At 42.2% G+C, this 56,739-nt stretch carries 70 protein-coding genes and 2 other annotated features (2 of these 72 running past the window's edge); of the genes, 69 read left to right on the forward strand and 1 reads right to left on the reverse strand.

What is annotated here, in order from left to right; genetic code table 11:
• The 66 genes from V1500_RS00545 to rpsI all read left to right on the forward strand — a co-directional run.
• Nucleotides 1-351: the 3' portion of a UvrB/UvrC motif-containing protein gene (locus V1500_RS00545; protein ID WP_409303695.1), read on the forward strand. Its footprint begins 204 nt before the window's first position; the window shows 351 of its 555 coding nt (coding positions 205-555); its start codon lies beyond the left edge, outside the window; its stop codon occupies nt 349-351.
• Nucleotides 348-1,442 carry a protein arginine kinase gene (locus tag V1500_RS00550; protein ID WP_409303697.1) on the forward strand — a complete coding sequence of 365 codons (1,095 nt, stop codon included), beginning with the start codon at nt 348-350 and terminating at the stop codon, nt 1,440-1,442. Before V1500_RS00545 ends, V1500_RS00550 begins: the two co-directional genes overlap by 4 nt.
• The gene (clpC, locus tag V1500_RS00555; protein ID WP_409303699.1) at nt 1,439-3,880 is read left to right on the forward strand and encodes an ATP-dependent protease ATP-binding subunit ClpC; all 2,442 of its coding nucleotides are present in this window, start codon (nt 1,439-1,441) and stop codon (nt 3,878-3,880) included. The genes V1500_RS00550 and clpC overlap by 4 nt, the downstream gene beginning before the upstream one ends.
• 280 nt (nt 3,881-4,160) lie before the next feature.
• Complete coding sequence (radA, locus tag V1500_RS00560; protein ID WP_409303701.1) at nt 4,161-5,549, forward strand: DNA repair protein RadA; 1,389 nt, start codon at nt 4,161-4,163, stop codon at nt 5,547-5,549.
• A gap of 3 nt (nt 5,550-5,552) precedes the next feature.
• Complete coding sequence (disA, locus tag V1500_RS00565) at nt 5,553-6,626, forward strand: DNA integrity scanning diadenylate cyclase DisA (RefSeq protein WP_409303703.1); 1,074 nt, start codon at nt 5,553-5,555, stop codon at nt 6,624-6,626.
• 283 nt (nt 6,627-6,909) lie between these two features.
• Nucleotides 6,910-8,001 (forward strand): PIN/TRAM domain-containing protein, encoded by a 1,092-nt coding sequence (locus tag V1500_RS00570; RefSeq protein WP_409303705.1) that lies wholly within the window; start codon nt 6,910-6,912, stop codon nt 7,999-8,001.
• A 16-nt stretch (nt 8,002-8,017) separates the two neighbouring features.
• Entirely contained in the window at nt 8,018-8,719 is a 702-nt protein-coding gene (gene ispD / locus V1500_RS00575) for a 2-C-methyl-D-erythritol 4-phosphate cytidylyltransferase (RefSeq protein ID WP_409303707.1), read from the forward strand.
• Between the two features lie 11 nt (nt 8,720-8,730).
• The gene (gene ispF / locus V1500_RS00580) at nt 8,731-9,210 is read left to right on the forward strand and encodes a 2-C-methyl-D-erythritol 2,4-cyclodiphosphate synthase (RefSeq protein ID WP_409303709.1); all 480 of its coding nucleotides are present in this window, start codon (nt 8,731-8,733) and stop codon (nt 9,208-9,210) included.
• A 93-nt stretch (nt 9,211-9,303) separates the two neighbouring features.
• Nucleotides 9,304-10,761 (forward strand): glutamate--tRNA ligase, encoded by a 1,458-nt coding sequence (gene gltX / locus V1500_RS00585; RefSeq protein WP_409303711.1) that lies wholly within the window; start codon nt 9,304-9,306, stop codon nt 10,759-10,761.
• Nucleotides 10,762-10,824: 63 nt separating this feature from the next.
• Nucleotides 10,825-11,057: a binding site (T-box leader), on the forward strand.
• Nucleotides 11,058-11,157: 100 nt separating this feature from the next.
• The gene (gene cysE, locus V1500_RS00590; RefSeq protein ID WP_409303713.1) at nt 11,158-11,826 is read left to right on the forward strand and encodes a serine O-acetyltransferase; all 669 of its coding nucleotides are present in this window, start codon (nt 11,158-11,160) and stop codon (nt 11,824-11,826) included.
• The gene (gene cysS, locus V1500_RS00595) at nt 11,807-13,204 is read left to right on the forward strand and encodes a cysteine--tRNA ligase (protein WP_409303715.1); all 1,398 of its coding nucleotides are present in this window, start codon (nt 11,807-11,809) and stop codon (nt 13,202-13,204) included. The genes cysE and cysS overlap by 20 nt, the downstream gene beginning before the upstream one ends.
• Nucleotide 13,205: 1 nt before the next feature.
• A complete protein-coding gene (locus V1500_RS00600; protein ID WP_409303717.1) occupies nt 13,206-13,622 on the forward strand; it encodes a Mini-ribonuclease 3 in 417 nt (138 codons plus the stop codon).
• A gap of 4 nt (nt 13,623-13,626) precedes the next feature.
• Nucleotides 13,627-14,370 (forward strand): 23S rRNA (guanosine(2251)-2'-O)-methyltransferase RlmB, encoded by a 744-nt coding sequence (gene rlmB, locus V1500_RS00605; protein ID WP_409303719.1) that lies wholly within the window; start codon nt 13,627-13,629, stop codon nt 14,368-14,370.
• A gap of 3 nt (nt 14,371-14,373) precedes the next feature.
• Entirely contained in the window at nt 14,374-14,883 is a 510-nt protein-coding gene (locus V1500_RS00610) for an NYN domain-containing protein (protein ID WP_409303720.1), read from the forward strand.
• Between the two features lie 90 nt (nt 14,884-14,973).
• Nucleotides 14,974-15,606 (forward strand): RNA polymerase sporulation sigma factor SigH, encoded by a 633-nt coding sequence (gene sigH / locus V1500_RS00615; protein WP_409305875.1) that lies wholly within the window; start codon nt 14,974-14,976, stop codon nt 15,604-15,606.
• Nucleotides 15,607-15,718: 112 nt separating this feature from the next.
• Nucleotides 15,719-15,868 carry a 50S ribosomal protein L33 gene (rpmG, locus tag V1500_RS00620; protein ID WP_409303722.1) on the forward strand — a complete coding sequence of 50 codons (150 nt, stop codon included), beginning with the start codon at nt 15,719-15,721 and terminating at the stop codon, nt 15,866-15,868.
• Between the two features lie 53 nt (nt 15,869-15,921).
• Entirely contained in the window at nt 15,922-16,095 is a 174-nt protein-coding gene (secE, locus tag V1500_RS00625) for a preprotein translocase subunit SecE (RefSeq protein WP_409303724.1), read from the forward strand.
• 174 nt (nt 16,096-16,269) lie between these two features.
• Entirely contained in the window at nt 16,270-16,803 is a 534-nt protein-coding gene (gene nusG, locus V1500_RS00630) for a transcription termination/antitermination protein NusG (protein WP_409303726.1), read from the forward strand.
• A gap of 175 nt (nt 16,804-16,978) precedes the next feature.
• Nucleotides 16,979-17,404, forward strand: coding sequence for a 50S ribosomal protein L11 (gene rplK, locus V1500_RS00635; protein WP_409303728.1), 426 nt, complete (start codon nt 16,979-16,981; stop codon nt 17,402-17,404).
• 109 nt (nt 17,405-17,513) lie between these two features.
• Complete coding sequence (gene rplA / locus V1500_RS00640) at nt 17,514-18,203, forward strand: 50S ribosomal protein L1 (RefSeq protein WP_409303729.1); 690 nt, start codon at nt 17,514-17,516, stop codon at nt 18,201-18,203.
• A gap of 82 nt (nt 18,204-18,285) precedes the next feature.
• Nucleotides 18,286-18,435: a sequence feature (ribosomal protein L10 leader region), on the forward strand.
• A gap of 39 nt (nt 18,436-18,474) precedes the next feature.
• A complete protein-coding gene (gene rplJ / locus V1500_RS00645; protein WP_409303731.1) occupies nt 18,475-18,975 on the forward strand; it encodes a 50S ribosomal protein L10 in 501 nt (166 codons plus the stop codon).
• A 63-nt stretch (nt 18,976-19,038) separates the two neighbouring features.
• Complete coding sequence (rplL, locus tag V1500_RS00650; RefSeq protein ID WP_409303733.1) at nt 19,039-19,404, forward strand: 50S ribosomal protein L7/L12; 366 nt, start codon at nt 19,039-19,041, stop codon at nt 19,402-19,404.
• Nucleotides 19,405-19,668: 264 nt separating this feature from the next.
• Entirely contained in the window at nt 19,669-20,277 is a 609-nt protein-coding gene (locus V1500_RS00655; protein WP_409305876.1) for a class I SAM-dependent methyltransferase, read from the forward strand.
• A 237-nt stretch (nt 20,278-20,514) separates the two neighbouring features.
• The gene (gene rpoB, locus V1500_RS00660; RefSeq protein WP_409303735.1) at nt 20,515-24,096 is read left to right on the forward strand and encodes a DNA-directed RNA polymerase subunit beta; all 3,582 of its coding nucleotides are present in this window, start codon (nt 20,515-20,517) and stop codon (nt 24,094-24,096) included.
• A 140-nt stretch (nt 24,097-24,236) separates the two neighbouring features.
• Complete coding sequence (gene rpoC / locus V1500_RS00665; protein ID WP_409303737.1) at nt 24,237-27,839, forward strand: DNA-directed RNA polymerase subunit beta'; 3,603 nt, start codon at nt 24,237-24,239, stop codon at nt 27,837-27,839.
• A gap of 182 nt (nt 27,840-28,021) precedes the next feature.
• Nucleotides 28,022-28,270 (forward strand): 50S ribosomal protein L7ae-like protein, encoded by a 249-nt coding sequence (locus tag V1500_RS00670; protein ID WP_409303739.1) that lies wholly within the window; start codon nt 28,022-28,024, stop codon nt 28,268-28,270.
• 103 nt (nt 28,271-28,373) lie between these two features.
• A complete protein-coding gene (gene rpsL, locus V1500_RS00675) occupies nt 28,374-28,796 on the forward strand; it encodes a 30S ribosomal protein S12 (RefSeq protein ID WP_409305877.1) in 423 nt (140 codons plus the stop codon).
• 43 nt (nt 28,797-28,839) lie between these two features.
• A complete protein-coding gene (gene rpsG / locus V1500_RS00680) occupies nt 28,840-29,310 on the forward strand; it encodes a 30S ribosomal protein S7 (protein ID WP_409303741.1) in 471 nt (156 codons plus the stop codon).
• Between the two features lie 53 nt (nt 29,311-29,363).
• Nucleotides 29,364-31,442, forward strand: a complete 2,079-nt coding sequence (fusA, locus tag V1500_RS00685) for an elongation factor G (RefSeq protein ID WP_409303743.1) — start codon at nt 29,364-29,366, stop codon at nt 31,440-31,442.
• A 115-nt stretch (nt 31,443-31,557) separates the two neighbouring features.
• Complete coding sequence (gene tuf / locus V1500_RS00690; protein ID WP_409303745.1) at nt 31,558-32,745, forward strand: elongation factor Tu; 1,188 nt, start codon at nt 31,558-31,560, stop codon at nt 32,743-32,745.
• A 1,169-nt stretch (nt 32,746-33,914) separates the two neighbouring features.
• Nucleotides 33,915-34,223, forward strand: coding sequence for a 30S ribosomal protein S10 (gene rpsJ / locus V1500_RS00695; protein ID WP_019244375.1), 309 nt, complete (start codon nt 33,915-33,917; stop codon nt 34,221-34,223).
• A gap of 41 nt (nt 34,224-34,264) precedes the next feature.
• On the forward strand, nt 34,265-34,894 hold the full coding sequence (rplC, locus tag V1500_RS00700) for a 50S ribosomal protein L3 (RefSeq protein WP_409303747.1): 630 nt from the start codon (nt 34,265-34,267) through the stop codon (nt 34,892-34,894).
• A 25-nt stretch (nt 34,895-34,919) separates the two neighbouring features.
• Nucleotides 34,920-35,543 carry a 50S ribosomal protein L4 gene (gene rplD / locus V1500_RS00705; RefSeq protein WP_409303749.1) on the forward strand — a complete coding sequence of 208 codons (624 nt, stop codon included), beginning with the start codon at nt 34,920-34,922 and terminating at the stop codon, nt 35,541-35,543.
• Nucleotides 35,543-35,827 (forward strand): 50S ribosomal protein L23, encoded by a 285-nt coding sequence (gene rplW / locus V1500_RS00710; protein ID WP_409303751.1) that lies wholly within the window; start codon nt 35,543-35,545, stop codon nt 35,825-35,827. The genes rplD and rplW overlap by 1 nt, the downstream gene beginning before the upstream one ends.
• 26 nt (nt 35,828-35,853) lie before the next feature.
• Nucleotides 35,854-36,684, forward strand: a complete 831-nt coding sequence (gene rplB / locus V1500_RS00715; RefSeq protein WP_409303753.1) for a 50S ribosomal protein L2 — start codon at nt 35,854-35,856, stop codon at nt 36,682-36,684.
• 60 nt (nt 36,685-36,744) lie between these two features.
• On the forward strand, nt 36,745-37,023 hold the full coding sequence (gene rpsS / locus V1500_RS00720; RefSeq protein ID WP_101631943.1) for a 30S ribosomal protein S19: 279 nt from the start codon (nt 36,745-36,747) through the stop codon (nt 37,021-37,023).
• A gap of 17 nt (nt 37,024-37,040) precedes the next feature.
• On the forward strand, nt 37,041-37,382 hold the full coding sequence (gene rplV, locus V1500_RS00725; RefSeq protein ID WP_409303755.1) for a 50S ribosomal protein L22: 342 nt from the start codon (nt 37,041-37,043) through the stop codon (nt 37,380-37,382).
• A gap of 3 nt (nt 37,383-37,385) precedes the next feature.
• Nucleotides 37,386-38,042 carry a 30S ribosomal protein S3 gene (gene rpsC, locus V1500_RS00730; RefSeq protein WP_409303757.1) on the forward strand — a complete coding sequence of 219 codons (657 nt, stop codon included), beginning with the start codon at nt 37,386-37,388 and terminating at the stop codon, nt 38,040-38,042.
• Nucleotide 38,043: 1 nt separating this feature from the next.
• Nucleotides 38,044-38,478, forward strand: coding sequence for a 50S ribosomal protein L16 (gene rplP / locus V1500_RS00735; protein ID WP_409303759.1), 435 nt, complete (start codon nt 38,044-38,046; stop codon nt 38,476-38,478).
• A complete protein-coding gene (gene rpmC / locus V1500_RS00740) occupies nt 38,468-38,671 on the forward strand; it encodes a 50S ribosomal protein L29 (RefSeq protein WP_409303761.1) in 204 nt (67 codons plus the stop codon). The genes rplP and rpmC overlap by 11 nt, the downstream gene beginning before the upstream one ends.
• 19 nt (nt 38,672-38,690) lie before the next feature.
• Complete coding sequence (rpsQ, locus tag V1500_RS00745; protein WP_117323957.1) at nt 38,691-38,954, forward strand: 30S ribosomal protein S17; 264 nt, start codon at nt 38,691-38,693, stop codon at nt 38,952-38,954.
• Nucleotides 38,955-38,996: 42 nt separating this feature from the next.
• Complete coding sequence (gene rplN, locus V1500_RS00750; protein WP_409303763.1) at nt 38,997-39,365, forward strand: 50S ribosomal protein L14; 369 nt, start codon at nt 38,997-38,999, stop codon at nt 39,363-39,365.
• A 43-nt stretch (nt 39,366-39,408) separates the two neighbouring features.
• Entirely contained in the window at nt 39,409-39,720 is a 312-nt protein-coding gene (gene rplX, locus V1500_RS00755; protein WP_409303765.1) for a 50S ribosomal protein L24, read from the forward strand.
• A gap of 25 nt (nt 39,721-39,745) precedes the next feature.
• Nucleotides 39,746-40,285, forward strand: coding sequence for a 50S ribosomal protein L5 (rplE, locus tag V1500_RS00760; protein ID WP_409303767.1), 540 nt, complete (start codon nt 39,746-39,748; stop codon nt 40,283-40,285).
• Nucleotides 40,286-40,309: 24 nt separating this feature from the next.
• Nucleotides 40,310-40,495, forward strand: coding sequence for a type Z 30S ribosomal protein S14 (locus tag V1500_RS00765; RefSeq protein WP_409303769.1), 186 nt, complete (start codon nt 40,310-40,312; stop codon nt 40,493-40,495).
• 30 nt (nt 40,496-40,525) lie between these two features.
• Entirely contained in the window at nt 40,526-40,924 is a 399-nt protein-coding gene (gene rpsH / locus V1500_RS00770; protein ID WP_409303771.1) for a 30S ribosomal protein S8, read from the forward strand.
• 30 nt (nt 40,925-40,954) lie between these two features.
• Complete coding sequence (gene rplF, locus V1500_RS00775; protein WP_409303773.1) at nt 40,955-41,491, forward strand: 50S ribosomal protein L6; 537 nt, start codon at nt 40,955-40,957, stop codon at nt 41,489-41,491.
• Nucleotides 41,492-41,523: 32 nt separating this feature from the next.
• Nucleotides 41,524-41,883, forward strand: coding sequence for a 50S ribosomal protein L18 (gene rplR / locus V1500_RS00780; RefSeq protein ID WP_409303775.1), 360 nt, complete (start codon nt 41,524-41,526; stop codon nt 41,881-41,883).
• A gap of 21 nt (nt 41,884-41,904) precedes the next feature.
• Nucleotides 41,905-42,408, forward strand: coding sequence for a 30S ribosomal protein S5 (gene rpsE / locus V1500_RS00785; protein ID WP_409303777.1), 504 nt, complete (start codon nt 41,905-41,907; stop codon nt 42,406-42,408).
• A gap of 13 nt (nt 42,409-42,421) precedes the next feature.
• Nucleotides 42,422-42,601: a 50S ribosomal protein L30 gene (gene rpmD / locus V1500_RS00790; protein WP_409303779.1), complete on the forward strand. Its 180-nt coding sequence runs from the start codon at nt 42,422-42,424 to the stop codon at nt 42,599-42,601.
• 32 nt (nt 42,602-42,633) lie between these two features.
• Nucleotides 42,634-43,074, forward strand: a complete 441-nt coding sequence (gene rplO / locus V1500_RS00795; protein ID WP_409303781.1) for a 50S ribosomal protein L15 — start codon at nt 42,634-42,636, stop codon at nt 43,072-43,074.
• A complete protein-coding gene (gene secY, locus V1500_RS00800; protein WP_409303783.1) occupies nt 43,074-44,369 on the forward strand; it encodes a preprotein translocase subunit SecY in 1,296 nt (431 codons plus the stop codon). The genes rplO and secY overlap by 1 nt, the downstream gene beginning before the upstream one ends.
• A gap of 57 nt (nt 44,370-44,426) precedes the next feature.
• On the forward strand, nt 44,427-45,080 hold the full coding sequence (locus tag V1500_RS00805) for an adenylate kinase (RefSeq protein ID WP_409303785.1): 654 nt from the start codon (nt 44,427-44,429) through the stop codon (nt 45,078-45,080).
• Nucleotides 45,077-45,823, forward strand: coding sequence for a type I methionyl aminopeptidase (gene map / locus V1500_RS00810; protein ID WP_409303787.1), 747 nt, complete (start codon nt 45,077-45,079; stop codon nt 45,821-45,823). The genes V1500_RS00805 and map overlap by 4 nt, the downstream gene beginning before the upstream one ends.
• A 125-nt stretch (nt 45,824-45,948) precedes the next feature.
• The gene (gene infA, locus V1500_RS00815) at nt 45,949-46,167 is read left to right on the forward strand and encodes a translation initiation factor IF-1 (RefSeq protein ID WP_040372572.1); all 219 of its coding nucleotides are present in this window, start codon (nt 45,949-45,951) and stop codon (nt 46,165-46,167) included.
• Between the two features lie 40 nt (nt 46,168-46,207).
• Entirely contained in the window at nt 46,208-46,321 is a 114-nt protein-coding gene (rpmJ, locus tag V1500_RS00820; RefSeq protein ID WP_003156543.1) for a 50S ribosomal protein L36, read from the forward strand.
• A gap of 23 nt (nt 46,322-46,344) precedes the next feature.
• A complete protein-coding gene (rpsM, locus tag V1500_RS00825; protein WP_409303790.1) occupies nt 46,345-46,710 on the forward strand; it encodes a 30S ribosomal protein S13 in 366 nt (121 codons plus the stop codon).
• 23 nt (nt 46,711-46,733) lie between these two features.
• Entirely contained in the window at nt 46,734-47,126 is a 393-nt protein-coding gene (rpsK, locus tag V1500_RS00830) for a 30S ribosomal protein S11 (RefSeq protein WP_409303791.1), read from the forward strand.
• A gap of 182 nt (nt 47,127-47,308) precedes the next feature.
• Entirely contained in the window at nt 47,309-48,253 is a 945-nt protein-coding gene (locus V1500_RS00835; RefSeq protein ID WP_409303792.1) for a DNA-directed RNA polymerase subunit alpha, read from the forward strand.
• Nucleotides 48,254-48,335: 82 nt separating this feature from the next.
• Nucleotides 48,336-48,698, forward strand: coding sequence for a 50S ribosomal protein L17 (gene rplQ / locus V1500_RS00840; RefSeq protein WP_409303793.1), 363 nt, complete (start codon nt 48,336-48,338; stop codon nt 48,696-48,698).
• Nucleotides 48,699-49,091: 393 nt separating this feature from the next.
• Nucleotides 49,092-49,931, forward strand: coding sequence for an energy-coupling factor ABC transporter ATP-binding protein (locus tag V1500_RS00845; RefSeq protein WP_409303794.1), 840 nt, complete (start codon nt 49,092-49,094; stop codon nt 49,929-49,931).
• Nucleotides 49,907-50,773, forward strand: a complete 867-nt coding sequence (locus V1500_RS00850; RefSeq protein ID WP_409303795.1) for an energy-coupling factor ABC transporter ATP-binding protein — start codon at nt 49,907-49,909, stop codon at nt 50,771-50,773. Before V1500_RS00845 ends, V1500_RS00850 begins: the two co-directional genes overlap by 25 nt.
• The gene (locus V1500_RS00855) at nt 50,773-51,570 is read left to right on the forward strand and encodes an energy-coupling factor transporter transmembrane component T family protein (protein WP_409303796.1); all 798 of its coding nucleotides are present in this window, start codon (nt 50,773-50,775) and stop codon (nt 51,568-51,570) included. The genes V1500_RS00850 and V1500_RS00855 overlap by 1 nt, the downstream gene beginning before the upstream one ends.
• A gap of 13 nt (nt 51,571-51,583) precedes the next feature.
• On the forward strand, nt 51,584-52,351 hold the full coding sequence (gene truA, locus V1500_RS00860; protein WP_409303797.1) for a tRNA pseudouridine(38-40) synthase TruA: 768 nt from the start codon (nt 51,584-51,586) through the stop codon (nt 52,349-52,351).
• A gap of 140 nt (nt 52,352-52,491) precedes the next feature.
• On the forward strand, nt 52,492-52,926 hold the full coding sequence (gene rplM / locus V1500_RS00865; RefSeq protein WP_409303798.1) for a 50S ribosomal protein L13: 435 nt from the start codon (nt 52,492-52,494) through the stop codon (nt 52,924-52,926).
• Between the two features lie 20 nt (nt 52,927-52,946).
• Nucleotides 52,947-53,339 carry a 30S ribosomal protein S9 gene (gene rpsI, locus V1500_RS00870; protein ID WP_409303799.1) on the forward strand — a complete coding sequence of 131 codons (393 nt, stop codon included), beginning with the start codon at nt 52,947-52,949 and terminating at the stop codon, nt 53,337-53,339.
• A gap of 417 nt (nt 53,340-53,756) precedes the next feature.
• Here rpsI and V1500_RS00875 read toward each other — a convergent pair whose 3' ends face one another.
• A complete protein-coding gene (locus V1500_RS00875; protein ID WP_409303800.1) occupies nt 53,757-54,572 on the reverse strand; it encodes a YhcN/YlaJ family sporulation lipoprotein in 816 nt (271 codons plus the stop codon).
• 271 nt (nt 54,573-54,843) lie between these two features.
• Here V1500_RS00875 and V1500_RS00880 point away from each other — a divergent pair, with 271 nt between their 5' ends.
• The 3 genes from V1500_RS00880 to V1500_RS00890 form a co-directional block, all read left to right on the forward strand.
• Entirely contained in the window at nt 54,844-55,287 is a 444-nt protein-coding gene (locus V1500_RS00880) for a YbaK family protein (RefSeq protein ID WP_409303801.1), read from the forward strand.
• Nucleotides 55,288-55,375: 88 nt separating this feature from the next.
• Nucleotides 55,376-56,098, forward strand: coding sequence for an N-acetylmuramoyl-L-alanine amidase CwlD (gene cwlD, locus V1500_RS00885; RefSeq protein ID WP_409303802.1), 723 nt, complete (start codon nt 55,376-55,378; stop codon nt 56,096-56,098).
• 170 nt (nt 56,099-56,268) lie between these two features.
• Nucleotides 56,269-56,739, forward strand: the beginning of a protein-coding gene (locus V1500_RS00890; protein ID WP_409303803.1) for a P-loop NTPase. The gene runs 591 nt beyond the window's last position; the window shows 471 of its 1,062 coding nt (coding positions 1-471); it begins with the start codon at nt 56,269-56,271; its stop codon lies off the right edge, out of view.

The following is a 56,739-nucleotide window of genomic DNA, read 5'->3' on the forward strand; positions in this document are numbered from 1 at the left end:
CCTAATACGATATCAAAACCAACAGAACTTAACTGCAAAAGATGCGGACTAACATTTTCTCAATTTGTCCATACCGGGAAGTTTGGTTGCGGTGAGTGCTACAGCACGTTTGAGAGTCAGTTAGACCCTATCTTGAAGAGGTTGCATGGCGGGAATACAGTGCATCATGGTAAAGTTCCTAAACGCATTGGCGGCAGTATTCATACCAAAAAACAGATAGCACAATTAAAAGGAACCATGAAAACCTTTATAGAAAATGAAGAATTTGAAAAGGCTGCTGAAATACGAGATCACATTAGATATTTAGAACAATCTTCCGGAAATGGCGATGAAGGGGGGCGCCCTTTATGAGTCTCGAACGGTTCTTAGAAAATGCCGTAAGTTCATGGATGAATGAAGAAGGCCCTGATTCGGATATTGTATTAAGCTCCCGAGTAAGGCTTGCGAGAAATTTTAAGGATTTCAAGTTTTCAACATTGTTTTCACAGGAAGAAGCATTGCAGATTATAAATGTAGTAAAAGAGCGTTTTGGGAATAAAAACATTCCTGCTGTAGGAGATTTAGAACTCCTGGAAATGAGCAATCTTCAATCCCTGGAAAAAAGGGTGCTGGTTGAAAAACACTTAATCAGCCCTCAATTAGCAGAGGATTCACCGTATGGCGCTTGTTTGCTAACAGAAAATGAAGAGGTCAGTATCATGGTCAATGAAGAAGACCATCTTCGTATTCAATGTTTATTTTCTGGCCTGCAGCTTAATGAGGCTTTGAAAGTGGCAAATGATATTGATGACTTCATTGAAGGGCAAATTGATTATGCTTATGAGGAGGATCGCGGATATTTAACCAGCTGCCCAACGAATGTGGGAACAGGGCTTCGAGCTTCGGTCATGATTCATTTGCCGGCACTTGTGATTACGCAGCAAATGAATCGGATTATTCCGGCAATTAACCAGCTTGGCTTGGTTGTGAGAGGGATATACGGTGAAGGCAGCGAAGCGTTAGGGAATATTTTTCAAATATCCAACCAAATAACACTGGGTAAATCTGAGATAGACATAGTTGAGGATTTGAACAGTGTAGTCCAGCAAATAATTGCTCAGGAGAGGTCGGCTAGGGAAGCTATAGTGCAGACGTCGAACATACAATTAGAAGATAGAGTATTTCGTTCATATGGAATTTTACAGCATGCAAGGGTTCTGGAATCGAAGGAAGCGGCGAAATGCTTGTCGGATGTTAGATTAGGGATTGACCTTGGGTATATAAAAAATATTTCCAAGACTATTCTGAATGAGTTAATGATCTTAACACAGCCGGGTTTTCTTCAAAAATATGCCGGTGGTCCGCTTCGCCCGCATGAAAGGGATATACGGCGTGCCACATTCATTCGCGAGCGTTTTGACTTAGAGAAAAAAGATAATTCTGAAGGAGGACATACCTTATGATGTTTGGACGTTTTACGGAAAGAGCCCAAAAGGTGTTAGCATTGGCTCAGGAAGAAGCAATCCGGTTAGGGCATAACAATATTGGAACCGAACATATCTTGCTTGGACTTGTTCGTGAAGGGGAAGGAATAGCTGCTAAAGCTCTGTATGCTTTGGGACTTGGTGCTGAGAAGATTCAAAAAGAAGTGGAGAACCTAATTGGAAGAGGCCAGGAAAATTCCCAGACCATTCATTATACACCACGCGCTAAAAAAGTGATTGAGCTTTCCATGGACGAAGCCCGTAAATTAGGCCACTCCTATGTGGGCACAGAGCATGTCTTGCTTGGATTAATACGGGAGGGTGAAGGTGTAGCTGCCAGAGTATTGAACAATCTCGGAGTAAGCCTTAATAAAGCACGCCAGCAGGTTCTACAATTGCTTGGCAGCAACGAGTCAGGCGGCCATCAGGGGTCTGCGGCCTCGAATGCAAGTACGCCGACTCTTGACAGCCTTGCTCGAGACCTGACTGCGATTGCGCGGGAAGACAGCCTTGATCCCGTTATTGGCAGAAGCAAAGAAATTCAAAGGGTCATCGAGGTGCTGAGCCGTAGAACCAAGAATAATCCCGTTCTTATTGGAGAGCCTGGTGTCGGGAAAACAGCCATCGCTGAAGGCCTTGCCCAGCAAATCATTAACAACGAAGTGCCGGAAATCCTTCGCGACAAGAGAGTCATGACGCTTGATATGGGTACTGTTGTGGCTGGAACAAAATATCGCGGAGAGTTTGAAGACCGCCTAAAGAAAGTGATGGATGAAATCAGGCAGGCAGGAAACATTATTCTGTTCATTGATGAACTTCATACTTTAATAGGTGCCGGTGGTGCGGAAGGAGCAATCGATGCTTCTAACATCCTGAAGCCGTCTTTGGCACGCGGAGAGCTTCAGTGCATTGGTGCAACCACATTGGATGAATATCGTAAATATATAGAAAAGGATGCTGCATTGGAACGCCGCTTCCAGCCAATCACTGTAAATGAACCTACAATTGACGAGTCAATACAAATTCTGAAGGGGCTGCGTGACAGGTATGAAGCACATCATCGCGTGTCCATCTCCGATGCTGCCATTGATGCTGCTGTTAAATTATCTGACCGCTATATCTCAGACCGCTTCCTTCCAGATAAAGCGATCGATTTAATTGATGAAGCGGGTTCTAAAGTAAGGCTCCGTTCTTATACAACACCGCCTAAACTAAAAGAATTGGAACAAAAATTAGACGAAGTAAGAAAGGAAAAAGACGCATCAGTCCAAAGCCAGGAGTTTGAGAAAGCTGCCTCTCTTCGTGACACAGAACAGCGGCTTCGTGAGCAGCTGGAGGAAACGAAGAAGTCATGGAAAGAAAAACAAGGCCAGGAAAACAGTGCAGTTACGGTCGACGATATTGCAAATGTAGTATCCAACTGGACGGGTGTCCCTGTAACACAGCTGGCTCAAACCGAGACAGACAAATTGTTAAATATGGAGAATATTCTTCATGATCGTGTAATTGGCCAGGAAGAAGCAGTTAAAGCCGTTTCTAAGGCGGTTAGAAGGGCAAGAGCAGGTCTAAAGGATCCTAAGCGCCCTATCGGTTCATTCATATTCCTTGGTCCTACTGGAGTGGGTAAAACAGAACTGGCACGTGCCCTGGCAGAATCTATTTTTGGTGATGAAGATGCAATGATCCGGATTGATATGTCTGAGTACATGGAGAAGCATTCAACATCCCGTCTTGTAGGATCGCCTCCTGGATACGTTGGTTTTGAAGAAGGCGGACAATTGACCGAAAAGGTACGCAGAAAGCCTTATTCTGTAGTCCTGCTTGATGAGATTGAAAAAGCTCATCCTGATGTCTTTAATATTCTTCTTCAGGTATTGGAAGATGGCCGGTTAACGGATTCAAAAGGCCGTACAGTAGATTTCAGAAATACCATCTTAATCCTTACCTCAAATGTTGGTGCTGAAGCCTTAAAACGCAATAAATATGTTGGATTTAACGTACAGGAAGAGGGCCAGGATTATAAGGATATGAAAGGAAAGGTAATGGAGGAGCTTAAAAAAGCGTTCCGTCCTGAATTCCTGAATCGTATAGATGAAACAATAGTATTCCATGCCCTTGAGAAGAAGCATTTGAAGGAAATTGTAACATTAATGTCTGATCAGCTAATGAAACGCTTGAAAGAGCAGGATATCCATTTAGAGCTTTCTGAGGCTGCCAAAGAAAAAATAGCGGACAGCGGCTATGACCCTGAATATGGGGCACGTCCAATTCGCAGAGCCATTCAAAAGCATATCGAGGATTTCCTATCAGAGGAATTATTAAAAGGAAATGTGCAAAAGGGACAAAAAGTGTTAATTGATGTAGAAAATGGAGAGTTTACGGTAAAGAGTGGGGAAACAGCTACCGTAGGTGAATAATTGAGTGATTTGCATGGAGGGACACGCAATAATGCAGTGTTCCTCCTTTTTTCATCATATTATTGAGGTATCTCTTATTGCATTTATGTAATTTTTTGTTCATATTTTTTTGAAGGATTAATACAAGCTTTTATATAATAACTTAATAGTAACGGTATTTTATTTATAATCCTGCTTTTCCATTTAGGAAGACAGGTTACACATATATAAGGCTAAAAGCGTCGAGAACAGTGTAGCTGCTGTCTTTTCCCGGCGGTTTTTGGAAAGAAAGGAATTAATTATGGTAGCTAAGAAAAAAACGAAGTTTATCTGCCAATCATGCGGATACGAATCTGCAAAATGGATGGGGAAATGTCCGGGATGCGGGGAATGGAACCAGATGGTGGAGGAAGTAGAAATCGTCAAGCCTGCCAGGAGAGGAGCATTTACTCACTCCGATGCATCCTCAGGTGGTACCAGCAGAAAAGCTACTCCCATCACAGCAATAGAGACCTCTCAGGAACCGAGAATATATACTGATTTAGCGGAATTGAACCGCGCTCTTGGAGGGGGAATCGTCCAGGGATCTCTTGTACTCATTGGAGGAGATCCAGGGATAGGAAAATCAACACTGCTGCTTCAAGTATCTGCACAGCTGGCGCAAAAGCAGAAAAAAGTACTGTATATTTCGGGAGAAGAGTCGGTAAAGCAGACAAAATTGAGAGCTGACAGGCTCGGCGCCACCTCCGAAAACCTTTTTGTTTATTCCGAAACAGATATGGATTATATAGAACAGGCCATCTCTGCCATGCAGCCTGACCTTGTCATCATTGACTCTATCCAAACAGTTTATCAGTCAGAAGTAACGTCTGCGCCAGGCAGTGTATCGCAGGTAAGAGAATGTACCGCAGCATTAATGAGGATTGCGAAAACCAATGGCATAGCTATTTTTATAGTAGGTCATGTCACAAAGGAAGGCTCCATTGCCGGCCCTAGGCTGCTGGAACATATGGTTGATACCGTTTTATATTTTGAAGGAGAAAGGCACCATACATATAGAATTGTACGTGCCGTAAAGAACAGGTTTGGTTCGACAAATGAAATGGGAATCTTTGAAATGAAGGAAGGCGGTCTTGAAGAAGTAGCAAATCCATCTGAAATCTTCCTGGAAGAGAGGTCCAATGGAGCTTCCGGCTCTACAGTGGTGGCTTCAATGGAAGGAACAAGGCCAGTGCTGGTGGAAATCCAGGCTCTTATATCGCCAACAAGCTTTGGAAACCCAAGAAGGATGGCAACAGGGATTGACCATAATCGGGTTTCCCTATTAATGGCTGTGCTGGAAAAGAGAGTAGGTCTGCTTTTACAAAATCAAGATGCATATCTGAAAGTTGCAGGTGGAGTCAAGCTTGATGAGCCGGCAATTGATTTGGCTATTGCTGTTAGCATTGCCTCCAGTTTCCGTGACAAACCCACAAAGCCATCTGATTGTATCATAGGTGAAATTGGATTAACGGGGGAAGTCAGAAGGGTATCCAGAATTGAACAAAGGGTACAGGAAGCTGCAAAACTGGGTTTTGAGAGACTAGTTATACCTGCGAATAACATCGGGGGTTGGACCGTTCCTAAAGGTATTGAAATAGTAGGTGTATCTACAGTCGCGGAGGCTCTTCAATATGCTTTAGGGGGATAAAGTATGACAGAAAAAAGGGCATATGAAAAAAATAAGCTGGAAATCTTGTCGATGGCTGCCCCGGGTACACCCCTGCGTGAAGGAATCGATAATGTACTTAGGGCCAATACAGGCGGACTTATCGTTGTAGGTTATTCAGAAAAAGTAAGGGAAATCATTGACGGAGGATTTCTCATTAATTGTGCGTGTACACCCAGCACTCTATATGAATTGGCAAAAATGGATGGGGCGATTATTTTGGATGAAAAAGCCAGTAAGATCATTTTAGCCAATGCCCAACTTGCTCCCGATACCTCCATCCCGTCTACTGAGACAGGAATGCGCCACAGAACTGCCGAACGTGTGGCGAGGCAGACAAAGGCGCTTGTAATTGCCATCTCCCAAAGGAGAAACGTGATTACCCTGTATCAGGGGAATTTCCGCTACGCCTTAAAGGATATCGCAGTCATCCTTTCTAAGGCCAATCTGGCTATTCAAACATTAGAAAAATATAAGGCGGTCTTTCAGCAAAGTATTTCCAATTTAAGTCTATTGGAGTTTGAGGAAATAGTTACCTATGCGGACCTTTTGCAGGTGTTTCACCGGTATGTGATGGTTCTGAGAATAAAGGCCGAACTGCTGTCCTATTTAAACGAGTTGGGAACAGAAGGCAGGTTAATACGACTCCAGATGAGCGAATTATTGACTGATATAGAAATTGAAGGAACCTTGTTAATACGAGATTACTATTATGACAGGAGTGAAAATCCGCAAACTGTAATAAACCGGCTGCAAGACCTGGCTAGGCAGGAGATTTTTGATGACAGTGTTTTACTCCGGATTCTAGGCTTTAATGGATATATCCATTTGGATGAAAATGTTTTTCCCAGAGGATATCGCATTTTGAGTAAAATTCCCCGGTTACCTGGACTCATTATTGAAAATCTAGTAAGCAGATTTGTGACATTCAGAAGAGTTACCCATGCCACTATCGATGAGTTGGATGAAGTAGAAGGCATTGGGGAAGTGAGGGCAAAGAAGATTCAGGAAGGATTGAGAATGCTGAGAAATCAACTGTTGATTGACAGAAAAATATAAGGGTCCAGTTGTTAAGAATTACTTCGTTAGAGCGCGTAGACGTTGATTTTTGAGGGACTTATTTTTGACATCTCCATACCTAGGATGCTACGGTATTATTATATTGTTTTTTACATTTGCTGGTAGTAGCTAACAGGGGAATATGAAGTTGATGAGACTATTTATTATAATGAAATAATTTCGTACTGGTTATCAAAGATTAAGAAGTTTATTCGAAAAACCGAATTGAGCAAGGTTTTGAATTCCTAAAATTGTTAATAATGATTAAAAGGAGGTGAAGGGGATGTTAAAACGCATTATTCAGGCATGTTTTTTGATAATAGGAGGAACATTGGGTATATTTCTCATTCCTGAGTTATTAATTTTAGTACATGCAGATCATATTGCAATTATAAACAATCCTTATGTTACTTTTATTTTAGGTGCAATTATATTCTACCTTTTTACGTTCTGGGCAGTAGATTATGTCGTGGAATTCATCAAATGGTTTGAGGAATCGCTTGTGAAAGCTCCCATTACGGATATTATATTCGGAAGTGTAGGCCTCATGGTCGGTCTTTTCGTTGCATTTCTGATTGGATATGCACTGAATGCTATACAAGTGCCTATCCTTAATACCGTGGCACCAATTTTATTAACCCTTGTTTTTGGTTATTTAGGTTTTCAAGTAGGGTTCAAAAAACGTGATGAATTGCTCAATCTATTTTCTAAGAATAATAAAAAGAAGGAATTCGGAGCGGAAGACGAGGAGCAAGCGTCAGATGCCAGCCCAATGAAAATCTTAGATACGAGCGTAATTATAGATGGCCGGATTGCAGATATCTGTCAGACTGGATTTCTGGAAGGTACCATTGTTATCCCACAATTTGTTTTAGCTGAATTGCAGCATATTGCCGACTCTTCTGATGCTCTTAAGAGAAACCGCGGACGCCGGGGCCTTGATATCCTTAACAGGATCCAAAAGGAACTGACTGTAAAAGTCGAGATGTATGAAGGAGATTTCGACGATATCCAGGAAGTCGACAGCAAGCTGGTAAAATTGGCGAAAATAACAAATGGTATTGTTGTGACCAACGATTTTAACCTAAATAAAGTATGTGAATTTCAAAACGTTTCCGTTTTGAATATCAATGATTTGGCCAATGCTGTTAAACCAGTTGTGCTGCCCGGAGAAGAGATGACTGTACAAGTCATTAAAGATGGGAAAGAGCATAACCAAGGCATCGCTTATTTGGATGACGGTACGATGATTGTTGTGGAAGGCGGAAGAGATCATATAGGGAAAAGAATTGAAGTAGTAGTAACAAGTGTCCTTCAAACATCTGCAGGAAGAATGATTTTTGCAAAACCAAAACTATTAGAGAAGGCTTTATAGTTGGGAGAATATATATATGCTTTATGAAGTAGTCATTCCGGCAGCCGGACAGGGCAAACGGATGAAAGCAGGGAAAAACAAACTGTTTATTGAGCTTGATCACATACCGATTATCGTACATACGATAAATGTATTCGAACATGACCCGAATTGCAAAAAGATCATTCTTGCCATTAACCCAAATGAGGAAGAAATATTTAAGCAATACATCGCGCAATACGGATTTAAGACAGATATAAAATTAGTACCTGGCGGAAAAGAAAGACAGCAAAGTGTCTACAATGGAATCAATCATGCTTCAGAGGATTCAATTGTGCTTGTACATGATGGCGCAAGGCCATTTATCACACATCAACTGATCGACAGACTGGTAATAGCTGCTAATGAGCATGGCGGAGCAATCATTGCTGTTCCTGTTAAAGATACGATAAAAAAGGGGCTACACAACATTGTAATCGAAACCGTGGAACGATCCAGCTTGTGGGCAGTGCAAACACCACAAGCTTTTCGTCTTTCTGTTCTGAAAAATGCTCATGAATTGGCTGAAGCAGCGGGATTTCAGGGAACAGACGATGCAAGCCTGCTTGAAAGAAACGGTGAAGAAGTTATAATTATTGAGGGAAACTACGATAATATCAAAATTACTACTGGAGAAGACCTGTATTTTGCAGAAGCAATCTTACAGAAAAAACGTTCCTTACCGAACGGAAAAGAATAGGAGATGACAGGATGTTTCGTATTGGACAGGGATTTGATGTTCATCAGCTTACAGAAGGACGGCCTTTAATTATTGGTGGAGTAACAATTCCCTATGAGAAAGGACTTCTTGGTCATTCGGATGCAGATGTGCTTTTGCATACTATAGCAGACGCCTGCCTGGGCGCAATAGGCGAAGGAGATATCGGCAAACACTTCCCTGATACAGACCCTGAATTTAAGGATGCGGATTCAGCAAAACTATTAAAACATGTTTGGGAACTTGTGAAGAGAGAAGGATTTGTCCTGGGCAATTTAGATTGCACCATCATTGCACAGGCTCCTAAAATGGCACCTTATATCAGACAAATGCAGGAGCGGATTTCGCAATTGCTTGAGGCTTCCCTAAACCAGGTAAACGTAAAAGCAACAACAACAGAAAAATTAGGATTCCCCGGCAGAGGTGAAGGGATTGCTGCCCAGGCAGTGGTCTTGCTGATAAAGGCTGATTGATCTCTTTGATCCACTCTTTATTCCTAATCATATAGGTGGTAAAATAGAGGGATTCATCTATTCAAAGGAAGTATTATAGGAGGCGTCAAATTAATGAGCAGCGAAATTCGGGTTCGTTATGCACCGAGTCCAACCGGACATTTACATATAGGAAATGCCCGTACGGCATTGTTTAATTATCTATTTGCCCGCAGTAAGGGCGGAAAATTCATTATCCGAATAGAGGATACAGACCAGAAGCGTAATATTGAAGGCGGAGAGGAAAGCCAGCTGAAATATTTGAAATGGCTTGGAATGGACTGGGATGAAAGTGTGGATGTAGGAGGAGAATATGGTCCTTATCGCCAGTCTGAACGCAATCATATTTATGGCAAGCTGTATAATGAATTGTTGGAAAAAGGCTTGGCATATAAGTGCTATTGTACGGAAGAAGAGCTTGCAGAAGAGCGGGAAGCTCAGTTGGCAAGGAATGAGACACCGCAATATTCCGGCAAATGCCGTCATTTAACTGACCAGCAACGTGCGGAATTAGAGGCTCAGGGCAGAAAACCAAGCATCCGTTTTATGGTGCCGGAGGATAAGGACTATAAATTTACCGACATGGTAAAGGATGAAGTATCGTTCGAATCAGAGGGTATTGGTGATTGGGTGATCATCAAAAAGGATGGAATCCCAACATACAATTTTGCTGTAGCAGTGGATGATCACCTTATGGAGATTTCCCATGTTCTCCGAGGGGATGACCATATATCGAATACACCAAAGCAGCTTATGATCTATGAGGCCTTTGGCTGGGAGCCGCCTGTGTTTGGCCATATGACATTAATCGTAAATGAGAGCCGGAAAAAACTCAGCAAGCGGGATGAATCAATCATTCAGTTCATCGAACAATATAAGGAATTGGGATATGTTCCGGAGGCTCTCTTTAATTTCATCGCTCTGTTGGGATGGTCTCCCTCCAGTGAAGAAGAAATTTTTTCGAAGGAAGAGTTCATTGATATATTTGACCCGGCCAGGCTGTCTAAATCACCAGCTTTATTTGATCAGCAAAAGCTCGCGTGGATGAACAACCAATATGTTAAACGTCTGGATTTAGACCGTGCCGTGGAAATTACTGTGCCGCACTTAATTAAAGCAGGAATGCTGCCACAGGACATGACTGCGGAGCAGCAAGGGTGGGTTCGTGAGCTTGTCGCCCTTTACCAGGAGCAAATGAGTTATGGTGCAGAAATCGTGGAAAAATCTGCTCTCTTCTTTAAGGATGATTTAGAATTAGAAGAAGAAGCGAAAGAAGTCCTTGCAGAGGAACAGGTTCCTGGGGTTATGGCTGCGTTTCTTTCCGAGATAGAGAAGCTTGAAGAGTTCTCTGATGAGGAGATAAAAGCTGCGATTAAAGCTGTTCAGAAGAGCACGGGACAAAAGGGGAAGAAACTGTTTATGCCTATACGGGCGGCTGCTACCGGGCAAACGCATGGTCCGGATTTGCCGAAGGCAATTGCGTTGTTAGGAAAAGAAAAAATAAAAGTGCGAGTCCAAAGCTTTTTGCATTAACAAATCATTAAAAATGTAATATAGTATGGTCATAAGACATGATAGTTTCATCAATACATCAAAGCTAATGCGTAGATGGGGAGAAGTATAGAAACGAAGCTTTCCAGAGAGAACCATATTGCTGCAAGTGGTTTAAGCCTCTCGTTTTTAGAAATGCACCCCTGAGTCCTTTTCCGAACAGGTACAGTAAGAAAAGGCGGCCTATCCCCGTTAAAGGATATAAGTTGGGAATGCTGCACCTGTTGGGCACAGTTCATTTCAAACAGAGTGGAACCGCGCTGCCAAGCGTCTCTGTGTTTTTACAGAGGCGCTTTTTTGTATACTTTTTTTGCAGAAAAACAAGGGAATCGGGCTTTCTTTACAGAAGAAATGTATGTCGATAGAGGGGGGAAAAGAGTGTTAAAAGTGTTAAAAGAGGACATAGATGTCGTTTTTGACCAAGATCCTGCAGCAAGAAGTTACTTAGAGGTGATTCTTACGTATTCGGGATTGCATGCGATATGGAGCCACCGAGTTGCCCACGCATTTTATAAGAAGAAGCTGTACTTTATAGCACGGTCTATTTCACAAATAAGCCGTTTTTTTACAGGGATTGAAATACACCCTGGTGCAAAAATAGGCAGACATTTTTTCATTGACCATGGCATGGGTGTGGTAATTGGCGAAACATGCGAAATCGGTGATAATGTGTCCGTGTTCCAGGGCGTTACGCTTGGTGGGACGGGTAAAGAAAAAGGAAAGCGGCATCCTACTATTAAGGATAATGTTTTGATTGCTACAGGAGCAAAGGTGCTGGGATCGATAACGATAGGAGAAAACTCAAAAATTGGTGCCGGTTCGGTCGTTTTAAAAGAGGTTCCTCCAAACTCCACCGTTGTCGGTATTCCCGGAAGAGTCGTCATTCAGGATGGCATTAAAATAAAAAAAGATTTAAATCATACTGACCTTCCAGATCCAGTTGCAGATCGGCTAAGGGAAATGCAAAGCGAACTGACCGCTTTAAAAATAGAAGTAGAGAAGCTTAGGAGTGAAAGGAGCACTAGTTATGGGCATAAAACTATATAATACCCTAACAAGGGAAAAAGAAGAATTCAAGCCGCTCGAAGAAGGCAAGGTAAAAATGTATGTGTGCGGACCGACAGTATATAACTATATTCACATTGGCAACGCAAGACCAGCAATTGTGTTTGACACGGTCCGCAGATACTTTGAATATCGTGGTTACCAAACGCAATTTGTATCCAACTTTACAGATGTAGATGATAAGCTGATCCGGGCAGCGAAGGAGCTTGGGGAAGATGTACCGACCATTTCAGATCGCTTTATCAATGCTTATTTTGAAGATACTTCCGCACTGGGGTGCAGAAGAGCTGATGAACACCCGCGTGTAATGGAAAACATCGATATTATCGTCGAATTCATCGAAGCTTTGATAGAAAAAGGTTTTGCTTATGAGTCAGAAGGGGATGTGTACTATCGGACAAGAAAATTTGGCGAATACGGCAAGCTTTCTCATCAATCCATCGATGAACTGCGCGTAGGAGCAAGGATTGATGTGGGAGAGAAAAAAGATGATGCGCTTGATTTCGCCCTTTGGAAAGCGGCAAAAGAAGGCGAAATTTCCTGGGACAGCCCTTGGGGTAAAGGACGGCCGGGGTGGCATATTGAATGCTCTGCCATGGCGAAGAAATACCTTGGGGATACAATTGATATCCATGCTGGCGGCCAAGATTTAGCATTCCCGCATCATGAGAATGAAATCGCTCAAACAGAGGCCTTGACTGGAAAGCCGTTCGCGAAATATTGGATGCATAACGGGTATATTAATATAGACAATGAAAAGATGTCCAAATCGCTGGGGAATTTCGTCCTTGTTCATGACATCATTAAGAAGCACGATCCTCAGGTGCTGCGTTTCTTCATGTTATCGGTGCACTACCGTCATCCGATCAATTATAGTGAAGAGCTGCTTGAGAATATGAAAGCATCTTTGGACCGGTTAAGAACCTCTTACCAAAATTTAAAGCACCGCATTAATTCGAGTACTGGATTAACACATAACAAAGAAGAATATTTAAATAAGGTCAACAGTTTGCATGAAGAGTTTTTGAAGGAAATGGATGATGATTTTAATACGGCTAATGCCATATCCGTTCTATTTGAGCTATCAAAGCAAGCTAATTATTACTTAATGGAGAAAAATACCGATATAAAAGTGATTGAAGCTTTTCTTAAAGAGTTTCACGATCTATTTAGTGTTCTTGGCTTATCTCTTGAGGACCAAGAGATTTTGGATGAAGAGATTGAAAGACTCATCCAGCAACGGAATCAGGCTAGGAAAGATCGCAACTTCCAGCTTTCCGACGATATTCGGGACCAATTAAAAGAAATGAATATCATACTGGAGGACACTCCTCAGGGAACAAGGTGGAAAAGAGGATAACATGATTGATTATGAAACGACAGTAGATGAAAAGCAGCTGAACAGCCTTGCACTTGCTTATATGGGTGATGCCATATATGAAACATATATCCGGCATCACCTCCTCCAAAGAGGAACGGTGAAGCCGCATCTTCTCCACAAAGAAGCAACATTCTTTGTCTCGGCCAAAGCTCAAAGCAGGATTATACATTTCCTGCTTGGACTGGACATGCTGACAGAAGAAGAACAAGGAGTAGTACGGAGGGGCCGGAACGCGAAATCCGGAACTGTCCCAAAGAACACGGATGTGCAAACGTACCGGTATGGAACGGCATTTGAATCTTTGTTAGGCTATCTTTATTTAGCGCGCCGTACGGAACGGCTTGAAGAAATTATAAGATTATCGATTCAATTCATTGAAGAGGAAAAAGGGAGATGAACCCATGAGTGAAGAATACATCATTGGAAGGAACCCGGTGCTGGAAGCTTTGCGATCCGAGCGTGACATCAATAAAATTTGGATTGCTGAAGGCTCACAGAAGGGACAAATGCAGCAAATCATTGGTATCGCAAAGGAGCGGCAAGTGCTGACCCAAATTGTGCCCAAGAAAAAAATTGATCAAATGTCAGATGGGAACCATCAGGGTGTGGTTGCACAGGTTGCTGCTTACAGTTATGCAGAATTGGATGACTTGTTTGCGAGGGCAGAAGAAAGAAACGAGGCTCCCTTTTTTATTCTTCTTGATGAAATAGAGGACCCGCATAATCTTGGATCTATCATGAGGACGGCGGATGCTGTGGGAGCTCATGGAATTATTATACCAAAGCGCAGGGCTGTCGGGCTGACTGCTACGGTGGCAAAGTCTTCGACAGGTGCTATTGAATATATTCCGGTAGCCCGTGTCACCAACATGGGAAGAGCGATTGATGAAATAAAGGAGCGCGGAGTCTGGGTTGTCGGAACAGATGCAAAAGGTACGGATGATTATCGGAATATGGACGGAAAAATGCCGATAGGCCTTGTCATCGGCAGTGAAGGAAAAGGGATGGGAAGGCTGATTAAGGACAAGTGTGATTTCCTTATCCGCTTGCCGATGGCCGGAAAAGTAACTTCTCTAAACGCTTCAGTAGCAGCTAGCTTACTGATGTATGAGGTTTATCGAAAAAGAAATCCCTTAGGGAATTAGATAATGAACATCCTTCTGGTTGATGGTTACAATATTATTGGGGCCTGGCCGGAACTCAGAGAATTGAAAGAGCGGGACCTGTCCGCAGCTAGGGATCGGCTGATAGAAAAAATGGCCGAGTATCAAGCATATACAGGGTTTCGGGTAATCATTGTGTTCGATGCGCATTTTGTACAGGGAATTGCCCGCAAATATAAAAACTACAAAGTCGAAATCATCTTCACCAGAGAGAATGAGACAGCAGATGAACGGATCGAAAAGATGGCCATTGAATTGAATAATATCAAAACCCAGATTCATGTAGCGACCTCTGATTTTACGGAGCAATGGGTGATTTTTGGACAGGGGGCTTTGCGTAAATCCGCAAGGGAGCTCCTGAATGAAATGAATCACATTAAGGGAGAAATAGCAAAGAACGTAAAAACCACGACTCAAAAAAAACCGGCATCTAAAATACCGCTTACAGAGGAAATGGCAGAAATTTTCGAAAAGTGGCGCAGAGGGAAGCTATGAGCTGTTGACGTACAAAAAAATCCTCCTGTATAATATTTCTAACTACGTGTGTACGGGTCGGGGGGATCTTTTTTGGGTATAAACTTCGGAATGAAAATGAGCGAAGATTATGTATATTTGGAAGATGATGGGCTGGTTGACTTAATACACAGCGGAGACAGTGAGGCACTTGACTACTTAATTCATAAATACCGTAATTTTGTCCGCGCAAAAGCACGCACGTATTTCTTGATCGGAGCCGATAAAGAAGACATAGTCCAGGAAGGAATGATCGGCCTTTATAAAGCAATTCGTGACTTTAAAGGGGACAAGCTTACCTCCTTTAAGGCCTTTGCTGAGCTCTGTATCACCAGACAGATCATAACGGCAATTAAAACGGCGACCCGCCAAAAGCATATCCCCCTGAATTCCTATGTTTCCTTGGACAAGCCAATCTACGATGAGGAATCAGACAGGACACTGATGGATGTTATTTCTGGGGCGAAGATACTTGATCCCGAGGAACTGATCATTAATCAGGAAGAATTCGATGATATTGAATTAAAAATGGCGGAACTGTTAAGCGACCTCGAGAGAAAGGTATTATCGCTTTATCTCGATGGGCAATCCTACCAGGAAATTTCAGAGGAACTGAACCGGCATGTAAAATCTATCGATAATGCGCTTCAGCGTGTGAAAAGAAAGTTGGAACGTTATCTGGAAGGCAGGGAAGTCACTACCTGATAAGATTCTTACTTGCCCTTTGTCTTTCTTATCGTTTATCCATATGTTTATTGACAATAAAAGTAAGCCATGATACAGTTTTAAGGACGTAGACATATGGCAGGTGTTCTTTATGAGGAAGAAAGTAATTTTGGCTTGTACCGACTGCGGTGCACGGAACTATACGTCTGAAAGTAATAAAGAAACTAGTGCTGAGCGGCTGGAAATTAAAAAATTCTGTTCTAATTGTAATGCTCACACGATGCATAAAGAGACAAAATAACTTTTGAATACATTGGCAGACGCTATCCATAGAAGGTGTTGGAGGTTACATTGATGGCAGAATTTTTTAGCGGCGTAGTGCGCGAAATGAGAAAAGTAAGCTGGCCGAAAAAGAAAGAACTTACAAGGTATACTGTAATTGTTCTATCCACTGTGGTATTTATGAGTCTTTTCTTTGCAGTCATAGATTTAGGTATTTCAGAAATAATCCGTTTAGTTCTTGAATAAGAGATTCGAATTTAAGCTATAATAGTGATAGAATAATAAGTAACGAAGAAAAGCCCGGAGACGGGTTTTTTAATTTGTCCTTTTTTAATGTGTAAAAAGTTTACAATTCATTAGATAATGACATCATAGAAGAAAAAAGTACGGGGAGGGAAGGACCGTACGGGTCCTAACTGAATGGAAAAGAATTGGTATGTAGTTCACACTTACTCTGGTTACGAGAATAAAGTGAAAGCAAACTTGGAAAAGCGAGTCGAGTCAATGGGCATGCAAGACAAAATCTTTCGTGTAGTTGTTCCGGAAGAAGAGGAAACAGAATTCAAGGATGGCAAAAAGAAAGTGATGAAGAAGAAGGTGTTTCCTGGATATGTACTCGTTGAAATCATCATGACCGATGATTCATGGTACGTTGTCCGCAATACGCCGGGAGTTACAGGTTTCGTAGGATCTGCAGGGTCAGGTTCAAAACCTACAGCGTTGCTGCCGGAAGAAGTCGAAATGGTGCTAAAACGTATGGGAGTGGACGAAAAAACGATTGAAGTCGATTTTGTAATTGGCGATACTGTCCAGGTTAAAGAAGGACCGTTTGCTAATTTCACGGGTTCCATTGAAGAAATGGACAAGGACAAGAGCAAGCTGAAAGTTCTGGTTAACATGTTTGGGCGCGATACGCCGGTGGAGCTTGATTTCACCCAGGTCGAAAAAATATAATTTCGAAAAAACTTGAAATCTTCCTGTAAAAATGATAATATTTCATAGGTCAGTATGTCCCGGTTTCAGGGGCCTGAACAATTAAACAACATTCTTTATTATATAAAGAATCAATATGAGTGGGAGGGTTAAAGACCCTATTACCACATCACGGACTTATAAGGAGGTGTGTCTCGTGGCTAAAAAAGTAATAAAAATGGTTAAATTACAAATTCCTGCTGGTAAAGCCAATCCGGCACCACCTGTTGGACCTGCTTTGGGTCAAGCTGGTGTTAACATCATGGGATTCTGTAAGGAGTTCAACGCTCGTACAGCGGACCAAGCTGGTCTAATTATTCCTGTTGAAATCACGGTATTTGAAGACCGTTCATTTACATTCATTACAAAAACTCCGCCTGCTGCTGTATTGCTTAAGGTTGCGGCTGGTATCGAGTCTGGTTCTGGTGAACCTAACCGTAAAAAAGTTGCTACTGTCAAGCGTGATAAAGTACGCGAGATTGCTGAAACTAAAATGCCTGACCTAAACGCAGCTGATGTTGAATCAGCTATGCGCATGGTTGAAGGTACAGCTCGCAGCATGGGTATCACTATCGAGGACTAATCCATCTGCTTCGCTGATCGTTTCTACGGGGTTGCGAATCGATTCGCAACCTTTATTCGTGGGAGGTAATTCCTAATTCCGTTAAAACCACAAAATAGGAGGATTTAAAATGGCTAAGAAAAGTAAAAAATATACTGAAGCTGCACAGCTTGTAGACAGCACAAAAGCTTATGCTGTAGGTGAAGCAGTAGAACTTGCTAAGAAAACAAACTTTGCTAAATTTGATGCAACAGTTGAAGTTGCTTTCCGTCTGGGAGTAGACCCGAAGAAAGCTGACCAGCAAATCCGCGGAGCTGTAGTGCTTCCAAACGGAACTGGTAAAACTCAGCGTGTATTGGTATTCGCTAAAGGCGAAAAGGCAAAAGAAGCTGAAGCTGCTGGTGCAGATTATGTTGGTGATGCTGACTACATCAACAAAATCCAACAAGGTTGGTTTGATTTTGATGTAATCGTTGCAACTCCAGATATGATGGGTGAAGTTGGTAAGCTTGGTCGTGTATTAGGACCTAAAGGCTTAATGCCAAACCCTAAGACTGGAACAGTAACATTTGATGTTACTAGAGCAGTTAATGAAATCAAAGCTGGTAAAGTGGAATACCGTGTTGACAGACAAGGAAATATCCACGTTCCTGTCGGTAAGGTTTCTTTCGAAGACAGCAAGTTGATCGAAAACTTTAATACAATCTTTGAAACTCTTCAAAAAGCAAAACCTGCGGCAGCTAAAGGTACTTACATGAAGAATATCACTGTAACTACAACTATGGGCCCTGGTGTAAAAGTAGATCCTGCTTCTTTCTAGGATTGAAAAATTTACCATCATTGTTTTTTGGATAAAAGTTGACCAACGAAACAATTATTGTTATAATAAGTTTTGTTGTTATAAATGAATACTATTTGTACCGTAGACAGTAGGAGCTCTAAGGAGCTTAATATCCTGCCGAGGTAATTTAATAAATTATTTAGTCTCTGACTATAATTTTGAAATTACTGCCTTCATGTCTACCAGATATGAAGGCATTTTTATTTGAACGGTATGAATGTTTTCAAGCAAATCTATAGGAGGTGTAAGGATGAGCAACGTTATCGAACAAAAGAAACAAATCGTTGATGAGATTTCAGAAAAATTCAAGTCAGCTCAAACAGCTGTTGTTGTTGACTATCGTGGTTTAACAGTTGCAGAAGTAACTGAACTTCGTAAACAACTTCGTGAAGCTGGCATCGACTTCAAAGTATACAAAAATACAATGACTCGTCGTGCTGTTGAGGCTGCTGAACTTACTGGCCTAAATGAATCTCTAACTGGTCCAAACGCAATTGCGTTCTCAAATGAAGACGTTGTTGCGCCAGCGAAAATCCTTAACGATTTCGCGAAGAAACATGACGCACTAGAAATTAAGGCTGGAGTTATTGAAGGAAATGTCGCATCTGCTGATGAAATTAAGGCTCTTGCTGAACTTCCATCTCGCGAAGGCTTACTATCTATGCTACTTTCAGTGCTACAAGCACCTATCCGCAATCTTGCTCTTGCTGCAAAAGCTGTTGCAGACCAAAAAGAAGAGCAAGGCGCGTAAGTTAAAACTGGTTTTCGGCTATTAAATTAAAAAAACTTAAACCTTTCAAGGAGGAACTTAACAATGACTAAAGAACAAATCATTGAAGCAGTTAAATCTATGACTGTTTTAGAATTAAATGACCTTGTAAAAGCTATCGAAGAAGAATTCGGCGTAACTGCTGCAGCACCTGTAGCAATCGCTGGTGGAGCTGCTGCTGGCGGTGCTGCTGAAGAGAAAACTGAATTTGACGTTGTTCTTGCATCTGCAGGCGACCAAAAAATCAAAGTTATCAAAGTGGTACGTGAAATCACTGGTCTAGGACTTAAAGAAGCAAAAGATCTAGTTGACAATACTCCAAAAGCTGTTAAAGAAGGCGTTTCTAAAGAAGAAGCTGAAGAAGTTAAAGCTAAGCTTGAAGAAGTTGGAGCTAACGTTGAAGTTAAGTAATCTAGCGTAACAAAGAAGCTCGCTGTAACCAGCGGGCTTTTTTCTCTTCTGATTTAAGAGAATGCTGTTATGATATGGAGTATAAAGTTACTATTAATGAGGGAAACTAAAACAATGGGGCTTCGGTCAAAAGCCTGTAACTCACTATGAGCATTTGGTGTGCGTTTCCTTTAAATCTGGTAATCATATATTATTGCTCCTGTTTCTTCAAAATATCTTCTCTACAATGTCTTCTATATTCTTTTCTGATTGGGGGAGATTTCTCTGGCAGAACAACATTACTATTCACAAAAACCAAATGTAGAAAGCAACCCGAAATATTGGAACTTTACGCTTAGGGGACAAAATTTTCGCTTTAAAAGTGATAATGGGGTATTCTCTAAGAATGAAGTAGACTTTGGATCCCGATTGTTAATCGAATCTTTCGATATGGATCCCGATATAGAGGGGCCGATTTTAGATGTAGGCTGCGGATATGGTCCGATTGGTCTTTCGGTTGCAGCAGCTTATCCCGAAAGAATCGTAGAAATGATAGACATTAATACAAGGGCTGTTGAACTGGCTAAGGAAAATGCGAAGAATAACGGGGTTGAGAATACGAATATTTACGAGAGTGATACTCTTGCTAATGTCACTGGCGCCAATTTCGCAGCTATCCTTACCAACCCGCCGATCAGGGCGGGAAAAAAAGTGGTACAGGATATAATGGAACAGAGTTTTAAAAAACTTCGTTCAAGAGGTACGCTATGGGTGGTCATCCAAAAGAAGCAAGGAGCCCCTTCGGCTATTAGTAAATTAGAAGAACTCTTTGGCAATGTTGAGACAGTAGCCAAGAAAAAGGGATATTTTATTCTTGTATCTAAAAAAGTTTGACTCTGATTTTTCGCTATGTTAGTATTATATAATGCATATATATAATTTCCAATACCTTTCAAATTTTTATGCGTTAAATTGTATGGAAGTTGGGTATTTTGGAAAAAATATATAAATAATAGTTCGTTTTATGTGAAATAGTGGTTTTTAAAACAAAAACCATTTTATTTTTGTCTTAGGAAACTTGTTTTCTGTGGCAATAGATCTTTAAAACGCTTGATTTGAGGGGTGAATCAGTTGACAGGTCAACTTGTTCAGTATGGACGACACCGCCAACGTCGGAGTTATGCACGTATTAGTGAGGTTCTTGAATTACCGAACCTTATTGAAATCCAAACAGCATCTTATCAGTGGTTCCTTGATGAGGGCTTACGGGAAATGTTCCAGGACATCTCACCAATCGAGGATTTCACAGGTAATTTATCGCTTGAATTCATTGACTACAGTTTGGGTGACCCAAAATATGCTGTAGAAGAAACTAAAGAGCGTGATGTGACTTACTCTGCACCTCTTCGTGTGAAGGTCCGTCTTGTTAACAAAGAAACAGGGGAAGTAAAAGACCAGGATGTATTCATGGGCGATTTCCCTCTTATGACTGAGACCGGTACTTTTGTCATTAACGGTGCGGAACGCGTTATTGTATCTCAGTTAGTGCGCTCGCCAAGTGTGTACTATAGTGCAAAAATGGATAAAAACGGAAAACGCGGCTATACAGCTACTGTTATACCGAACCGTGGAGCATGGCTTGAGTACGAAACAGATGCCAAGGATGTAGTGTATGTAAGGATAGATCGTACAAGGAAACTTCCAGTTACGGTATTGCTGCGCGCCCTTGGATTTGGTTCTGACCAAGAGATTATCGACTTGATCGGCGATAATGAATATATTCGTAACACGCTTGAAAAAGACAATACAGAAAGCGTAGAAAAAGCTTTGCTGGAAATCTATGAGCGACTTCGCCCAGGTGAACCTCCTACTGTTGAAAATGCGAAAAGCCTTCTTGTATCACGCTTTTTCGATCCAAAGCGCTATGACTTAGCGAATGTAGGACGCTATAAAATAAATAAAAAGCTTCATATTAAAAATCGCCTTTTCGGACAGCGTATAGCTGAAACCTTGGTTGACTCTGAAACTGGAGAAATCGTTGTTGAAAAGGGTACATTACTTGACCGCCGTACATTGGACAGAATCATTCCCCATATTGAAAATGGTATTGGGTTTAGAAATTACCATCCAGTTGGAGGAGTGGTGGAAGAAGAAACCCTTCTTCAGCCGATTAAAATTTATGCTCCGAATGATACTGAAGGCGAAAAAATAATTAATGTCATTGGCAATGCTTATGTTTCAGATCAAGTAAAGAACATAACGCCCGCTGATATTATTTCTTCTATTAGTTATTTCTTTAACCTTTTGCACTCTGTTGGAGACACTGATGACATAGACCATCTAGGTAACCGGCGTCTGCGTTCAGTCGGAGAACTGCTGCAAAACCAGTTCCGCATTGGATTGTCCCGTATGGAACGTGTGGTGCGTGAGAGAATGTCCATCCAGGATACGAACACGATCACTCCACAGCAGTTGATAAACATCCGTCCGGTCATTGCATCTATCAAAGAATTCTTTGGAAGTTCTCAATTGTCACAGTTCATGGATCAAACAAACCCGCTTGCAGAATTGACACACAAACGCCGTCTATCTGCTCTAGGACCTGGTGGTTTGACACGTGAACGTGCGGGATTCGAAGTCCGGGATGTCCATTATTCCCACTACGGCCGTATGTGTCCGATTGAAACACCTGAAGGACCAAACATTGGTCTGATCAACTCGTTATCCAGCTTCGCAAAGGTAAATCGATTTGGGTTCATTGAAACTCCATATCGCAGGGTTGACCCGGATACTGGAAGAATCACCAATCGTATCGATTATTTGACTGCGGACGAAGAGGATAACTACGTAGTTGCCCAGGCGAATGCAAGACTTTCAGATGATGGTTCTTTTGTTGATAATGATATAGTTGCCCGTTTCCGCGGTGAGAATACAGTTGTACCTCGCGATCGTGTAGACTACATGGATGTTTCTCCAAAACAGGTAGTATCAGCTGCGACAGCATGTATTCCATTCTTGGAAAACGATGACTCAAATCGTGCTTTGATGGGTGCGAACATGCAGCGTCAGGCTGTTCCTTTAATGCAGCCGGAAGCACCACGTGTTGGTACAGGTATGGAGTATGTATCTGCCAAGGACTCAGGAGCTGCTGTAATTTGTAAATTCGAAGGTATTGTAGAACACGTTGAGGCTCGGGAAGTATGGGTTCGCCGTGTATCTCAAGTGGATGGCCAAGAGGTAAAAGGCAATCTCGACAAATACCGTTTACTTAAATTCATTCGTTCCAACCAGGGAACTTGCTATAACCAAAGACCAATTGTTTCTGTGGGAGACCGTGTAGTAAAAGGAGAAATCCTTGCTGATGGGCCATCCATGGAAAAAGGTGAATTGGCACTTGGCCGTAATGTTCTGGTAGCCTTCATGACTTGGGATGGCTATAACTACGAGGATGCTATCATCATGAGTGAGCGCCTTGTAAAGGATGACGTATATACGTCCATCCATATCGAAGAGTATGAATCAGAGTCCCGTGACACGAAACTGGGGCCTGAAGAAATTACCCGCGATATACCAAACGTCGGGGAAGATGCACTTCGCAATCTGGATGAGCGTGGAATTATCCGAATCGGTGCCGAAGTAAAAGACGGCGATCTTTTAGTTGGTAAAGTAACACCTAAGGGAGTAACGGAACTTACTGCTGAAGAGCGCCTGCTTCATGCAATCTTTGGCGAAAAAGCCCGTGAAGTGCGTGATACCTCACTTCGTGTACCTCATGGCGGCGGTGGAATTGTCCATGATGTAAAAGTGTTCAACCGTGAAGACGGGGATGAGCTTCCACCAGGTGTGAACCAGCTCGTTCGTGTATATATCGTTCAAAAACGTAAAATCCATGAAGGGGACAAAATGGCGGGACGCCACGGTAATAAAGGTGTTATTTCCCGTATTCTCCCTGAAGAAGATATGCCATACCTGCCAGATGGCACACCTGTAGATATCATGCTTAACCCTCTGGGGGTTCCATCACGTATGAATATCGGGCAGGTGCTGGAGCTTCATCTCGGAATGGCAGCTCGCGCCTTGAATATTCACGTAGCATCTCCTGTATTTGACGGAGCCCGCGAGGAAGATGTGTGGGCAACCATCGAAGAGGCAGGAATGGCTCGTGATGCGAAGACTGTACTATATGATGGACGTACTGGTGAACCATTCGATAACCGTGTTTCTGTCGGTGTAATGTATATGATTAAGCTTGCGCACATGGTTGATGACAAACTCCATGCACGTTCTACAGGTCCTTACTCTCTTGTTACGCAGCAGCCTCTTGGAGGTAAAGCTCAATTCGGAGGACAGCGTTTCGGTGAGATGGAAGTGTGGGCACTTGAAGCATACGGTGCTGCATATACCCTGCAGGAAATTCTTACGGTTAAATCCGACGATGTTGTTGGCCGTGTGAAAACATACGAAGCGATTGTCAAGGGCGAGAATGTTCCAGAGCCGGGTGTACCTGAGTCCTTTAAAGTTCTTATAAAAGAATTGCAAAGCTTGGGTATGGATGTGAAAATCCTCTCAGCTGATGATCGTGAAATCGAAATGCGTGACTTAGAAGATGAAGATGATCCAAATCAACAAGATACCATTACTCTTGATAGAGAAGAAAAAGAATTGGTAGCATCCGAAACAGGTGTGAAAACCAATTCGATTACAACTGATTAAGTAGCAGAAAATGGTTACTAGACTCTAGCCGGCAGCAAAAAATGCTGCCAGTTAGAGTTATATAAGGTTTAAATTGTTTGTTTTTGCTTTCATATAGGCAATAAGGGTAAAACCTGGAGATCAAAAGGGAGGTAGGCCCCTTGCTAGATGTTAATAATTTTGAGTATATGAAGATTGGTCTTGCTTCACCGGACAAGATTCGCTCTTGGTCCCATGGGGAAGTCAAAAAACCAGAAACAATTAACTATCGTACATTGAAGCCGGAAAAAGACGGTTTATTCTGCGAAAGAATTTTCGGACCTCAAAAGGACTGGGAATGTCACTGTGGAAAATACAAACGCGTACGCTATAAGGGTGTAGTCTGTGACCGATGCGGAGTCGAAGTAACTCGTGCTAAAGTCCGCCGTGAGCGCATGGGACATATTGAATTAGCTGCACCAGTGTCACACATATGGTATTTCAAAGGGATACCAAGCCGTATGGGACTTGTTCTAGATATGTCTCCACGCGCACTGGAAGAAGTCATTTATTTTGCATCGTATGTAGTTACAGAAAGCGGGGATACTTCTTTAGACAAGAAGCAGCTTCTTTCTGAGAAAGAATATCGTGCATACCGTGAAAAATACGGCAAGAAGTTCCAGGCTGGCATGGGTGCTGAGGCAATCAAAAAGCTTCTATCCGATATTGACACTGAAAAAGAAGTTGACATGCTAAAAGAAGAATTGAAAACAGCACAGGGACAAAGAAGAACCCGTGCAATTAAGCGTCTTGAAGTGCTGGAAGCGTTCAGAAACTCTGGAAACCAGCCTTCGTGGATGATCCTTGACGTACTTCCGGTAATTCCTCCTGAACTTCGTCCTATGGTTCAGCTGGATGGCGGACGTTTTGCAACTTCTGATTTGAATGATTTGTATCGCCGAGTGATTAACCGTAACAATCGACTTAAAAGATTATTGGACCTTGGAGCACCTAGCATTATCGTTCAGAACGAGAAACGCATGCTTCAAGAAGCGGTTGATGCATTAATAGATAATGGCCGCCGTGGACGTCCGGTAACAGGTCCTGGTAACAGGCCGCTAAAATCCTTGTCCCATATGCTTAAAGGTAAACAAGGGCGTTTCCGTCAAAACCTTCTAGGTAAACGTGTTGACTACTCCGGTCGTTCAGTTATCGTTGTAGGACCTAACTTAAAAATGTATCAATGCGGTCTTCCTAAAGAAATGGCGATTGAACTATTCAAGCCGTTTGTTATGAAGGAATTGGTTCAAAAAGGGCTTGCACATAACATTAAATCTGCAAAGCGGAAGATTGAAAGACTGCAGCCTGAAGTTTGGGATGTTCTCGAATCAGTCATTAAGGAGCACCCGGTGTTGCTCAACCGTGCCCCTACTCTGCACAGATTAGGTATCCAGGCATTTGAGCCAACATTGGTTGAGGGGCGTGCAATCCGTTTGCACCCGCTTGTTTGTACAGCTTATAATGCGGACTTTGATGGCGACCAAATGGCCGTTCACGTTCCTTTATCATCTGAAGCTCAAGCTGAAGCACGCTTGCTAATGCTGGCTGCCCAAAACATCTTGAATCCTAAGGATGGAAAGCCGGTAGTTACTCCTTCACAGGATATGGTATTAGGAAACTATTACTTGACTCTTGAAAGAGAAGGCGGAGTAGGCGAAGGCATGATCTTCAAGGACACAAACGAAGCGTTGATTGCATACCAAAATGGGTACGTGCATCTGCACACTCGTGTGGCTGTTCATGCATCTTCCCTGAATAATGAAACATTTACAGAAGAGCAAAATAACCAACTTCTGATTACGACTGTTGGTAAGCTTGTTTTCAACGAAATATTGCCAAAGTCATTCCCATACATTAATGAGCCGACCAAGACAAACCTGGAAGAAAAAACTCCAGAACGCTACTTTATACCAAAAGGTGCAAACGTCCTTGAGGCTATTAAGGCACAGGAAATTATCGACCCATTCAAGAAAAAGATTCTTGGAAATATTATCGCTGAGGTCTTCAAGCGATTCAAAATCACCGAGACATCTAAAATGCTTGACCGTATGAAGGATCTTGGGTTCAGGCATTCAACCAAAGCAGGTATTACAGTTGGTGTGGCTGATATCGTCGTACTAGGAGAAAAACAGGAAATCATTGAAGAGGCACAAAACAAAGTAGATAACGTTATGAAACAATTCCGTCGAGGTTTAATTACTGAAGACGAGCGTTATGACCGTGTTATCTCCATTTGGAGTGCTGCAAAGGATACCATCCAATCCAAGCTTATGGGCTCGTTGGATCGTCGTAACCCAATCTTTATGATGAGTGACTCTGGTGCTCGTGGTAACGCATCTAACTTTACCCAGCTTGCTGGTATGCGTGGATTGATGGCCAACCCGGCAGGACGAATAATCGAATTGCCAATCAAGTCAAGTTTCCGTGAGGGTCTGACGGTTCTTGAATACTTCATCTCAACACACGGAGCCCGTAAAGGACTTGCAGATACTGCCCTAAAAACGGCTGACTCTGGATACCTTACTCGCCGCCTTGTAGACGTTGCGCAGGATGTTATCGTCCGTGACGATGACTGTGGAACTGACAGAGGCTTGTTGATCGGTGCCTTGAAGGATGGTACTGAAATTATTGAAAATCTGGAAGAACGTCTAATTGGGCGCTATGCAAGAAAGCCGATCAGACACCCAGAAACTAATGAAGTTATCGTAGCCGAAAACGAACTGATCACAGAAGACCTAGCAACTTATGTGGAAGCTAGCGGTGTAGAACAAGTATGGATCCGTTCTGCATTTACTTGTAACACCAGCCATGGTGTGTGTAAGAAATGTTATGGACGCAACCTTGCAACTGGCCAGGAAGTCGAAGTAGGTGAAGCAGTTGGTATCATTGCTGCACAATCCATCGGTGAACCAGGGACACAGTTGACAATGCGTACATTCCACACAGGTGGAGTTGCCGGTGATGATATCACTCAGGGTCTGCCTCGTATCCAGGAAATTTTTGAAGCTAGGAATCCGAAAGGGCAAGCTATCATTTCTGAAATCGAAGGAACGGTTGTCGGGATTAATGAAATCCGTGATAAGCAACAGGAAATCGTCGTACAAGGGGAAGTGGAATCTCGTACGTATACAGCCCCTTATACAGCACGCCTGAAAGTTGCGGTTGATTCTTATGTACAACGCGGCCAGGAACTAACCGAAGGTTCAATCGATCCGAAAGAATTGCTCAGAGTTAAAGATGTCCTTTCAGTTCAGGAATACCTGCTTCGTGAGGTACAGAAGGTGTATCGTATGCAAGGTGTAGAAATTGGAGATAAGCATATCGAGGTAATGGTAAGGCAAATGCTTCGTAAAGTGCGTGTGATTGATGCTGGCGAAACTGATGTCCTTCCAGGCACATTGCTTGATATCCCTCAGTTCACTCAAGCCAACACTTCAGCACTGTTTGAAGGAAAGGTTCCAGCTACCGGGCGTCCGGTATTGCTCGGAATCACTAAGGCTTCGCTTGAAACTGACTCATTCTTGTCAGCTGCGTCATTCCAGGAAACCACAAGAGTACTTACTGATGCTGCCATAAAAGGCAAGCGTGATGAACTTCTTGGTCTTAAAGAGAATGTTATCATTGGTAAGCTTGTGCCGGCTGGAACAGGGATGCAAAGATACCGTAGAGCACAGCCAGTTCTTACGGAAGATTTGAATCAAGAGCCAACAGTAAGTGTAGATTAATTTAGTAACCTGAGGCTGCCCCGTAAAGAGCAGCCTCAGGTTTTTACCCATATAAATTATTAAGTTAAGTTATATGTTACTAAAAAAATATTTTCCTAAAGAAAGTTGACATCGTTATTGAAATGATGTTATTATAGCAAAGGTGCTCCTATAGTACCCTGTAACTTTGGAGGATATGAGATATGTCTTATGAAAAAGTGATACAGGCAAAGATAGTGATTATAGGAACGAAACAAACAGTGAGAGCTCTTAAAAACGGATCAATTCAAGAGGTAATAATAGCTTCTGACGCTGATAGATATTTAACAGCAAAAGTTGCCGAAACCGCTACTGAATTGAACGTTCCGATCACATATGTTGATTCGATGAGAATGCTTGGAAAAGCATGCGGAATTGATGTCGGAGCAGCAACTGTTGCCATTAAAAAGTAAAACTGTTTTTGCAGATGAGACTGCAAAAACTTTGTTTTTGCTCATTTATGAACCACCTGGATGTGTGGGTCTAGAACCAAAAAATGAAGGGAGGAAAACAGAAATGCCTACTATTAACCAATTAGTGCGCGGTGGCCGTGAATCCAAGGAAACTAAATCAAAGTCTCCAGCGCTAAACAAAGGCTACAACAGCTTCAAGAAAGCTCAAACTAATGTATCATCTCCACAAAAACGCGGTGTTTGTACTCGTGTTGGTACAATGACACCAAAGAAACCGAACTCAGCGTTGCGTAAATATGCGCGTGTACGTTTGACAAACGGTATCGAGGTAACAGCTTATATCCCAGGTATCGGTCACAACCTACAAGAACACAGCGTGGTACTAATCCGCGGTGGACGTGTAAAGGACTTACCAGGGGTACGTTATCATATCGTACGTGGTGCGCTTGATACAGCTGGCGTAAACAATCGTATGCAAGGCCGTTCTAAATACGGTACGAAGCGTCCGAAAGCTGCTAAAAAATAATTAAATCCTAAAATATTAACCTTATCGAAAGGAGGAAAATTTCATGCCTCGTAAAGGACCTGTTTCAAAAAGAGACGTTTTACCAGATCCGATTTATAATTCAAAGCTTGTGACTCGCCTAATCAACAAAATGATGGTTGATGGACAAAGAGGTAAGTCACAAAAAATTCTTTACTCAGCATTTGATATCATTCAAGAACGTACTGGCAACAACCCAATCGAAGTTTTTGACCAAGCGCTTAAAAACATCATGCCAGTATTAGAAGTTAGAGCTCGTCGTGTAGGTGGTGCTAACTACCAAGTACCTGTAGAGGTGCGCCCAGACCGTCGTTCCACTCTAGGTCTTCGTTGGTTAGTAAACTACTCTCGTTCTCGTGGTGAAAAAACTATGGAAGAACGCTTAGCTTACGAAATCATGGATGCAGCTAACAACACTGGTGCATCTGTTAAGAAGCGCGAAGATACACATAAAATGGCTGAAGCTAACAAAGCATTCGCTCACTACCGTTGGTAGGATTAAGTCTTTCTATAAAATATATACTCATATAAGGAAGGAGAAAGACCAAAATGGCAAGAGAGTTCTCCTTAGCTAAAACTCGTAATATCGGTATCATGGCACACATTGATGCCGGTAAAACGACTACAACAGAACGTGTTCTTTATTACACTGGCCGTATTCATAAGATCGGTGAAACTCACGAAGGTGCATCTCAGATGGACTGGATGGAGCAAGAACAAGAACGTGGTATTACTATCACATCTGCTGCAACAACTGCTCAATGGGAAGGCCACCGCGTAAACATCATCGATACACCGGGACACGTAGACTTCACAGTTGAAGTTGAGCGTTCACTGCGTGTACTTGATGGTGCGGTAGCTGTACTTGATGCTCAATCAGGTGTTGAGCCACAAACTGAAACAGTTTGGCGCCAGGCAACAACTTATGGTGTTCCTCGTGTAGTATTCGTAAACAAGATGGACAAAATTGGTGCTGACTTCCTGTATTCTGTGAAGACACTACATGATCGTCTTCAGGCAAACGCTCATCCAATCCAATTACCGATTGGTGCTGAGGACGAGTTTGAAGCTATCATTGACCTTGTTGAAATGAAAGCTGTATTCTACGGGAACGACTTAGGAACTGATATCGAAGTTCGCGAAATTCCTGAGAGCCATAAGGATTTAGCAGAAGAATACCGTGAAAAGTTAATTGAAGCGGTAGCTGAATTAGATGAAGAGTTAATGGAAAAGTACCTTGGCGGAGAAGAGCTTACAAATGAAGAAATCAAAGCCGCGATCCGTAAGGGAACTGTTAACGTTGAATTCTATCCAGTAATCTGTGGATCTGCATTTAAAAACAAGGGTGTTCAATTGATGCTTGACGCTGTTATTGACTATCTTCCATCTCCATTGGATGTACCAGCAATCAAAGGTACTCTTCCGGATTCAGACGAAGAAACAACTCGTCCTTCTAGTGACGATGAGCCATTCGCAGCTCTAGCATTCAAAGTTATGACTGACCCTTATGTTGGTAAATTAACATTCTTCCGTGTATACTCTGGTACTTTGAGCTCAGGTTCATATGTACAAAACTCTACAAAGGGCAAGCGTGAGCGTGTAGGACGTATCCTTCAAATGCACGCAAACTCCCGTGAAGAGATTTCTCAGGTATATGCAGGGGATATCGCTGCTGCCGTAGGTTTGAAAGATACAACTACTGGCGATACTCTATGTGACGAGAAAAACCTTGTTATCTTAGAATCAATGGAATTCCCAGAGCCAGTTATCTCTCTTTCTATCGAGCCGAAGTCTAAAGCTGACCAAGATAAGATGACTACTGCACTACAAAAACTGCAAGAAGAAGATCCTACCTTCCGTGCACATACCGACCAGGAAACTGGACAGGTTATCATTGCGGGTATGGGAGAACTTCACTTAGATATTCTTGTAGACCGTATGCGCCGTGAATTTAAGGTTGAAGCTAATGTTGGTGCGCCTCAGGTTGCTTACCGTGAAACCTTCCGTGGTTCTGCACAGGTTGAAGGTAAGTTTGTACGCCAATCAGGTGGACGCGGACAATTCGGACACGTATGGATCGAATTCTCACCTAACGAAGAAGGTAAAGGATTCGAATTTGAAAATGCTATCGTCGGTGGTGTGGTTCCACGTGAATACATCCCTGCTGTTCAAGCTGGTCTAGAAGACTCTCTTGATAACGGTGTACTTGCTGGATTCCCGCTTGTTGATATCAAAGCAAGACTATTTGATGGTTCTTACCACGATGTTGACTCCAATGAAATGGCATTTAAGATTGCTGCATCTATGGCTCTTAAGAACGCTGCATCTAAATGTCAGCCTGTAATTCTTGAGCCAATCATGAAAGTGGAAGTTGTTATTCCGGAAGAATACATGGGAGATATCATGGGAGATATTACGTCTCGCCGTGGCCGTGTTGAAGGTATGGAAGCACGCGGAAACACTCAAGTTGTTAAAGCAATGGTTCCACTTTCTGAAATGTTCGGATATGCAACATCTCTACGTTCAAATACACAAGGACGCGGAACATTCTCTATGCACTTCGACCATTATGAAGAAGTACCAAAGAGCATTTCCGAAGAAATTGTGAAAAAAAATAAAGGCGAATAATTGATTTTCGCCCTTTTATAAAGTATAACTACTTATGTAAGCTATGAAGGTGGATATTCTGCTTTCATAGCACTATATACTTAATCCATTTATAATTTTAAGGAGGAATATCCTAATGGGAAAAGCTAAATTCGATCGCTCTAAGCCTCACGTTAATATCGGAACAATCGGTCACGTTGACCATGGTAAAACTACTTTAACAGCTGCTATCACTTCTGTACTTGCGAAGTCTGGTAAAGCTGAAGCTCGTGCATACGACCAAATCGACGGTGCTCCGGAAGAAAGAGAACGTGGTATCACAATCTCTACTGCACACGTTGAATATGAAACTGATGCTCGTCACTACGCACACGTTGACTGCCCAGGACACGCTGACTATGTTAAAAACATGATCACTGGTGCTGCTCAAATGGACGGCGGTATCCTAGTTGTTTCTGCTGCTGACGGCCCAATGCCACAAACTCGTGAGCACATTCTTCTTTCTCGCCAAGTAGGTGTACCTTACCTTGTTGTATTCATGAACAAGTGTGATATGGTAGACGACGAAGAGCTTCTTGAACTAGTAGAAATGGAAATTCGTGACCTTCTTTCTGAATATGAATTCCCTGGTGACGATATCCCTGTAATCAAAGGTTCTGCTCTTAAAGCTCTTGAAGGCGATGCACAATGGGAAGAAAAAATTCATGAACTTATGAACGCAGTTGACGAATACATCCCAACACCAACTCGTGACACTGAAAAGCCATTCATGATGCCTGTAGAGGACGTATTCTCTATCACTGGTCGTGGAACAGTTGCAACTGGACGTGTAGAACGCGGACAAGTTAAAGTTGGTGACGTAGTTGAGATCGTAGGACTTGCTGAAGAAGCAAAATCAACTACAGTAACAGGTGTTGAAATGTTCCGTAAGCTTCTTGACTATGCTGAAGCTGGTGACAACATCGGTGCACTACTTCGTGGTGTAGCGCGTGAAGATATCCAACGTGGTCAAGTACTATCTAAGCCAGGTACAATCAACCCACACACAAAGTTCAAAGCTGAAGTTTATGTTCTTTCTAAAGAAGAAGGTGGACGTCACACTCCATTCTTCACAAACTACCGTCCTCAGTTCTACTTCCGTACAACTGACGTAACTGGAATCTGCAACCTTCCTGAAGGTGTAGAAATGGTTATGCCTGGTGACAACATTGAAATGAGCGTTGAGCTTATTGCTTCTGTTGCGATCGAAGAAGGTACTAAGTTCTCTATCCGTGAGGGTGGACGTACTGTAGGCGCTGGCGTAGTTGCTTCTATTCAAGAATAATTATTAACGTTATAAGAAAAAGCAGACGGGACGCCGTCTGCTTTTTTTGTCGTTTTAGGAAATTATAAAATACAACGATTTGGAAAACTTATACTAAGTGGGTTGCTCTGCTCCAGCGCCTAACCCCTCTGGGTCAGAAGCCAAATCACACCGAAATATCTTGAGTACCTGTGTGATTCGTCTTTGGTTTATTGCGGAGGGACTCGGCGCTTGAGATTTTTTTCTCAGGTGCGTGTCTTGTTTCCGTACTTATGGTAAATGATTAGCTTGATTTAGAATGGAGATTGGATTTTTCAGATGGATAACATAACCGTTATTTTTCGGGACGAGTTGTTACTGCCTAAACGCTGACTTACAATTGGCAAAAACCGGTTCTTGTTGTTAGGCTTAAGAATGAAAATGGCATCAGACTAGTTCGCTAGTCCAGAGCAAAAGATGGTGTTTCATTATAACGATCAGGGTGATTAAAGTCGACATGCTGCACAATCAAAATGTAATGAAGTACTTCAAAGTTAATATATTTATGACCAACTATTACCTTATGGATAATTTCTCGTAAGCAAACATGATTTGCATTAGGAGTGTAAAACATCACCCTTCTTAAGAGGGAAATACTATGCTATCGAGTTCCTATGAAAATAAGGTAAGTATACATCTGTGACAGTCCTACAACCCCTTAAATCCTTTTTGCAATAACTCAAAACACAGGCTACTTCCTTATCCCCAACTATTTATCTCACTATTATTATGTATGTGCATTAACGTCCCACTCAATACGAATTTTAATTGGCGGAAAAGGGCAACTCTCGTAAGCAGAACCCAAATCCCTAGGTCCGAACTTAGATAATGAAGAATAATACTCAAATACTTGTCTAATAGAGATTTAGAATTCTTCTATTATAGAAGAAAAAAATAACAAACTGCTTCTTTAAATAACCCCTTGAAATTGGAGAACGGCCTATGTATAATAGTAAAAGTGTGTAACGCATAGAAAAAGAAAAATTATATATTGCTTATTCTGTGTGATTTATGTATAATAGACAATGTTGGTCTTTGACTGCGATGATATGGAAGGTTGCTGACACACCCGGCCGCTTTGCCATGGCGAGTGTGTGGGAAATTTCCATTGAGAAGGTCTATTCGAAAATAGGCGAAAAGGAGGGAAAATAATGGCAAAACAAAAGATTCGTATTCGTTTAAAGGCATATGATCACAGGATTCTTGATCAATCTGCTGAGAAAATTGTTGAAACTGCAAAACGTTCTGGGGCGGCTGTATCAGGTCCGATTCCATTACCTACTGAGAGATCTGTTTACACGATCCTACGTGCGGTTCATAAATACAAAGATTCTCGTGAACAATTCGAGATGCGCACACATAAGCGTTTGATCGACATTGTGAATCCAACTCCTCAAACAGTTGATTCATTAATGCGTTTAGACCTGCCATCCGGTGTTGACATTGAAATCAAACTTTAATTTATATAAAAACATTTATTATTATATAGGAGGTGTGACTTATGACCAAAGGAATCTTAGGTAGAAAAATAGGTATGACGCAAGTATTTGCTGAGAATGGTGAACTTATCCCTGTAACTGTTGTTGAAGTTGCTGGAAACGTTGTTCTTCAAAAGAAGAGTGTTGAAACTGATGGATATGAAGCAGTTCAAATTGGTTTCGGTGAAAAGCGTGAAAAGCTTTCTAACAAACCTGAAAAGGGACACGCATCAAAAGCTAATACAGCTCCTAAGCGCTTCGTTCGCGAATTCCGCGATGCAAACCTCGGAGAATACGAGTTGGGTCAGGAAGTCAAAGTTGATATCTTCGCTGAAGGCGAAGTTGTAGACGTAACAGGAGTTTCAAAAGGTAAAGGATTCCAAGGCTCAATCAAGCGCCACGGACAATCTCGCGGACCAATGTCTCACGGTTCTCGTTACCACCGTCGCCCTGGTTCAATGGGTCCTGTAGCTCCAAACCGCGTATTTAAAGGGAAATTATTGCCTGGACGCATGGGCGGAGATCAAATAACTGTACAAAACTTAACAATTGTAAAAGTAGACGCTGAGCGTAACTTACTTCTAATCAAAGGTAATGTACCTGGAGCTAGAAAATCATTGTTGAAAATCAAAAGTGCGGTTAAAGCGAAGTAATTTTTAAGAAAGGAGGAGCATTAGAATGCCAAAAGTTACATTGTTCAATCAGGCTGGATCACAAGTTGGAGATATCGAGCTTAATGATTCAATCTTCGGTATTGAACCTAATAATCACGTATTATTCGAAGCAATTATTATGCAACGAGCTTCCTTACGTCAAGGAACTCACAAAGTAAAAAATCGTTCTGAAGTAGCGGGCGGTGGACGCAAGCCATGGCGCCAAAAAGGAACTGGACGTGCGCGTCAAGGTTCAATCCGTTCTCCACAATGGCGTGGCGGTGGTACCGTATTTGGTCCAACACCAAGATCGTATAGCTACAAACTTCCTAAGAAGGTACGTAGACTAGCTATTAAATCAGCTCTATCTACTAAAGTTCTAGAAGATAATATTTTAGTTCTTGAGAGTCTTTCATTTGAAACTCCAAAAACAAAAGAATTTGCAGCTGTCCTTAAAGGACTTTCTGTAGATACTAAGGCGTTAGTTGTAACTGACGGTTTAGATGAGAAAGTTGCTCTTTCTGCTCGTAATATCCCTGGTATTACTGTAGTAGAAGCAGATGGTTTAAATGTTCTTGATGTTGTTTCCCACAACAAACTGATCATTACTAAATCAGCTGTTGAAAAAGTAGAGGAGGTGCTTGCATAATGGATGCACGCGATATCATTAAGCGCCCCGTAATCACTGAACGTTCTTCAGACCTTATGGCTGAAAAAAAATATACTTTCGAAGTAGACGTAAGAGCTAACAAGACTCAAGTCAAGGACGCTATTCGTGAAATCTTCGGAGTAGAAGTAGAAAAAGTTAACATTATGAACTACAAGGGCAAGTTCAAGCGCATGGGTAAACATGCTGGTTACACTAACAAGCGCCGAAAAGCGATTGTTAAACTAACTGCAGACAGCAAAGAAATCGAACTATTCGAAGCGTAAATCACTAAAGAAGGAGGGAAATACAAATGGCGATTAAGAAGTATAAACCTACCTCTAACGGTCGACGCAATATGACGGTGTCTGATTTCGCAGAAATCACTACTAACAAGCCGGAAAAATCATTGCTTGCTCCTTTAACAAGAAAAGGCGGCCGTAACAACCAAGGTAAGTTAACAGTTCGTCATCAAGGTGGCGGACACAAGCGTCAATACCGTATTATTGACTTCAAACGTCTAAAAGATGGTATACCAGGACGCGTTGCCACTATTGAATACGATCCAAATCGTTCTGCAAATATTGCATTAATTAATTATGTAGATGGAGAAAAGCGTTACATCCTAGCTCCTAAAAACCTAGTAGTAGGTATGGAGGTTATGTCTGGGCCAGAGGCCGACATTAAAGTGGGTAATGCACTTCCATTAGCTAACATTCCAGTTGGTACAGTAATCCACAACATCGAGCTTAAACCAGGTAAAGGTGGACAATTAGTCCGTTCTGCTGGTACATCTGCTCAGGTGCTGGGTAAAGAAGGACGCTACGTACTAGTACGTTTGAACTCTGGTGAAGTTCGCATGATCCTTGCTACTTGCCGCGCATCTATCGGTCAAGTTGGTAACGAGCAGCACGAGCTAATCAATATCGGTAAAGCTGGACGTTCACGCTGGTTAGGCAAGCGCCCAACAGTTCGTGGTTCTGTAATGAACCCTAACGATCACCCACACGGTGGTGGGGAAGGACGTTCTCCTATCGGACGTAAATCTCCAATGTCTCCTTGGGGCAAGCCGACTCTTGGTGCTAAAACTCGTAAGAAGAAAAACAAATCAAACAAATTTATCGTACGTAGCCGTAAAAAATAACGGGATTGAACTACGGTTCATCAAAAGGACCGTAGAACAATCACGAAGGGAGGTACTTACATGGGTCGCAGTTTGAAAAAAGGGCCTTTTGTTGATGAGCATTTGATGGTTAAGGTAGAAAAGTTAAATGAAGCTGACAAGAAACAAGTTGTTAAAACTTGGTCTCGTCGTTCAACAATCTTCCCACAATTCATCGGGCACACAATCGCTGTTTACGATGGTCGTAAACACGTACCGGTATATGTAACTGAAGACATGGTAGGTCATAAGTTGGGCGAATTCGCTCCTACTCGTACTTACAAAGGTCACGCAAGTGATGACAAGAAAACAAGACGTTAATGAGAGGAGGGCATCTCATGGAAGCAAAAGCTGTTGCTAGAACAGTTCGTATTTCTGCTCGTAAAGTACGCTTAGTAGCTGATTTGATCCGTGGTAAGCAAGTTGGTGAAGCAGTAGCGATTCTTCGCTTAACACCTAAGGCTGCATCTCCAATTGTAGAAAAGGTACTCAAATCTGCTGTTGCTAACGCAGAGCATAACTACGAAATGGATGTCAATAACCTGGTTATTTCAGAGATCTATGCTAACGAAGGACCAACGTTGAAACGTTTCCGTCCACGTGCTATGGGACGTGCAAGTGCAATCAACAAGCGCACAAGCCATATTACTGTTGTTGTATCAGAAAAGAAGGAGGGATAATCTGTGGGTCAAAAGGTAAATCCAGTCGGTTTGCGTATCGGAATCATCCGTGATTGGGAATCCAAGTGGTACGCTGGCAAAGACTATGCAGATCTTTTACATGAAGACATTAAAGTGCGTGAATATATTACAAAGCGCCTAAATGATGCTTCTGTATCCAAAGTAGAAATCGAACGTGCTGCTAACCGCATTAACATTTCTGTGCACACTGCGAAGCCAGGAATGGTTATCGGTAAGGGTGGTACTGAAGTAGAAGCACTTCGTAAAGCTCTAAATCAATTAACAGGCAAACGCGTTCACATCAATATCATCGAAATTAAAAGAGCTGATCTTGATGCGAAATTGGTTGCTGAAAACATCGCTCGCCAACTAGAAAACCGCGTTTCTTTCCGTCGTGCACAAAAGCAAGCTATCCAACGTACAATGCGTGCTGGAGCACAAGGTATCAAAACACAAGTTTCTGGACGCCTTGGCGGTGCTGATATCGCTCGTGCTGAACACTATAGCGAAGGAACAGTTCCACTTCACACACTTCGCGCTGATATTGACTATGCTACTGCTGAAGCGGACACAACTTACGGTAAGCTTGGCGTGAAAGTATGGATCTATCGTGGAGAAGTTCTTCCTACTAAGAAGAAATCAGAGGAAGGAGGAAAATAATATGTTATTGCCTAAACGCGTTAAATACCGTCGTGAACACCGCGGTAAGATGAGAGGAAATGCAAAAGGCGGTACAGAAGTGCATTTTGGTGAATTTGGCCTTCAAGCTCTTGAAGCTTCTTGGATTACAAACCGCCAAATCGAAGCTGCCCGTATTGCAATGACTCGTTACATGAAACGTGGCGGTAAAGTTTGGATTAAAATTTTCCCAAGCAAGCCTTACACTGCTAAGCCTCTAGAAGTACGGATGGGTTCTGGTAAAGGTGCTCCTGAAGGTTGGGTAGCCGTTGTAAAGCCTGGCAAGGTAATGTTTGAATTAGCTGGTGTATCTGAAGAGGTGGCACGAGAAGCATTACGTCTTGCAGCACACAAACTTCCAATCAAATGTAAGTTTGTAAAACGTGAAGAAATTGGTGGTGAATCCAATGAAAGCTAATGAAATCAAAGATCTTACCACTGCTGAAATTGAACAAAAAGTTAAGTCTCTAAAAGAAGAATTATTTAATCTTCGTTTCCAGTTAGCTACTGGACAACTTGAAAATACAGCTCGCATTCGTGAAGTGCGCAAATCGATCGCTCGTATGAAGACAGTTGTTCGTGCAAGAGAGATCGGTGTCAACAATCGATAATTGAGGGGAGGTTTGCAGAATGAGCGAACGCAACCAACGTAAAGTCTACACAGGACGCGTTGTATCTGACAAGATGGATAAAACGGTAACTGTTCTTGTAGAAACCTATAAAAAGCATTCCCTATACGGTAAGCGTGTTAAATACTCTAAGAAATTCAAAGCACATGATGAGTTAAACGAAGCAAAAGTAGGCGATACAGTTAGAATTATGGAAACTCGCCCTCTTTCCGCTACTAAACGCTTCCGTCTAGTTGAAGTTGTAGAAAAAGCAGTAATTATTTAATCTATGTTCGGATTACGCTAAATCCGAAGGGAGGTTTCGTACATGATTCAACAAGAATCTCGTTTAAAAGTCGCTGACAACTCTGGTGCTCGTGAAGTACTTACAATCAAAGTACTTGGTGGTTCAGGCCGCAAAACAGCTAACATCGGTGATATCATCGTATGTACAGTAAAACAAGCAACACCAGGTGGCGTTGTCAAAAAAGGTGACGTTGTTAAAGCGGTAGTTGTTCGTACAAAGAGCGGTGCGCGTCGTCCTGATGGTACTTACATTCGTTTCGATGAAAACGCATGTGTAATTATCCGTGACGATAAGAGCCCTCGTGGAACTCGTATCTTCGGACCAGTTGCTCGTGAATTACGTGACAACGCATTTATGAAGATCGTTTCCCTAGCTCCAGAAGTTTTATAATTGATAAATTCTCGTAATAGCCTTTCAAGGAGGTGCGAAGCTAATGCATGTTAAAAAAGGTGACAAAGTCGTAGTCATCTCTGGTAAGGACAAAGGCAAACAAGGTGTGATCCTTGAAGCATACCCAAAGAATAATCGGGTGCTTGTTGAAGGAGTAAACATCGTGAAGAAGCACTCTAAGCCATCCCAGTTGAATCCACAAGGTGGAATTATCAGCAAGGAAGCAGCTATTCACGCATCTAACGTAATGCCACTTGATCCAAAATCAGGAGAACCAACCCGCGTTGGTTACAAGGTGGTAGACGGCAAAAAAGTACGCGTAGCTACCAAATCTGGTGAATCTTTAGATAAATAAGTCTTAATGAAGGGAGGTACACTTAATGAACCGCCTAAAGGAAAAATTCCAAAACGAAATAACTCCTGCTCTTATGAGCAAGTTCAACTATCAATCAGTAATGCAGGTACCGAAAATTGAAAAAATCGTAGTGAACATGGGTGTTGGTGACGCAGTTGCTAACTCTAAGGCATTGGACAATGCAGTAGAAGAGCTAACATTGATCACTGGTCAAAAGCCTGTGGTAACAAGAGCTAAAAAATCAATCGCTGGCTTCCGTCTTCGTGAAGGTATGCCAATTGGTGCGAAAATCACTCTGCGCGGCGAGCGTATGTATGAGTTTCTTGATAAGCTAGTTTCTGTTTCTTTACCACGTGTACGTGACTTCCGCGGGGTTTCTAAGAAATCTTTTGACGGCCGCGGTAACTACACATTAGGTATTAAAGAACAACTTATCTTCCCTGAGATTGACTACGATAAAGTGAGCAAGGTTCGCGGTATGGACATCGTTATCGTAACGACTGCCAACACAGACGAAGAAGGTCGTGAATTACTTACTCAATTCGGAATGCCGTTCCAAAAGTAATTTCAAAATAAGGGAGGCGAAAACGTGGCTAAAAAATCTATGGTCTTGAAGCAAAAGCGCGGAGCTAAATTCAAAGTACAAGAATATACACGCTGCGAACGTTGCGGTCGTCCACATTCTGTATATCGTAAATTCAAGCTTTGCCGTATTTGTTTCCGTGAACTAGCATATAAAGGACAAATCCCTGGCGTTAAAAAAGCTAGCTGGTAAACCCCGAGTTTGGGAAGGAGGTAAATAATAATGGTCATGACAGATCCTATTGCAGATATGCTTACTCGCATCCGTAATGCGAACATGGTGCGTCACGAAAAATTGGAACTTCCAGCTTCAAAGATCAAGCAGGATATCGCTCAAATCTTAAAGCGTGAAGGTTTCGTACGTGATGTTGAATTAATTGAAGACAACAAACAAGGTATCATTCGTATTTTCCTGAAATACGGAGCAAACAACGAACGTGTTATCACTGGTCTAAAGCGAATCAGCAAACCTGGTTTACGTGTTTATGCTAAAACTGGCGAGGTGCCACGCGTTCTTAATGGTTTGGGTATCGCTATTGTCTCTACTTCTCAAGGAGTTCTTACTGATAAAGAAGCTCGTGCTAAACAAGTAGGCGGAGAAGTATTAGCATACGTTTGGTAATACATTTTTACACGAATGGAGGTGCACTAAATGTCACGCGTAGGTAAAAAACCTATTGAAATCCCTGCAGGCGTAACTGTTACTTTGAACGAAAACACTGTGACTGTTAAAGGTCCTAAAGGTGAATTAACTAGATCTTTTAATCCAGATATAAATATCAGCATTGAGGATAACGTGCTTACTGTAGTACGTCCTTCAGATGCTAAAGAGCACCGTGCATTACACGGAACTACTCGCGCAGTTATCTCAAACATGGTTGAGGGCGTATCCAAAGGTTTCGAAAAGTCTCTTGAACTTATCGGGGTCGGTTACCGTGCTTCAAAACAGGGTTCTAAACTTGTCCTTAACGTTGGTTACTCTCACCCAGTTGAGATCGAACCTGAACAAGGACTTGAAGTTGAAGTTCCTTCCAACACTAAAGTTATCGTAAGAGGCGCTAACAAAGAACGTGTAGGTGCTCTTGCAGCTAACATCCGTGATGTTCGCCCACCAGAGCCTTACAAAGGTAAAGGTATACGTTACGAAGGTGAATTTGTACGCCGTAAAGAAGGTAAAACAGGTAAGTAATGCCGCCTAGGTAAATGAAAGGAGTGACGTAAATGATTACGAAGGCTGACAAGAATTCTGTTCGTAAGAAAAGACATGCCCGTGTTCGTGCAAAGCTTTCTGGAACTGAAGCTCGTCCTCGTTTAAATGTGTTCCGTTCAAACAAACACATTTACGCACAATTGATTGATGATACAAACGGCGTAACATTGGCTAGTGCTTCCACTCTTGATAAAGAAGTAGAAGCTGCTTCTAATAACGCTGATGCTGCTCAAAAAGTTGGCGAACTTATCGCCAAGCGTGCTGTAGAAAAAGGTTTCTCTTCTGTAGTATTTGACCGCGGAGGATACCTATTTCATGGACGTATTAAAGCTTTAGCTGATGCTGCTCGTGCAAACGGCTTAGAATTTTAATAAGAAGGAGGGACAAAACAGATGCCTCGCAATATTGATCCTAATAAATTAGAACTTGAAGAACGCGTAGTTACGATTAACCGCGTAGCTAAGGTTGTTAAAGGTGGACGTCGTTTCCGCTTCACTGCACTTGTTGTAGTTGGTGACAAAAACGGTCACGTTGGATTCGGTACTGGTAAAGCTCAGGAAGTTCCAGATGCAATCCGTAAAGCAATCGAAGATGCAAAGAAAAATCTAATTACTGTACCTATGGTTGGTACTACAATTCCACACCTTGTGAATGGCCGTTTTGGTGCAGGACATATTCTATTGAAGCCTGCTTCCGAAGGTACTGGAGTTATCGCTGGTGGTCCTGTTCGTGCGGTTCTTGAATTGGGCGGAGTAAGTGATATTCTTTCAAAATCTTTAGGAACAAACACTCCAATTAACATGGTTCGTGCAACAATTGATGGTTTAAAGCAATTAAAACGTGCTGAGGACGTAGCTAAGTTACGTGGTAAATCAGTAGAAGAACTGTTAGGATAAGGAGGGAAATCAAATGGCTAAATTAGAAATTACCCTCACTCGCAGCTTGATTGGTCGTCCAGAAGACCAACGCGTTACTGTTAACACACTGGGCCTTCGCAAAATGCATCAAACAGTTGTTCATGATGATAACCCTGCGATTCGCGGTATGATTAACAAAGTTGCTCATCTTGTTACTGTAAAAGAACAATAATATCATTTCTCTAATAACAAGGAGGTGCCAACATGAAACTTCATGAATTGAAAGCTGCAGAAGGATCCCGTCAAGAACGTAAACGTAAAGGACGCGGTATTGGTTCTGGTAACGGTAAAACAGCTGGTAAAGGTCATAAAGGTCAAAACGCTCGTTCTGGCGGCGGTGTACGTCCTGGATTTGAGGGGGGTCAAACTCCATTATTCAGACGTTTGCCTAAGCGCGGTTTCTCTAACATTAACCGTAAAGAGTACGCAATCGTAAACCTTGATACACTTAACCGCTTCGAAGACGGTACAGAAGTAACACCAGCTCTATTGGTTGAGTCCGGGATCGTTAGCAATGAAAAAGCAGGAATTAAGATTCTTGGTAACGGTAACGTTGAGAAGAAGCTTACTGTTAAAGCTCATAAATTCTCCTCTACTGCAAAAGAAGCTATCGAAGCTGCCGGCGGTAAAACTGAGGTGATTTAATGTTTCGTACGATCTCCAACTTTATGCGCGTGGGTGATATAAGAAACAAAATCATATTTACCCTTTTAATGCTTGTCGTCTATCGCATCGGTACATTTATTCCTGTACCGAATGTGAACGCCGACTTGCTTGCATCGCAAGATCAGCTAAGCGTCTTTGGGGTCTTGAATACCTTTGGCGGCGGTGCACTCAGTAACTTCTCCATTCTTGCGATGGGAATCATGCCGTATATTACGGCATCCATTATCATTCAGTTATTACAAATGGACGTTGTTCCCAAGTTTACTGAATGGTCAAAGCAAGGGGAAGTAGGTCGCCGCAAATTAGCTCAGTTTACCCGCTATGCGACTATTATTCTTGGTTTTATTCAGGCTCTGGGTATGTCATACGGCTTTAACAATATGGCTGGAGGCATGCTTATCCAGGATCCGAATATCGGTACGTATTTACTTATTGCACTGGTTCTGACAGCTGGTACAGCTTTTCTTTTGTGGTTAGGAGAGCTTATCACTTCCAAAGGTGTAGGCAACGGGATTTCCATCATTATCTTTGCTGGGATTGTTGCAGGGATTCCTTCAACAGTAAACCAGATTTACGCTCAGCAGTTCGAGAATGCCGGAGAACAACTTTTCTTAAGAATCGTTACTGTGGCTCTTATCCTTATAGCGGTCATCGCTATTATTGTGGCTGTTATATTCATCCAGCAGGCACTTCGTAAAATACCTATCCAATATGCCAAAAGGGCTGCAGTTGGACGCCAACAAGTTGGCGGTCAATCTACACATTTACCTTTAAAAGTAAATGCAGCAGGGGTAATACCGGTAATTTTCGCGATGGCATTTATTGTAACACCAAGAACGATCGCTTCGTTTTTTGGTCCGAATGATGTAACTCGCTGGATTGATAAGACATTTGACTATACCCATCCAATTGGAATGATAGTCTATGTGGCACTCATTATTGCTTTCTCTTATTTTTATGCCTTTATTCAGGTTAACCCCGAGCAAATGGCAGAAAATCTGAAAAAGCAGGGCGGTTATGTTCCGGGAATACGGCCTGGGAAAAGCACTCAGGACTATTTAACAAGAGTTTTATACCGTTTAACATTTGTTGGCTCCATTTTCCTGGCCCTCATTGCTGTTTTACCGGTAATATTCATAAAACTCGCTAACCTGCCACAGTCTGCACAAATCGGCGGAACAAGCTTACTCATTGTTGTAGGTGTTGCTCTTGATACGATGAAGCAGCTGGAAGCTCAGTTGGTTAAGCGTCATTATAAAGGTTTTATCAAGTAATGAGATTTGGGGACTTATTGTTCCCAAACCCATTATAGAGCTTGAGGGGGAAATAATGTGAATCTTGTGTTGATGGGGCTTCCGGGTGCGGGAAAAGGCACTCAAGCTGAAAGAATCGTAGAAAAATATGACATCCCTCATATCTCCACAGGAGATATGTTCCGTGCAGCTATCAAAGATGGTACGGAACTAGGCTTAAAAGCTAAATCTTTTATGGATAAAGGCGAGCTTGTCCCTGATGAAGTGACAATCGGAATTGTTCGTGAAAGATTAAGCAAAGAAGATTGCAAGAAGGGTTTTCTATTGGATGGATTCCCTCGTACTGTAGCTCAGGCCGAGGCGTTGGAAAATATCCTGGAAGATCTGGATCGCAAAATTAATTATGTGATCAATATATCGGTCGATAAAGATATTCTCATGGAAAGATTGACAGGCAGACGCATTTGTAAGAACTGCGGTGCTACTTACCACCTTGTCTTCAATCCTCCTGCTGAGGAAGGGAAATGCGACCGTTGCGGCGGTGAATTATACCAGCGAGCTGATGACAACGAAGAAACGGTACAAAACCGTTTGGAAGTGAATCTTAAGCAAACGCAGCCTCTTTTGGATTTCTATGAAGAAAAAGGTTATGTCCGGAATATTGATGGCCAGCAGGAAATAAACAAAGTTTTCGCTGATGTGGACCAGCTGCTCGGGGGCTTGCGTGCATGATAATATGTAAAACTCCGCGTGAAATCGACATCATGCGTGAAGCCGGCCGAATCGTTGCTTTGACTCATGAAGAGTTAAAGAAACATCTGAAGCCTGGCATCACAACAAGGGAGCTTGACGCAATTGCAGAAAGCTTCATATTCAAACATGATGCATTCCCATCATTTAAAGGGTATAATGGATTTCGCGGCAGTATTTGCACTTCAGTGAACAATGAACTTGTTCATGGTATTCCAGGAGATCGGATCTTACATGAAGGAGATATCATTAGTATAGATATCGGAGCTAAATATAACGGCTATCATGGAGACTCTGCTTGGACTTACCCTGTCGGCAAGGTTGTTGAAGAAACGCAGCGGCTCTTGAAAGTAACGGAAGAGTCGTTATATAGAGGCTTGAAAGAAGCTGTGCCAGGCGGGCGTCTTTCAAACATCTCCCATGCCATTCAAACCTATGTCGAGGCTCATGACTTCTCTATTGTCAGAGAGTATGTCGGCCACGGAATCGGTCAAGACTTACATGAGGACCCTGAAATTCCTCACTATGGTCCGCCCAATAAAGGTCCTCGTTTAAAGCCTGGAATGGTACTTGCTATCGAACCGATGGTGAATGCTGGAAGCAGATATGTCAAGACTTTAGATGATGACTGGACTGTTGTAACGGTTGACGGAAAAATGTGTACTCACTTTGAGCATACAATCGCCATTACCGAAAATGGCTATGAGATCCTTACAAAGCTATAAAGGTGAAAGTGTGTTGTTTGGTCATACAGGAGCTGCACTCATAGGTAAAATAGTTTATTATCATTTCATATGAAAATTAAACTTGTGAATAGGCAGGTTTCAGAACAGAAGGGAGAATTATTTTAATGGCGAAAGATGATGTTATTGAAGTAGAAGGCACAGTCACTGAGACTTTGCCAAATGCAATGTTTAAGGTAGAATTAGAAAATGGTCATACTGTTTTAGCTCATGTATCCGGTAAAATTCGTATGCACTTTATTCGAATTTTGCCTGGAGATAAGGTTACGGTTGAGCTTTCTCCGTATGATCTAACTCGTGGCAGAATCACTTACCGGTTCAAATAATCTGGTTACGCTCCGATCTGTATAAGGAGGTTAGATAGCAATGAAAGTCAGACCATCAGTAAAACCGATCTGCGAAAAGTGTAAAGTTATCCGCAGAAAAGGTAAAGTTATGGTTATTTGCGAAAACCCTAAACATAAACAAAAACAAGGCTAATTATAAAGGAGGTGCTTCTTACAATGGCACGTATTGCTGGTGTGGATATTCCACGTGACAAGCGTATTGTTATTTCATTAACATATATTTTCGGTATTGGTAAGCAAACAGCTATCAAGGTTCTTGAACAAGCTGGTGTTTCTCAGGATACTCGCGTACGCGATTTGACTGAAGATGAACTAAACAAGATTCGTGATATCATTGACACATTGAAGGTTGAAGGAGATCTTCGCCGTGAAGTTTCCCTTAACATCAAGCGTCTAATGGAAATCGGCAGCTACCGCGGTCTTCGTCACCGTCGTGGACTTCCTGTTCGTGGACAAAATACAAAAAACAATGCTCGTACGCGTAAAGGACCTCGTCGTACAGTAGCTAACAAGAAAAAATAATCAGTAAAGGAGGTTACTCTTAAATGGCACGCAAAACTACTAATACACGTAAACGTCGTGTGAAAAAGAATGTAGAAACAGGTATTGCACACATTCGTTCAACTTTCAACAACACTATCGTAACAATCACTGATGCTCATGGGAATGCTATTTCTTGGTCTAGTGCTGGTGCTCTAGGTTTCCGTGGTTCACGTAAATCTACTCCATTCGCTGCACAGATGGCTGCTGAAACAGCTGCTAAGACTTCTATCGAGCATGGCATGAAAACTCTTGAAGTTACTGTTAAAGGACCTGGTGCTGGACGTGAAGCTGCTATCCGTGCTCTTCAGGCTGCTGGTCTTGAAGTAACTGCAATCAAAGATGTTACTCCAGTTCCACATAACGGATGCCGTCCACCAAAACGTCGCCGTGTTTAATTTTTCTGTATAGATTTTGTATCCCTGGATATAATGGGATATAATAAAAACTTTGCGTTTCTTGCAGAAGATTAATTCAGTTGTTGCGCACAATCGGGAACGTATACATGGGGAATTTCGGCTATCTGTGAATCTTCTATTCATTAGCCGGGGTTTCGACGTTTTGAAGGAGGGTTTATTGAATGATCGAAATAGAAAAACCAAAAATCGAAACGGTTGAAATCAACGAGGACGCCAAGTATGGCAAGTTCGTCGTCGAGCCACTAGAGCGCGGGTATGGTACTACTTTGGGTAACTCCTTACGTCGTATTCTTTTATCCTCACTCCCAGGTGCAGCTGTCACATCCATCCAAATAGACGGAGTACTGCATGAGTTCTCAACAATTGAAGGCGTCGTAGAAGATGTTACTTCTATCATTCTTAATGTGAAAAAACTGGCTCTCAAGATTTACTCCGATGAAGAAAAGACGCTTGAAATTGATGTACAGGGTGAGGGGACAGTAACAGCAGCAGATATTACGCATGACAGCGATGTAGAAATTCTTAATCCTGAACTGCACATTGCTACTCTTGGCAGCAATGGACATATGAGAATGAGATTGACTGCAAAGCGCGGCCGCGGATATACCCCTGCTGATCAGAACAAGAGAGAGGACCAGCCAATTGGTGTAATCCCTATCGATTCTATCTACACTCCTGTAGCACGTGTATCCTATCAGGTTGAAAATACACGTGTAGGACAAATGACAAACTATGACAAGTTAACGCTTGATGTATGGACTGATGGAAGCAACGGTCCACAAGAAGCTGTTGCACTTGGTGCAAAGATTTTAACAGAGCATTTGAATATCTTTGTCGGATTAACTGATGAAGCACAAAATGCTGAAATCATGGTAGAAAAAGAAGAGGATCAAAAAGAAAAGGTTCTAGAGATGACTATCGAAGAACTTGACCTTTCTGTTCGTTCTTATAACTGCTTAAAGCGTGCTGGAATCAATACCGTTCAAGAGCTTGCTCACAAAACGGAAGAAGATATGATGAAAGTACGTAACTTGGGTCGCAAATCACTTGAAGAAGTGAAGGCGAAATTAGAAGAATTAGGCTTAGGTCTTCGTAAAGACGACTGATGACTAGTTAGCAATAGCTGCTAGCCATTTTGTTGTGAGCCTGATAACAGATTATATAACTTCGAGAAGGAGGGAATCTCTAATGGGTTACAGAAAGTTAGGTCGCACTAGCGCACAACGTAAAGCATTACTTCGTGATTTAGCTACAGATCTTATTATCCATGAGCGTATTGAAACAACTGAAGCTCGTGCTAAAGAACTTCGCTCTGTAGTAGAAAAAATGATCACTCTTGGAAAGCGCGGTGACTTGCACGCTCGCCGTCAAGCTGCTGCATATATTCGCAATGAAGTGGCTGATGCTGAAAAAGGAACTGACGCAGTTCAAAAATTATTCAGCGATATCGCTCCTCGTTACGAAGAACGCCAAGGTGGATATACTCGCATCATGAAAATGGGTCCACGCCGCGGAGACGCTGCACCAATCGTGGTTATCGAGTTAGTTTAATAACAACGGTGAAAAGGGGCGGGACAGTTGCATACTAACTTGTTCTATGCCCTTTTTTCATATATGAAACTGTAGCTTTTAGACTTTTGTCTATTTGCTATATGTATCTATGTTACGATCATCAAAGAATCACATAAGAAACACGCATTGAGTGTTACGATGGCTGGCGGACCGCTGTCCTCCTTCGCGTCTAGCTCAAGCACCCCTTCTGCGCTTATGGTTAAGCGTTATATCGAGCTCCTGGTCGTTCAGGAGTAAGAAACAGCTGCTCTTAATTTACCGAAGTCTCTTTCGGTAGAAGGGGTGCAGCGTTTTTTTATATTTAAAAATAGTATAGCCGAGAGACAGAAAATGAGAGATAAAGGATAGTAGAGAGCAGAGGAGGGCCACATCATGAAAAAGAAACTTGTTTCTTTGAAAGAAGTCGTTTTTAGGTATGATGGGCAAGATAGGAATGCAGTTAATTCAGTGTCCTTCGATATTTTCGAGGGAGAGTGGCTCGCCATAGTAGGACATAATGGTTCAGGGAAATCTACCTTAGCGAAGCTATTAAATGGTCTCCAGTTTCCGCAATCAGGAGAGATTGAAATTAAAGGGTCACTGCTTACAGAAGAGACAGTATGGGATGCGAGAAAAAGCATCGGTATGGTTTTTCAAAATCCTGATAACCAATTTGTGGGTACTACAGTACAGGATGATGTGGCTTTTGGTTTAGAAAACATTGGCATAGCGCAGCCAGTGATGGTAGAACGGGTCCAAAATGCGCTTCGTCAGGTGAAGATGGATTCTTTTCTCAATCAAGAGCCGCACCATCTTTCAGGAGGGCAGAAACAACGGGTCGCCATTGCAGGAATACTGGCGCTGCAGCCAGATATTATTATTTTGGACGAAGCTACCTCTATGCTCGATCCCAGAGGCCGTGAAGAAGTGCTTGAAACTGTTCGCCAGTTAAAAAAGGAAAATACACTTACGGTCATATCCATCACGCATGATTTAGAAGAAGCAGCGAAAGCCGACCGGGTAATTGTAATGAATAAAGGGGAGCTTTATCGGGAAGGTACTCCTAGTGATATTTTTATAATGGAAGAGGAGTTAGCAGCATTGGGACTTGATATCCCCTTTTCTATAAAATTGGGACATGCATTGCGGGACAAAGGTCTTGAAGTGCCTGACAGCCATTTGACAGAGGAAGAGCTGGTGAAAAATTTATGCGAATTACACTTGAGAATGTAGAATACCGCTATCAACAAAACACTCCTTTTGAACATTTGGCTATTCATGATGTAAACATTGATTTATCTCCGGGAACTTACACTGCGATAATTGGCCACACGGGATCCGGTAAATCCACATTGTTGCAGCATTTAAATGCACTGATCACACCCACAAGAGGAAATGTCATTATAGGAGACCGCATCATCAAACCCGGCCGTAAAGAAAAAGAACTTAGGCCGATACGCAAGAAGGTGGGCATAGTATTTCAATTCCCAGAACACCAATTGTTCGAGGAGACTGTTGAGAAGGATATATGTTTTGGACCGATGAATTTTGGCGTGCCAGAGGCAGATGCTAAAATTATGGCAAGAAATGCGTTGAAACTGGTTGGGCTGGAGGAGGATATCCTGACAAAGTCACCATTTGACCTTTCTGGTGGCCAAATGAGGCGGGTCGCAATCGCAGGAGTACTTGCCATGCAGCCAGAGGTACTGGTTTTGGATGAACCGACTGCTGGTTTGGACCCACGCGGAAGAAAGGAAATAATGGACATGTTCTCTCAGCTTCATAAAGAGAGCGGTATTTCAACGATCCTTGTGACACATAGCATGGAGGATGCCGCCCGTTATGCAGATGAAATTGTCATTATGCATAAGGGGACTGTATACAAAAAAGGCTCCCCGGCAGATATATTCTCTGAACCTGAACAATTAATGGAATTGGGACTGGATGTGCCTGACACAGTGCGTTTTCAGCTAAAACTCCAAAAAGAAATGGGTGTAAGATTTGACCGCCCATGCCTAAGCATTGAGGAGCTGGCCGGAGAAATCAATAAGCTTATGAAACGGGGGAATCCCTAATGCTGGATAATATGATTTTTGGACGATACGTTCCAGCGGAATCTCCTGTTCATCGAATGGACCCGCGTGCAAAGTTGCTGTTAGTATTCATATTTGTATGTATTGTTTTTTTAGCAAATAATTTTGTGACATATGGATTGCTCGGCATCTTTACACTGGCAATGATTATTCTTTCCAAGATTCCTTTAAGGTTTTTATATAATGGATTGAAACCGATATTATTACTAATATTAATCACATTTCTGCTGCACGTCCTCTTTACAAAGGAAGGGGCGCTTATCCTCGATCTTGGCTGGCTTAAAATTTATGAAGGCGGTTTGAAACAGGGGATCTTTATAGCGCTTAGATTTACCTTTCTTATATTGATTACGTCGCTGCTGACCCTGACTACAACACCTATTTCCATTACCGATGGTATGGAAGAGCTGTTGAATCCTCTAAAGAAGTGGAACTTACCTGTACATGAACTTGCTTTGATGATGTCTATATCGTTGAGATTTATTCCAACTCTTGTAGATGAGACGCAAAAAATAATGAAGGCCCAGACTGCAAGAGGAGTTGATTTCTCTTCGGGACCTATTAAACAGCGAATTAAGTCCATTGTACCTCTTTTGGTGCCTTTGTTTGTAAGTTCGTTTAAAAGAGCGGAGGAGCTTGCTACAGCCATGGAAGCCAGAGGTTATCGCGGAGGAGAGGGCCGGACTAAATATCGCATATTGAGCTGGAGCGGAAGGGATTCGCTGCTAATGGCCTCCATGCTCATTTTAATACTCTGTTTGATCTTATTACGTTCATGATGAGGGATAAGTAATGAATAGATATAAGGCTATCATCTCTTATGATGGCACATTGTTTGCCGGTTACCAGGTACAGCCGCAAAAAAGGACTGTCCAATTGGAATTGGAAAAGACACTGCGCAAGCTTCACAAAGGGGTAGACATCCGAGTTACCGCCTCAGGCCGAACGGATGCTGGAGTCCATGCGAAGGGCCAGGTAATCCATTTTGATTCCCCATTCTCTTTTCCAGCCGAGAATTGGGAGAAGGGACTCAATGCCATGCTTCCACAAGATATCGCCGTATTGCGTGTGGAAAACGCCAAGCCTGATTTCCACGCCCGATTTGAAGCTTCAGGGAAAGAATATAGATACTATATTTCTTTAGCTAAAAAGAGAGACCCGTTTCAGAGAAATTATGCCTATCATTTCCCGTATGAATTGGATTTCAGCTCCCTGGAAGCAGCGATACCATATCTGATTGGCACTCACGATTTTACTAGTTTTTGTTCAGCCAAAACAGAAGTGATAGACAAAATTAGAACCATCAGAGAAATCGATTTTTTTGAGGAAAATGGAATGCTCGTGTTTCGTTTTGTCGGAAGCGGTTTTTTGTATAATATGGTTCGGATTTTGACAGGGACTTTGCTGGAAGTTGCTACCGGCAAAAAAACAGCCAGCGACATCAAGCAAATCCTAGAAAAGAAAGATCGAAGCTATGCCGGTAAAACGGCGCCAGGCCATGGTTTGTATCTTTGGGAAGTCTTTTATGATGAAGCAGAAATAATTTCTCAAGACAACTAATCCTGGTGTAACATTGTCTTGACAATAGCTTGTCCACAGTTTAATATAATATGGTATGTATTTTAATCCCACGATGAGCCCCGGAAGACTTATTGTGATTGAGAATAAATATATTTAGGAATTTTTTTAGGAGGTTAATCATGCGTACATTTATGGCGAAAGCTAATGAAGTTGAGCGTAAGTGGTATGTTATCGACGCTGAAGGTAAAACTTTGGGACGTCTTTCAACAGAAGTTGCAGCTATCTTACGTGGTAAGAACAAACCGACATTCACACCGAACGTTGACACTGGTGATCATGTAATTTTAATCAATGTAGAGAAAATCAATCTAACAGGTAAGAAATTGACTGATAAAATCTACTACCGTCACACAATGCATCCAGGCGGTCTAAAAACTAGAACTGCTCTTGAAATGCGCACTAACTATCCTGAGAGAATGCTTGAGCTTGCTATCAAAGGTATGCTTCCAAAGAATTCTCTAGGTCGTCAAATGTTCAAAAAATTACACGTATACGCTGGCAGCGAGCATCCACACCAAGCTCAACAGCCAGAAGTATATGAATTACGCGGATAATTAATAAGGAGGTTACTATCTTGGCACAAGTTCAATATTACGGTACTGGCCGCCGCAAGAGCTCAGTTGCTCGTGTACGTTTAGTACCAGGCGAAGGCCGAATTGTTGTTAACAATCGTGAAATCGAAGAATATATCCCATTTGCAGCTTTACGTGAAGTTGTAAAACAGCCACTAGTTGCTACTGAAACTACTGGAAACTACGATGTTCTTGTAAATGTTAGCGGTGGTGGATACACTGGCCAAGCTGGCGCAATCCGTCACGGGATCGCTCGTGCATTGCTTCAAGCTGACCCAGAATTCCGTCCATCTCTTAAATCTGCAGGTCTATTAACACGTGACGCTCGTATGAAAGAACGTAAGAAGTACGGTCTTAAAGGCGCTCGTCGTGCACCTCAGTTCTCAAAGCGTTAATTTTTGGCGCTTTAAAGGCTCTCAACCATTTTGGTTGGGGGTCTTTTTTGTATGCGCAGAAAGTCTGTAGAGGGACTCAGATTATTGTTCCGCGATATGTATATAGGCTCGTAAGTAGTAAGATGTAGACTGTGATGCTGGTTGCCTCAGAAAATGACGTGCCTCCCTGGTATGCATAGTCACCATATTTTCATCTGCGGGATACTTAGCCTTCAATAGAGAGTTTGACTTGGCTCATAAACGTCACCGGAATTGTTTCCGTTTAATTGCCAAACTTTATCCAGGATAAACGTACCAAGAAAAAGTCGTAAATATGCATTTGAGATTAGTCATTTTAATCTCATTTTATGATTCATGCATCTTAATGATTAAATTATAAGCCCCGCAATGCGGGGCTTACTTTCTAAAATTATCTGATTAACGATTAACATTAAACATATCGCGGATTGTGTTGTTGAAGTCATTGATAAGCTCTCCGCCGTTTTGTCCGTCAACAATGTCGTCGGAATAACCGGCCATTCTATTGTAAAAGTCTCCATCTGTCGAAACGTATACTTTGTGAATATTTTTGTCAGCGGCCCGGCATCGATCGGCTACCTGCTGCTTAAAGCGAGTGTTCACTCTGCTGTAGTTGTTTTTGTCAGTGCCGTTATTGTTATTTCTATCGTTGTTATTGCCGTTTAGGTCAGTTAATCCATCGTTCCCATTATTGTTATTGTCCGGAATGATGTCGAAGGTGCCGGCATTATCCCCTCTATTGTTATCATTGCCATTTGTGCGGTCCTGCCCTCTGTCGCCAAGATCCGTACGCATTCCCCCACGGTCGACATCACTGGCATTTGTGCCGTTACCAAACCCATATCCAGCTCCGTATCCATTCACTCCATCATTTACCCTTGATCCGGCTGCATCATTATCTCTTCGGTTGCCATCCTCGGTACCATTGTTTCTGTTATCATTATCCATCCTTAAAGCTACATATGCATTATTGTTTGACACAATAACATGTGCCTGGTCTACCCCTTTCATTTTTTCCAATTTGTCTTCAGCTCGATTTGAAATTCTAATGTTACGATCGTTGCCGTTGTTATTATTGTTATTGTTTGGGTCTGTTCCCCTTATCTGGACGTTATCGTTCCCGTCATCGGCGGCATCGTTTCTGTTATCTCCACAGCCAGCCAATCCAGTAAGAAGAACCGCTGATGCAAAAGTTAGGATTAATTTATTCATCATAATCACTCCTTAGTTTTTTTGCTGATTGTCCAGGGTGCAACTTGGATAAGGATCATACATGTTATGTGATTTATAAGTGTACATCCTCCTGTAAAGTATTATCTCCACTTCGCTAAGAAAAGCGCCGATAAATAATTGGCATAGTAAAAATACAGAATCACCGAATTCGAATAAGCAGGCAGCAAAAACTAATACATAACCCGGGAATCCCGGAGTTCTTTTCGTACAGTAGCGGCCCAATGTAGCTGACCTAATCAAAGAGGTGCAAAAGATGAATGTAATTACGACTTTCCGCGAGAGGCAGAAGGCAAAACAGATAAAATATGACCGGACTGTCTTGAGGGAACTTTCTATACAATCATTAAAAAAACGTGTTCACGATTATTTTGAAAATGATAATCACCATGGAATTCATTTTTCCCAAGTGGTGGAAGAAGGTTGTTTTGATGTTGCGGTGGAAGCCTATTTATTGGGAGCAAACTTCAGCAAGTTTGGATATTATGGTGAGCCGCTTGAAGAGGCAAGGAAAAGATGCCACAGCCAAGAAAAGCATTTGGTGGATACCCTGTTTAATTTTATTCTTTATTGGGGCAAGGTAATTGATGATGATGTATACAATGAGGGCCTCTATTACCGTTGTGAAGGCTATGTAGGAGATTGGTGGAAGGAGGGCTTTCAAAAGGGGGAATTAAGGCGCAAAATGAGGCTGCACTAGAAGTGTTTGTCTTATATTAATTGTTTGTTCTACTTTTTGAAGTTGTCCCATATTTTTAAATAGGACAACAGAAAAAAGGGGACATACAATGCAGAGGAAGCTAAAATATACCGGATTTATAATAGGGGTGACAGTCTTATTTTTGATCGTCACGCTAAAGTTTGTGGATGACAGCTCATGGAAAAGCTGGAATCTGCCTCTGTCAGGGAAGGTGATTGTGATTGACCCAGGCCATGGAGGTCCTGACGGAGGTGCTAATATTCAATCAGTTATGGAAAAAGATATAGCGTTGAATGTGAGTCTAAAATTAAGGGACTTTTTACAGGAACAGGGTGCCCTGGTGATCATGACAAGGGAAGAGGATAAAGACCTGGCGGATAAGGACACTAAAGGTATCAGGAAGCGCAAGCAGGAGGATTTAAGGAATAGAGCAAATCTGATTAATCATTCTGAGGCTGACTTATTTTTAAGCATTCATTTAAACGCATTTCCATCGGCCCGGTGGAGGGGAGCACAAACCTTCTTCACTGATCGATATGAAGAGAACAAGCTGGCCGCAAAATTTATTCAGGCTGAAATAAAGAGGAATCTCGAGAACACGTCAAGGGAAGCAAAGCTGATTGACAACATATATTTGATGAGGAATGCAAAAAAACCTGGGGCGCTGGTTGAAATCGGGTTTCTTTCCAATCCGGAAGACAGGGCCAATCTTTTAAAAGATTCCTATCAAGAGGAAATAGCAGCATCAGTATATAAAGGTGTGCTGCGCTACTTTACCGAAGAAGAACTGCCTGCCAATAAAGCTGAATAATGCTGCAGCCGGACTATATTGTCCGGCTGTTTATCTTTGATGAAAGGGCTGCCGGTCCTCTAACTACGTGGAAAATTGGATTTTCTGTTTATCAGGCTCTAAAATAAGCAATATTAGGATTGTATGATATACTTATATATGGAAAACGAAGATAAAGGTAGGTGCCTAACTTGTTAACAGAAGAGAAAGTATTGAACTTATTAAAGGATCTTCAAGACCCTTTTCTACATAAAACGCTTGCAGAAACGGACGGTATCCTTGAAGTCAAAATCAAGCCAGAGAAGAACCACGTCAGTGTCAAGTTAGCGATAGCTAAAACTGGCACAGGTGAGCAGTTACAGCTGCAAACAAAAGTAGTGGAAATCCTTAAAGGCGGAGGCGCTGATTCCGTTGGCATTCGTTTTACGGAATTACCTGAAGACGAGCTGGCCAAGCATCGTGCCAGTATGCCACCGCAGGAACAGGACCAAAGTTTGCTTTCTCCAACGAGTAAAACCATTTTTATCGCCATTGCGAGTGGGAAAGGCGGGGTAGGCAAGTCTACTGTTTCTGTCAATTTGGCAACAGCTCTTGCTCGCTTAGGAAAAAAAGTAGGTATTGTGGACGCCGATATTTATGGTTTTAGTGTTCCTGATATGATG

Origin of the sequence: Peribacillus sedimenti (assembly GCF_046237635.1) — a bacterium.
Classification (GTDB): domain Bacteria; phylum Bacillota; class Bacilli; order Bacillales; family DSM-1321; genus Peribacillus; species Peribacillus sedimenti.

Coding starts and splice junctions, on each gene's coding strand:
- rpsK (WP_409303791.1), top strand. CDS start 46,734: ATGGCACGCAAAACTACTAATACACGTAAACGTCGTGTGAAAAAGAAT.
- rplO (WP_409303781.1), top strand. CDS start 42,634: ATGAAACTTCATGAATTGAAAGCTGCAGAAGGATCCCGTCAAGAACGT.
- rplX (WP_409303765.1), top strand. CDS start 39,409: ATGCATGTTAAAAAAGGTGACAAAGTCGTAGTCATCTCTGGTAAGGAC.
- V1500_RS00845 (WP_409303794.1), top strand. CDS start 49,092: ATGAAAAAGAAACTTGTTTCTTTGAAAGAAGTCGTTTTTAGGTATGAT.
- fusA (WP_409303743.1), top strand. CDS start 29,364: ATGGCAAGAGAGTTCTCCTTAGCTAAAACTCGTAATATCGGTATCATG.
- rpmG (WP_409303722.1), top strand. CDS start 15,719: ATGAGGAAGAAAGTAATTTTGGCTTGTACCGACTGCGGTGCACGGAAC.
- rpsG (WP_409303741.1), top strand. CDS start 28,840: ATGCCTCGTAAAGGACCTGTTTCAAAAAGAGACGTTTTACCAGATCCG.
- rplB (WP_409303753.1), top strand. CDS start 35,854: ATGGCGATTAAGAAGTATAAACCTACCTCTAACGGTCGACGCAATATG.
- rplD (WP_409303749.1), top strand. CDS start 34,920: ATGCCAAAAGTTACATTGTTCAATCAGGCTGGATCACAAGTTGGAGAT.
- V1500_RS00610 (WP_409303720.1), top strand. CDS start 14,374: ATGAACATCCTTCTGGTTGATGGTTACAATATTATTGGGGCCTGGCCG.
- V1500_RS00550 (WP_409303697.1), top strand. CDS start 348: ATGAGTCTCGAACGGTTCTTAGAAAATGCCGTAAGTTCATGGATGAAT.
- rpsQ (WP_117323957.1), top strand. CDS start 38,691: ATGAGCGAACGCAACCAACGTAAAGTCTACACAGGACGCGTTGTATCT.
- V1500_RS00600 (WP_409303717.1), top strand. CDS start 13,206: ATGATTGATTATGAAACGACAGTAGATGAAAAGCAGCTGAACAGCCTT.
- rplM (WP_409303798.1), top strand. CDS start 52,492: ATGCGTACATTTATGGCGAAAGCTAATGAAGTTGAGCGTAAGTGGTAT.
- rplA (WP_409303729.1), top strand. CDS start 17,514: ATGGCTAAGAAAAGTAAAAAATATACTGAAGCTGCACAGCTTGTAGAC.
- rpsL (WP_409305877.1), top strand. CDS start 28,374: ATGCCTACTATTAACCAATTAGTGCGCGGTGGCCGTGAATCCAAGGAA.
- cysS (WP_409303715.1), top strand. CDS start 11,807: ATGGGCATAAAACTATATAATACCCTAACAAGGGAAAAAGAAGAATTC.
- cwlD (WP_409303802.1), top strand. CDS start 55,376: ATGCAGAGGAAGCTAAAATATACCGGATTTATAATAGGGGTGACAGTC.
- rplC (WP_409303747.1), top strand. CDS start 34,265: ATGACCAAAGGAATCTTAGGTAGAAAAATAGGTATGACGCAAGTATTT.
- secE (WP_409303724.1), top strand. CDS start 15,922: ATGGCAGAATTTTTTAGCGGCGTAGTGCGCGAAATGAGAAAAGTAAGC.
- V1500_RS00670 (WP_409303739.1), top strand. CDS start 28,022: ATGTCTTATGAAAAAGTGATACAGGCAAAGATAGTGATTATAGGAACG.
- rpsJ (WP_019244375.1), top strand. CDS start 33,915: ATGGCAAAACAAAAGATTCGTATTCGTTTAAAGGCATATGATCACAGG.
- V1500_RS00850 (WP_409303795.1), top strand. CDS start 49,907: ATGCGAATTACACTTGAGAATGTAGAATACCGCTATCAACAAAACACT.
- ispF (WP_409303709.1), top strand. CDS start 8,731: ATGTTTCGTATTGGACAGGGATTTGATGTTCATCAGCTTACAGAAGGA.
- rpmJ (WP_003156543.1), top strand. CDS start 46,208: ATGAAAGTCAGACCATCAGTAAAACCGATCTGCGAAAAGTGTAAAGTT.
- rplP (WP_409303759.1), top strand. CDS start 38,044: ATGTTATTGCCTAAACGCGTTAAATACCGTCGTGAACACCGCGGTAAG.
- disA (WP_409303703.1), top strand. CDS start 5,553: ATGACAGAAAAAAGGGCATATGAAAAAAATAAGCTGGAAATCTTGTCG.
- rplE (WP_409303767.1), top strand. CDS start 39,746: ATGAACCGCCTAAAGGAAAAATTCCAAAACGAAATAACTCCTGCTCTT.
- rpmC (WP_409303761.1), top strand. CDS start 38,468: ATGAAAGCTAATGAAATCAAAGATCTTACCACTGCTGAAATTGAACAA.
- rpsH (WP_409303771.1), top strand. CDS start 40,526: ATGGTCATGACAGATCCTATTGCAGATATGCTTACTCGCATCCGTAAT.
- nusG (WP_409303726.1), top strand. CDS start 16,270: ATGGAAAAGAATTGGTATGTAGTTCACACTTACTCTGGTTACGAGAAT.
- rpsS (WP_101631943.1), top strand. CDS start 36,745: ATGGGTCGCAGTTTGAAAAAAGGGCCTTTTGTTGATGAGCATTTGATG.
- rplR (WP_409303775.1), top strand. CDS start 41,524: ATGATTACGAAGGCTGACAAGAATTCTGTTCGTAAGAAAAGACATGCC.
- V1500_RS00570 (WP_409303705.1), top strand. CDS start 6,910: ATGTTAAAACGCATTATTCAGGCATGTTTTTTGATAATAGGAGGAACA.
- infA (WP_040372572.1), top strand. CDS start 45,949: ATGGCGAAAGATGATGTTATTGAAGTAGAAGGCACAGTCACTGAGACT.
- rplQ (WP_409303793.1), top strand. CDS start 48,336: ATGGGTTACAGAAAGTTAGGTCGCACTAGCGCACAACGTAAAGCATTA.
- gltX (WP_409303711.1), top strand. CDS start 9,304: ATGAGCAGCGAAATTCGGGTTCGTTATGCACCGAGTCCAACCGGACAT.
- clpC (WP_409303699.1), top strand. CDS start 1,439: ATGATGTTTGGACGTTTTACGGAAAGAGCCCAAAAGGTGTTAGCATTG.
- V1500_RS00880 (WP_409303801.1), top strand. CDS start 54,844: ATGAATGTAATTACGACTTTCCGCGAGAGGCAGAAGGCAAAACAGATA.
- rplF (WP_409303773.1), top strand. CDS start 40,955: ATGTCACGCGTAGGTAAAAAACCTATTGAAATCCCTGCAGGCGTAACT.
- radA (WP_409303701.1), top strand. CDS start 4,161: ATGGTAGCTAAGAAAAAAACGAAGTTTATCTGCCAATCATGCGGATAC.
- rplV (WP_409303755.1), top strand. CDS start 37,041: ATGGAAGCAAAAGCTGTTGCTAGAACAGTTCGTATTTCTGCTCGTAAA.
- rpsE (WP_409303777.1), top strand. CDS start 41,905: ATGCCTCGCAATATTGATCCTAATAAATTAGAACTTGAAGAACGCGTA.
- V1500_RS00835 (WP_409303792.1), top strand. CDS start 47,309: ATGATCGAAATAGAAAAACCAAAAATCGAAACGGTTGAAATCAACGAG.
- rpmD (WP_409303779.1), top strand. CDS start 42,422: ATGGCTAAATTAGAAATTACCCTCACTCGCAGCTTGATTGGTCGTCCA.
- rplJ (WP_409303731.1), top strand. CDS start 18,475: ATGAGCAACGTTATCGAACAAAAGAAACAAATCGTTGATGAGATTTCA.
- rplL (WP_409303733.1), top strand. CDS start 19,039: ATGACTAAAGAACAAATCATTGAAGCAGTTAAATCTATGACTGTTTTA.
- truA (WP_409303797.1), top strand. CDS start 51,584: ATGAATAGATATAAGGCTATCATCTCTTATGATGGCACATTGTTTGCC.
- sigH (WP_409305875.1), top strand. CDS start 14,974: ATGAAAATGAGCGAAGATTATGTATATTTGGAAGATGATGGGCTGGTT.
- secY (WP_409303783.1), top strand. CDS start 43,074: ATGTTTCGTACGATCTCCAACTTTATGCGCGTGGGTGATATAAGAAAC.
- tuf (WP_409303745.1), top strand. CDS start 31,558: ATGGGAAAAGCTAAATTCGATCGCTCTAAGCCTCACGTTAATATCGGA.
- ispD (WP_409303707.1), top strand. CDS start 8,018: ATGCTTTATGAAGTAGTCATTCCGGCAGCCGGACAGGGCAAACGGATG.
- rpsM (WP_409303790.1), top strand. CDS start 46,345: ATGGCACGTATTGCTGGTGTGGATATTCCACGTGACAAGCGTATTGTT.
- map (WP_409303787.1), top strand. CDS start 45,077: ATGATAATATGTAAAACTCCGCGTGAAATCGACATCATGCGTGAAGCC.
- V1500_RS00875 (WP_409303800.1), bottom strand. CDS start 54,572: ATGATGAATAAATTAATCCTAACTTTTGCATCAGCGGTTCTTCTTACT.
- rplW (WP_409303751.1), top strand. CDS start 35,543: ATGGATGCACGCGATATCATTAAGCGCCCCGTAATCACTGAACGTTCT.
- rlmB (WP_409303719.1), top strand. CDS start 13,627: ATGAGTGAAGAATACATCATTGGAAGGAACCCGGTGCTGGAAGCTTTG.
- V1500_RS00855 (WP_409303796.1), top strand. CDS start 50,773: ATGCTGGATAATATGATTTTTGGACGATACGTTCCAGCGGAATCTCCT.
- rplN (WP_409303763.1), top strand. CDS start 38,997: ATGATTCAACAAGAATCTCGTTTAAAAGTCGCTGACAACTCTGGTGCT.